At 68.5% G+C, this 57671-nt stretch carries 46 protein-coding genes and 2 pseudogenes (1 of these 48 running past the window's edge); 14 read left to right on the forward strand and 34 right to left on the reverse strand.

The genetic code is table 11. From position 1 onward, the window contains the following. Window positions 1-41 precede the first annotated feature (41 nt). The 5 genes from GBZ48_RS15345 to cutA all read right to left on the reverse strand — a co-directional run bounded on the left by GBZ48_RS15345 (window position 42) and on the right by cutA (window position 8361). Window positions 42-296 carry a hypothetical protein gene (locus GBZ48_RS15345; RefSeq protein WP_246307207.1) on the reverse strand — a complete coding sequence of 85 codons (255 nt, stop codon included), beginning with the start codon at window positions 294-296 and terminating at the stop codon, window positions 42-44. 48 nt (window positions 297-344) lie between these two features. Beyond that, on the reverse strand, window positions 345-5558 hold the full coding sequence (locus GBZ48_RS15350) for an alpha-2-macroglobulin family protein (RefSeq protein ID WP_246307208.1): 5214 nt from the start codon (window positions 5556-5558) through the stop codon (window positions 345-347). 159 nt (window positions 5559-5717) lie between these two features. Then, the gene (locus GBZ48_RS15355; protein WP_174471829.1) at window positions 5718-6623 is read right to left on the reverse strand and encodes a LysR substrate-binding domain-containing protein; all 906 of its coding nucleotides are present in this window, start codon (window positions 6621-6623) and stop codon (window positions 5718-5720) included. After that, entirely contained in the window at window positions 6620-7858 is a 1239-nt protein-coding gene (locus GBZ48_RS15360; protein ID WP_174471830.1) for a molybdopterin molybdotransferase MoeA, read from the reverse strand. The genes GBZ48_RS15355 and GBZ48_RS15360 overlap by 4 nt, the downstream gene beginning before the upstream one ends. 158 nt (window positions 7859-8016) lie before the next feature. Further along, on the reverse strand, window positions 8017-8361 hold the full coding sequence (cutA, locus tag GBZ48_RS15365) for a divalent-cation tolerance protein CutA (RefSeq protein ID WP_174471831.1): 345 nt from the start codon (window positions 8359-8361) through the stop codon (window positions 8017-8019). 130 nt (window positions 8362-8491) lie between these two features. On the opposite strand from cutA, the gene GBZ48_RS15370 reads away from it, so the two are divergent. Continuing rightward, window positions 8492-8809, forward strand: coding sequence for a hypothetical protein (locus tag GBZ48_RS15370; RefSeq protein WP_174471832.1), 318 nt, complete (start codon window positions 8492-8494; stop codon window positions 8807-8809). An 18-nt stretch (window positions 8810-8827) separates the two neighbouring features. On the opposite strand, the gene GBZ48_RS15375 is transcribed toward GBZ48_RS15370, so the two are convergent. Together GBZ48_RS15375 and GBZ48_RS15380 are read right to left on the reverse strand one after the other, a co-directional pair. Beyond that, on the reverse strand, window positions 8828-10039 hold the full coding sequence (locus tag GBZ48_RS15375; protein ID WP_174471833.1) for an ATP-binding response regulator: 1212 nt from the start codon (window positions 10037-10039) through the stop codon (window positions 8828-8830). Window positions 10040-10349: 310 nt separating this feature from the next. Then, window positions 10350-10562 carry a DUF1127 domain-containing protein gene (locus GBZ48_RS15380; RefSeq protein ID WP_174471834.1) on the reverse strand — a complete coding sequence of 71 codons (213 nt, stop codon included), beginning with the start codon at window positions 10560-10562 and terminating at the stop codon, window positions 10350-10352. Window positions 10563-10885: 323 nt separating this feature from the next. Between GBZ48_RS15380 and GBZ48_RS15390 the strand changes: the two are divergent. Continuing rightward, a pseudogene (locus GBZ48_RS15390) lies at window positions 10886-12757 on the forward strand (carboxylesterase family protein). 100 nt (window positions 12758-12857) lie between these two features. Here GBZ48_RS15390 and glpX read toward each other — a convergent pair. The 3 genes from glpX to GBZ48_RS15405 form a co-directional block, all read right to left on the reverse strand. Further along, window positions 12858-13859, reverse strand: a complete 1002-nt coding sequence (gene glpX, locus GBZ48_RS15395) for a class II fructose-bisphosphatase (RefSeq protein ID WP_174471837.1) — start codon at window positions 13857-13859, stop codon at window positions 12858-12860. 80 nt (window positions 13860-13939) lie between these two features. Beyond that, window positions 13940-15244 carry a homoserine dehydrogenase gene (locus GBZ48_RS15400; protein WP_174471838.1) on the reverse strand — a complete coding sequence of 435 codons (1305 nt, stop codon included), beginning with the start codon at window positions 15242-15244 and terminating at the stop codon, window positions 13940-13942. Then, a complete protein-coding gene (locus GBZ48_RS15405; protein WP_109086512.1) occupies window positions 15244-16518 on the reverse strand; it encodes an LL-diaminopimelate aminotransferase in 1275 nt (424 codons plus the stop codon). Before GBZ48_RS15405 ends, GBZ48_RS15400 begins: the two co-directional genes overlap by 1 nt. Before the next feature lie 293 nt (window positions 16519-16811). Here GBZ48_RS15405 and GBZ48_RS15410 point away from each other — a divergent pair, with 293 nt between their 5' ends. The 3 genes from GBZ48_RS15410 (at window position 16812) to GBZ48_RS15420 (ending at window position 19582) form a co-directional block, all read left to right on the forward strand. Beyond that, window positions 16812-18884 (forward strand): methyl-accepting chemotaxis protein, encoded by a 2073-nt coding sequence (locus tag GBZ48_RS15410; RefSeq protein WP_174471839.1) that lies wholly within the window; start codon window positions 16812-16814, stop codon window positions 18882-18884. Window positions 18885-18979: 95 nt separating this feature from the next. Further along, the gene (locus GBZ48_RS15415; RefSeq protein ID WP_174471840.1) at window positions 18980-19276 is read left to right on the forward strand and encodes a hypothetical protein; all 297 of its coding nucleotides are present in this window, start codon (window positions 18980-18982) and stop codon (window positions 19274-19276) included. A 9-nt stretch (window positions 19277-19285) separates the two neighbouring features. Beyond that, complete coding sequence (locus GBZ48_RS15420) at window positions 19286-19582, forward strand: type II toxin-antitoxin system RelE/ParE family toxin (protein WP_174471841.1); 297 nt, start codon at window positions 19286-19288, stop codon at window positions 19580-19582. A gap of 6 nt (window positions 19583-19588) precedes the next feature. Here the strand turns inward: GBZ48_RS15420 and GBZ48_RS15425 are convergent, their stop codons facing one another. Further along, window positions 19589-20674: a response regulator gene (locus GBZ48_RS15425; protein ID WP_246307209.1), complete on the reverse strand. Its 1086-nt coding sequence runs from the start codon at window positions 20672-20674 to the stop codon at window positions 19589-19591. Between the two features lie 148 nt (window positions 20675-20822). Here GBZ48_RS15425 and GBZ48_RS15430 point away from each other — a divergent pair, with 148 nt between their 5' ends. The 3 genes from GBZ48_RS15430 to GBZ48_RS15440 all read left to right on the forward strand — a co-directional run bounded on the left by GBZ48_RS15430 (window position 20823) and on the right by GBZ48_RS15440 (window position 24946). Further along, entirely contained in the window at window positions 20823-21395 is a 573-nt protein-coding gene (locus GBZ48_RS15430) for a peroxidase-related enzyme (RefSeq protein WP_174471842.1), read from the forward strand. An 82-nt stretch (window positions 21396-21477) separates the two neighbouring features. After that, complete coding sequence (gene sppA / locus GBZ48_RS15435; protein WP_174471843.1) at window positions 21478-23229, forward strand: signal peptide peptidase SppA; 1752 nt, start codon at window positions 21478-21480, stop codon at window positions 23227-23229. Window positions 23230-23374: 145 nt separating this feature from the next. After that, window positions 23375-24946, forward strand: coding sequence for an MDR family MFS transporter (locus tag GBZ48_RS15440; RefSeq protein WP_174471844.1), 1572 nt, complete (start codon window positions 23375-23377; stop codon window positions 24944-24946). A gap of 24 nt (window positions 24947-24970) precedes the next feature. Here the strand turns inward: GBZ48_RS15440 and GBZ48_RS15445 are convergent, their stop codons facing one another. The 5 genes from GBZ48_RS15445 to GBZ48_RS15465 all read right to left on the reverse strand — a co-directional run bounded on the left by GBZ48_RS15445 (window position 24971) and on the right by GBZ48_RS15465 (window position 30973). Further along, window positions 24971-26059: an AI-2E family transporter gene (locus GBZ48_RS15445; RefSeq protein ID WP_174471845.1), complete on the reverse strand. Its 1089-nt coding sequence runs from the start codon at window positions 26057-26059 to the stop codon at window positions 24971-24973. Window positions 26060-26297: 238 nt separating this feature from the next. Further along, complete coding sequence (locus tag GBZ48_RS15450; RefSeq protein ID WP_174471846.1) at window positions 26298-27728, reverse strand: sensor histidine kinase; 1431 nt, start codon at window positions 27726-27728, stop codon at window positions 26298-26300. A gap of 147 nt (window positions 27729-27875) precedes the next feature. Beyond that, complete coding sequence (locus GBZ48_RS15455; protein WP_109047384.1) at window positions 27876-28556, reverse strand: winged helix-turn-helix domain-containing protein; 681 nt, start codon at window positions 28554-28556, stop codon at window positions 27876-27878. A 217-nt stretch (window positions 28557-28773) separates the two neighbouring features. Continuing rightward, on the reverse strand, window positions 28774-30378 hold the full coding sequence (locus tag GBZ48_RS15460; protein ID WP_174471847.1) for a DegQ family serine endoprotease: 1605 nt from the start codon (window positions 30376-30378) through the stop codon (window positions 28774-28776). Window positions 30379-30553: 175 nt separating this feature from the next. Beyond that, a complete protein-coding gene (locus GBZ48_RS15465) occupies window positions 30554-30973 on the reverse strand; it encodes a secondary thiamine-phosphate synthase enzyme YjbQ (protein ID WP_174471848.1) in 420 nt (139 codons plus the stop codon). A 138-nt stretch (window positions 30974-31111) separates the two neighbouring features. On the opposite strand from GBZ48_RS15465, the gene GBZ48_RS15470 reads away from it, so the two are divergent. Together GBZ48_RS15470 and GBZ48_RS15475 are read left to right on the forward strand one after the other, a co-directional pair. After that, window positions 31112-31561: an SRPBCC family protein gene (locus GBZ48_RS15470; protein ID WP_174471849.1), complete on the forward strand. Its 450-nt coding sequence runs from the start codon at window positions 31112-31114 to the stop codon at window positions 31559-31561. 114 nt (window positions 31562-31675) lie between these two features. Further along, on the forward strand, window positions 31676-32299 hold the full coding sequence (locus tag GBZ48_RS15475) for a nitrogen fixation protein NifQ (protein ID WP_343049553.1): 624 nt from the start codon (window positions 31676-31678) through the stop codon (window positions 32297-32299). Between the two features lie 6 nt (window positions 32300-32305). On the opposite strand, the gene GBZ48_RS15480 is transcribed toward GBZ48_RS15475, so the two are convergent. From GBZ48_RS15480 to GBZ48_RS15530, 11 genes are all read right to left on the reverse strand, one after another. Next, window positions 32306-32659, reverse strand: a complete 354-nt coding sequence (locus GBZ48_RS15480; RefSeq protein WP_174471851.1) for a cupredoxin domain-containing protein — start codon at window positions 32657-32659, stop codon at window positions 32306-32308. Beyond that, a complete protein-coding gene (locus GBZ48_RS15485) occupies window positions 32656-33066 on the reverse strand; it encodes a response regulator (protein WP_211105764.1) in 411 nt (136 codons plus the stop codon). Before GBZ48_RS15485 ends, GBZ48_RS15480 begins: the two co-directional genes overlap by 4 nt. Window positions 33067-33197: 131 nt before the next feature. Further along, entirely contained in the window at window positions 33198-34574 is a 1377-nt protein-coding gene (locus GBZ48_RS35970) for a response regulator (RefSeq protein WP_209798126.1), read from the reverse strand. Window positions 34575-34796: 222 nt separating this feature from the next. Further along, a complete protein-coding gene (locus GBZ48_RS15495; protein ID WP_174471852.1) occupies window positions 34797-36443 on the reverse strand; it encodes a sensor histidine kinase in 1647 nt (548 codons plus the stop codon). Between the two features lie 399 nt (window positions 36444-36842). Further along, on the reverse strand, window positions 36843-39326 hold the full coding sequence (locus GBZ48_RS36740) for a methyl-accepting chemotaxis protein (RefSeq protein ID WP_174471853.1): 2484 nt from the start codon (window positions 39324-39326) through the stop codon (window positions 36843-36845). A gap of 139 nt (window positions 39327-39465) precedes the next feature. After that, a complete protein-coding gene (locus tag GBZ48_RS15505; RefSeq protein ID WP_174471854.1) occupies window positions 39466-39756 on the reverse strand; it encodes a hypothetical protein in 291 nt (96 codons plus the stop codon). A 54-nt stretch (window positions 39757-39810) separates the two neighbouring features. Next, window positions 39811-41151 (reverse strand): acetyl-CoA carboxylase biotin carboxylase subunit, encoded by a 1341-nt coding sequence (gene accC, locus GBZ48_RS15510; RefSeq protein WP_174471906.1) that lies wholly within the window; start codon window positions 41149-41151, stop codon window positions 39811-39813. Between the two features lie 20 nt (window positions 41152-41171). Further along, window positions 41172-41621, reverse strand: a complete 450-nt coding sequence (gene accB, locus GBZ48_RS15515) for an acetyl-CoA carboxylase biotin carboxyl carrier protein (protein WP_098740163.1) — start codon at window positions 41619-41621, stop codon at window positions 41172-41174. A 22-nt stretch (window positions 41622-41643) separates the two neighbouring features. Then, window positions 41644-42093 (reverse strand): type II 3-dehydroquinate dehydratase, encoded by a 450-nt coding sequence (aroQ, locus tag GBZ48_RS15520; RefSeq protein WP_012973695.1) that lies wholly within the window; start codon window positions 42091-42093, stop codon window positions 41644-41646. Between the two features lie 166 nt (window positions 42094-42259). Continuing rightward, the gene (locus tag GBZ48_RS15525) at window positions 42260-43099 is read right to left on the reverse strand and encodes a substrate-binding periplasmic protein (protein ID WP_343049555.1); all 840 of its coding nucleotides are present in this window, start codon (window positions 43097-43099) and stop codon (window positions 42260-42262) included. 163 nt (window positions 43100-43262) lie between these two features. Beyond that, on the reverse strand, window positions 43263-44735 hold the full coding sequence (locus GBZ48_RS15530; protein ID WP_174471856.1) for a dynamin family protein: 1473 nt from the start codon (window positions 44733-44735) through the stop codon (window positions 43263-43265). Between the two features lie 153 nt (window positions 44736-44888). Here GBZ48_RS15530 and GBZ48_RS15535 point away from each other — a divergent pair, with 153 nt between their 5' ends. Further along, window positions 44889-45626: a hypothetical protein gene (locus tag GBZ48_RS15535; RefSeq protein WP_246307210.1), complete on the forward strand. Its 738-nt coding sequence runs from the start codon at window positions 44889-44891 to the stop codon at window positions 45624-45626. A gap of 542 nt (window positions 45627-46168) precedes the next feature. After that, window positions 46169-46424, forward strand: a pseudogene (locus GBZ48_RS15540) (helix-turn-helix domain-containing protein); the annotation flags it as partial. A 614-nt stretch (window positions 46425-47038) separates the two neighbouring features. Here the strand turns inward: GBZ48_RS15540 and mepK are convergent. After that, window positions 47039-47578, reverse strand: coding sequence for a peptidoglycan L,D-endopeptidase MepK (gene mepK, locus GBZ48_RS15545; protein ID WP_246307211.1), 540 nt, complete (start codon window positions 47576-47578; stop codon window positions 47039-47041). Window positions 47579-48064: 486 nt separating this feature from the next. Here mepK and GBZ48_RS15550 point away from each other — a divergent pair, with 486 nt between their 5' ends. Beyond that, complete coding sequence (locus GBZ48_RS15550; RefSeq protein ID WP_246307212.1) at window positions 48065-49399, forward strand: L,D-transpeptidase family protein; 1335 nt, start codon at window positions 48065-48067, stop codon at window positions 49397-49399. A gap of 35 nt (window positions 49400-49434) precedes the next feature. Here the strand turns inward: GBZ48_RS15550 and GBZ48_RS15555 are convergent, their stop codons facing one another. Then, entirely contained in the window at window positions 49435-49803 is a 369-nt protein-coding gene (locus GBZ48_RS15555) for a DUF2934 domain-containing protein (protein ID WP_109047496.1), read from the reverse strand. Between the two features lie 421 nt (window positions 49804-50224). On the opposite strand from GBZ48_RS15555, the gene GBZ48_RS15560 reads away from it, so the two are divergent. After that, a complete protein-coding gene (locus tag GBZ48_RS15560; RefSeq protein ID WP_246307213.1) occupies window positions 50225-51763 on the forward strand; it encodes a polysaccharide deacetylase family protein in 1539 nt (512 codons plus the stop codon). A 39-nt stretch (window positions 51764-51802) separates the two neighbouring features. Here GBZ48_RS15560 and GBZ48_RS15565 read toward each other — a convergent pair whose 3' ends face one another. The 5 genes from GBZ48_RS15565 to GBZ48_RS15585 form a co-directional block, all read right to left on the reverse strand. Then, complete coding sequence (locus tag GBZ48_RS15565) at window positions 51803-52165, reverse strand: hypothetical protein (RefSeq protein WP_174471860.1); 363 nt, start codon at window positions 52163-52165, stop codon at window positions 51803-51805. Between the two features lie 137 nt (window positions 52166-52302). Further along, entirely contained in the window at window positions 52303-52689 is a 387-nt protein-coding gene (locus tag GBZ48_RS15570; RefSeq protein ID WP_174471861.1) for a hypothetical protein, read from the reverse strand. 575 nt (window positions 52690-53264) lie between these two features. Continuing rightward, window positions 53265-55316 carry an amylo-alpha-1,6-glucosidase gene (locus GBZ48_RS15575; RefSeq protein ID WP_174471862.1) on the reverse strand — a complete coding sequence of 684 codons (2052 nt, stop codon included), beginning with the start codon at window positions 55314-55316 and terminating at the stop codon, window positions 53265-53267. 28 nt (window positions 55317-55344) lie between these two features. Beyond that, the gene (treZ, locus tag GBZ48_RS15580; protein WP_343049556.1) at window positions 55345-57330 is read right to left on the reverse strand and encodes a malto-oligosyltrehalose trehalohydrolase; all 1986 of its coding nucleotides are present in this window, start codon (window positions 57328-57330) and stop codon (window positions 55345-55347) included. A gap of 167 nt (window positions 57331-57497) precedes the next feature. Beyond that, a protein-coding gene (locus GBZ48_RS15585; protein WP_174471863.1) for a DUF6683 family protein crosses the window boundary here: on the reverse strand, window positions 57498-57671 show its end. Its footprint extends 546 nt past the window's final position; 174 of the gene's 720 nt are visible here — the last part of the coding sequence; its start codon lies beyond the right edge, outside the window — the gene reads right to left on this strand; the stop codon is at window positions 57498-57500.

The following is a 57671-nucleotide window of genomic DNA, read 5'->3' on the forward strand; positions in this document are numbered from 1 at the left end:
ATTCGTCGCCCGGTGGGGCGTCCACAGATCTCTCCCCCTCTCTATTCGCCGGCAGCGTCAGATGTGTATAGGGGACAGTCATAGGCCAGCAGCAGCTCGACGAACAGCGGTGAGACATCGTCCACTGTCGCCGGCAGCCGCCACGCGCCGGCCGCGTTGGTGAAGACGCGCAGCGGCTGGCCCTTGCGGTCGGTGACCGTCACCGACAGGTCGGCCAGCCGGTCGAGCGGCGGCGGGAACAGCCGGTCGAGCAACAGCGCCGCCCCCATCAGGACGGCGACGCCGGCCGCCGCCACTCCCGCCCGCCTTACCCAAACGTTACGCACCCAAGCCAGCGCCAATCGTCACTCCGCCGGACGGACGGTGATCCGCCCAGTGGTCTGGCGGGCGAAGAAGCGCGGCTTGTACATGTCCTCCACCGTCGCCCCCGGCAACTCGTAGGTGCCGGGGGTGATGGCGCGGACGATGAAGGCCAGCTTGAAGGTCTGCTGGTCCTCCGTCAGATCCACCGCGGCGACATAGCGGTCATCGCGCGCCTCGGTCGTGCGGGTGTAGCTGAGGTCGCCCAGCCACGCCATCTCCTCCGGCGTGCCGCCGCCCAGCTTGGCGTTCTCGATCTCCCAGCCGGCGGGCAGCGCATGGGTCACCATGCCCTGGTGGAACAGCTTGGTGTTGGCCTCGCCCTCCAGCACGACGACGAACACGTCGTTCTGCTTGATGGTGTCGAGGTTCAGCACCTCGCCCTTGCGGGTGAAGAAGTTGCGCTTGATGCGCAGCCCTTCGCGCGCCGCCGGCTGCGGCGCCACCGGCACGCCGGACAGCGACACCGCCTGCCACACCGCCGCCTTGCCGGAATTGGCGACCGGGATGCCGGCCTTCAGCTGGGCCAGCGTCGGGGTCAGATCGACCCGCGCGCCGTCCTTCTTCGCACCGCCCAGCGTCATCTCCGCCTTGGCCGGCGCGCCGCGCAGCAGCGCGTCGGCGGCCAGCACCGACCACGCCTTTTCCTGCGTGTTGGTGCGGTTGGCGGCGGTGGCCGACGCCGGCAGACGGTCGATCAGCGCCGGGATGCGGGTGCCGGCCATGTTGACCTCGGTCATCAGCGCCACCAGTGCCGCGGAGTCGCGGACGGTGGAGCCGTAATCGACATGCCACTCCTCGCGCGCCAGATGGCCGACCGCGCTGTCGAAGGCGCTGGCCGCCCGCTCCTGGTCGCCCATGCGGGCCAGCGCAGCCCCCAGCTGTCCCTTGGCGAGCGGCGTCGGCAGCTTCTCCAGCGCGGTGTCGTGCAGGTAGCGCGCCGGGCCTGGCAGCGAGACGCCGGCCAGCGCCAGCGTGTGCAGGGCATAGGCGCGCACCGCCAGCTCGTTCGGGTCCGACGCGCTGGCGATGGCGCGCTGGCGCAGCCAGTTCAGGGCATCGGTCAAGGGCTTGTCGGGAACCGCCTCGCCCTTCTGCTTGGCGCGGACGAGGAACTCGGCGGCATAGGCGGTCAGCCAGCCGTCGGCCTCGTCATTCGCCCCCCACAGGCCGAAGGCGCCGTCGAAACGCTGCTTGTCCAGCGTGCGGGAGATCGCCTGCTGGACCCGCGCCTCCAGCCCGTCATCGGGCTTGCGGTCCTTGCCCAGCGCCAGCTCCACGTCGCGCACCACCAGCAGCGGCAGGGCGCGGCTGACAGTCTGTTCCAGGCAGCCGAACGGGTAGCGGTCGAGCGCCCGCAGGATGCCGGCCACGTCGAAGGGCGGCGCCGTGGTGAAGCTGGCCGACCAGCTGGTGGTTCCCGGCAGGTAGGTGGCAAGCTCGGCCCCGTCGAAACGGACGCTCTCGCCGGGCGCGATCTGGCGGGTGACGAACTGGGTCTCCACCGCGCGGGCCGGGCGGACGGTGATGCCGTACTCATGGTTGAGCGCCAGATTCTCCGGCCCCTTCACCGCGACGGCGACATGGCCGATGCCGGCGGCGACGCCCTTCAGCGGCACCACCAGAGTCTTGCGCTCGCCCTTCGCCAGCGGAACCGACAGATTGCCGCCCTCCACCGCCACCGCGTCCTGGGCGGTCACGGCGACCTCGTAGGTGCCGGCCGCCGCCTCGACATTGTGAAGCGACAGGGTGACGCGGCTGTCGTCGCCGGGGGCGAGGAAGCGCGGCAGGATGGCGTCGGCCACCAGCGGATCGCGCACCGTCACCGGACCGGCGGCGGAACCGACGCGACCGCGGCTGTAGGCCACCGCCATCAGCCGAAGCTCGCCGTTGAAGTCCGGCACGTCGAAGCCGATGTGGGCGGTGCCGTCGGCGCCGACCTTCACCGGCCCGTGGAACAGCGAGACCACGGTGAAGGGCACCACCGGCAGCCCGGCGCCGCTGGAATCGCCGCCCTGGCGCATGGCGCCATAGGGGCCGTCGAGCGGGTCGATCAGCCGGCCGTAATCGTCGCGGATGTCCAGCCCCAGCCGGCGCTTGCCGAAATAATGCTTCTCCGGCTGCGGGCTGGCGAAGTCGGTCAGGCGCAGGATGCCCTCGTCCACCGCGGCCAGCGTGACATAGGTGTCCTCGATCTTCCCGCCATCGGCGGCGGCGACCTTCACCCCGACCTCCAGCCGGCTGCGCGGGCGCATCACCTGCGGCGCGTCGAGCGTGACGGTCATCGTCCGCACCGACGGATCGACGCCGACCCAGGCAACGCCCATGGCGCGCACCGGCTGACGCTCGCGCCCCTTGACCGGCGGACGGTAGGCGGTGGCGGTGACATAGGCGCCCGGTCCCCAGGCGGCATCGACCGGGATCTCCACCGTCGCCCCTTCGGCCGGAACCGAAATGGTGCGCACGTCGAAGATGCGGTCGGTCGCCACCGTCACCAGCAGTTCGCCGGCAAAGGGCGGCGCCACGCGGATGCGGGCGGTCTCGCCCGGCTTGTAGGACTGCTTGTCGGTGGAGACCTCCAGCTTGTCCGGGATGTCGGCGGTCTCGTCGCCGCTCGCCCAGCCGGAATAGAAGCGGTAGGAACTGGCCACACCCGCCGCCTTGTCCGTCACCTCCAGCCGGTAGCGGCCGAAGTCGCGCTTGCCGAGCGCCACCAGCGCCGGCTTGTCGGCGGCGACGTCGACGCTGCCCGACGCCAGCGGGATGTCGCGCACCGTGGCGTTGTAGCTGTAGCGGCCGTCGCGGCGGAACCAGACGAAGGACACCCGTTCCTCCACCAGTTCCCACTTGATGCCGGGCTTGGCGACGGCGCTGCCGTCCGGCGCCACGGCGACGAGGTCGAAGGCGGCCTCGCCCCCCTCGCCGACGCGCCCGTCGGAGAAGCGCGGGCGCAGGCCCAGCGCATGGGTCTTCGGCCGCACCGGCACGCTGACCGACTTGTGGACCGGGCGCCCGCCCGGCTCGGACAGGGTGACGCGGATGTCGGCGCGCAGCGGCTTGCTGGTGTCCGGCACCTCCGGCAGGGTCACGGCGACGTGCGACACGCCCTGCTCGTCGGTGGTCGGGAACTCCAGCGGGTCGAGCCGCTCGGTCGGGTTGTCCTGCACGCGGCCGAAGCGATAGTCCTTGAAGGCCGGATAGGGCATCGGGTCGGTCTTCAGCGCCACCTCGGCGGTGCCGTCCAGCCCGGCGGCCGGCGGGCCGTAGAGGAAGCGGCCCTGCGCCGTCACCTCGAAGGGTTGGCCCGGCACCAGGATCGGTGCGCTGGCCGTCACGTCGAGCGCCAGCTTGATCGGCACGAAATCCTCGACCTGGAAGGAGCCGCGGCCGATCGGCTCGCCCTTCGGGTCGCTGTAGACCTGCACCTCCCAGCCGCCGAGCGGCGCGGTGCGGGTCAGGGTCAGCGGCAGGAAGAAGCCGCCGGCCTCCTGGCCCTTCAGGGCGCCGCTGTAATATTCGGTGCCGCTGGGGCGCAGGACCTTCACCGTCAGCGGGAAATTGTCGACCGCCTCGGTCTTGTCGTCGCGCAGCAGGATCGACAGGTTCACCGTCTCGCCCTGGCGGTAGACGCCGCGGTCGGCATAGACGAAGGCGTCCATCGGTCCCGGAGCCGGACGTCCGCCGACCCCGCGGTCGCTGAGGTCGAAGGCGGCGCCGGTCAGATCCTGCATGGCGAAATCGGTGCCGAGATAGGCCATCGCCATCTCGGGCGCGTTGCCGCCGGTCTTCAACAGGCCGGGGGCGAAGCGGGCGCGGCCGAACTCGTCGGTCTTGGTGCGGGCCAGTTCGGTGTTGTTGCGGGCGACCAGCGCCACCTCCACCCCCGGCAGCGGCTTGGCGGTGCCGAAGGAGCGGGCGAAGACGGTCAGCCCGTCGGCGCCGCGGAAGCTGGTCAGGCCGATGTCGGACAGCAGCACCCACTGGGTCGCCAGCGCCTCCCAGCGGTCGGACTCCTCCACGTCATGCGGACGGGCGGTGACGACATAGAGGCCGGCCTTGGGATCGTCGCCGACGGCCTGACGGAACGGGATCGCCGCGGTGGTGTCGCGGTTGCGCTCCCCCTTCACCTCCAGCGAGCCGGACCACACCAGCTCGCCGTTCTCCTGGGCGAGCCGGTCGGCGGAATAGCTGGTCAGTTCGTTGAAGATGTTGCCTTCATACTTGTTGGAGACCAGGGCGCGGTCGGCGATGCGGTAGACCGACACGTCGAGCCGGTCGGTGTTGACGCTGACCACCGGGATGCCGTCGGCGCCCTTGCGCGGCAGGATGTAGGCGGAGCCGCGGAAGGCGGCCATCGACGGCCGGTCGGGCACGCGCACGCGCTGGGTCTCGTCGGCCTTCAGGTTCACGCCGTCCTCGCCGGGCAGACCCTGGCGCAGGGTGACGGTGTAGCCGGAGCCATGGGTGACGCCGCGCAGGCACAGGCTGTTGTCGCGCGTCTCGATGGCGGTCTTGGTCGCCGGCTCCACCCGGACATAGTCGTCGAAGCGCACGCCCTGCTTGCCGCTCAGCCGGTCGCTGAACTGGAAGCAGACGCGCGGGCTGCTGCCCTCGGCATTGACGGTGACGCCGGTCAGCGCCAGCCCGGCCTTGCGGCGGAGTGCTGTGATGCGCTCCTCCAGCTTCGGCGCCTGGGTGTCGAGGGTCGCCGCCTCCATCTTCGGCGCGATCTCCTGGATCGACCTCAGCGCCTTGACCGCCTCGTCCGGCTTGCCGAAGGCCTCGTCCATCAGGGTGGCGATGCGCCAGAGGATGGCGACCCGTTCCTCGTCCTTCGGGTTGAACTGGCCGGCCATCACGGCGCTTTGCAGCGCGCGGTCCCTGTTGGGCGGGGTGGCGGCCTGCCAGGCGGCGCTCAGCTCCAGCCAGACCGAGGGGGAACCACCGCCCTGGGTGATCGTCTTCTCGTAGGCCTGGATGGCGCCGGCGATGTCCTTGCGGTCGCGGGCGGCGCGCGCCTGCTTCAGCAAATCGGCGATCACCTGCGGCTTCGGCTGCGGCGGCGATTTCAGCAGCAGCCCGTTGGCGTAGGCGGAAGCGTCGGAAAGGGCACCGGGCGGCGTATAGTCGGCACGGACCGGGCCGGCCGTCATCGCCATCACCACCAGAACCCAAAGCAGCGTCAACAGCCGTGCCATCATGTCGCCTTACAACCGGAAGCGGGATCGCCCGGTTATAGCGCCGATAACCGGGCCATGGCGATATGGCGAACCGCCGATGTACCGTTCGGCTGTATGGGTACCACCGCGCTTGTCGAGGACGGCGCTTCCACCGGCACTTGTCCGCCCGCCCGTTCCTCAGCTGGAAGCCGGCGCCTGCCCGGCTTCCAGCGCGATGCGCACGAACGCCCGTTCGGCGATGCTGCGGTAGCGGTCGCGGTGCCGCAGCAGATGGAAGGGCCGGGCCGGCAGGTCCAGCCCGTCCAGCGCCACGATCCGCCCCGCCGCCAGATCCTCGGCGACGATCAGGTCGGACAGCACGCTGGCCCCGACGCCGGCCAGCAGGGCCGCCCGGATCACCCCGCCGCCGGGCAGCGTCATCGCCACATCGAGCGCGTCGGGGGCCAGCCCCACCCCGCGCATCGCCGCCTCGAACAGCGCGCGGGTGCCGGAGCCGGGTTCGCGCTGTATCCAGCGTCCGGCCGCCATCTCCTCCCGCCCGACCCGGCCCAGCTTGGCCCAGGGATGGGCGGCGCCGACCACCAGCCGCAGCCGGTCGCCCTCGATGGGTTCGCTGACCAGCGCCGAATCGGTCACGGCGCCCTCGGCGATGCCAAGCTCGGCGCGGCCGTCGCGCACCGCCTCGGCCACCTGTTCGGTGTTGCCGATGGACAGGTCCACGCGGATGCCGGGATAAGCGGCGGCGAAGCGCAGCAGCCGCGGTGCCAGCCAATGGTTGCCGACGGTCTGGCTCGCCGCCAGCCGCAGCGCGCCGCGCGACAGGCCGGACAGCTCGGCCAGCATCGTGCCGGCTTCCTCGACCTTCGCCAGGATGGCGCGGGCCTGGGCGTGCAGCAGATCGCCGGCGGCGGTCAGCTCCACCCGGCGGCCGATGCGGTCGAACAGGCGCAGGCCATGCTCCGCCTCCAGCGCGGCGATGGCGGCGCTGACCGCCGGCTGCGACAGGTGGAGAACCTCCGCGGCGCGGGTGAAGTGCAGCATCTCCGCCACCGTGGCGAAGATGCGCAGCTGCTCCAGCGTCACGCGAACAGGCCGGTGAAGGGCAGGAAATCGACCAGATCGCCGGGCCGCACCGCCGTGGCCTCCGCCGGCATGTCGACCAGCCCGTCGGCCTCGACCATCGAGGTCAGCACGCCGGAACTGTTGCTGGGGAACTTCACCGCCACCGGGCGGCCGTCGGCGCCACGCTCCAGCCGGGCGCGCAGGAACTCGCGGCGGCCGGGCTTCTTGGTGAAGGTGAAGTCGGCGACCACCAGGCTGCGCGGCGTGGCGATGCCGCTGGCCCCGGACAGCCGCAGCACCAGCGGGCGGCCGACCAGCAGGAAGGTAACCATCGCCGACACCGGATTGCCGGGCAGCCCCAGGAAGGGCGTGTCGCCGACCCGGCCGAGCGCCAGCGGCTTGCCTGGCTTGATCGCCAGGGTCCAGAGGTCGATGGAGCCCAGCGCATTGACCGCCGCCTTGACATGGTCCTCCTCGCCGACCGATACGCCGCCGCTGGTGACGATCAGGTCGGCGGTGCCGGCGGCCTCGGCCAGTGCTGTGCGGGTGGCGTCCGGCCGGTCGGGCAGGATACCGAGGTCGCGCACCTCGACCCCCAGCGCGTCCAGCTGCGCGGCCAGCGTATAGCGGTTGGCGTCATAGATGGCGTGGTCGGGCTTGGGCGTCCCCGGCTCGCGCAGTTCGTCGCCGGTGGAGAACAGCACCACGGTCAGCCGCTTGCGCACCGTCAGGGCGGAGCGTCCGACCGCGGCGGCCAGCCCGACCTCCTGCGCGCGCAGGCGCTGGCCGGGTTGCAGCACCACCGCACCGGCGGTCATGTCCTCGCCCGCCAGCCGGATGTTGGAGCCGCGCTTCAGCGAGGCCGGGACCAGCACGGCGTCGCCGTCGGTCCGGCAATCCTCCTGCATCGCCACAGTGTCGACCCCGGCCGGGACCAGCGCGCCGGTGAAAATGCGCACCGCCTGCCCCGCCGCGACCGTACCGCCGAACGTCGATCCGGCCGGAACCCGCCCGACGACGTCCAGCCGCCGGAAGCCCTCCCCTGCCTCGGCGGGAAAGGCCCAGCCATCCATGGCCGAGACGTCGGCCGGCGGCACGTTGACCGGCGCCACCACCTCTTCCGCCAGAACGCGGCCGAGCGCACGGCGCAGCGGCACCTCCTCCGTCCCGGTCACCGCGCCATAGCCCTGCGCGACGCGGGCGACCGCCTCGTCCAGCGACAGGGGAATGGGGCCGTGTGCGGAGCAATCGTCCATGATCTCAATGTCCTTGATAAAAAGGCCGGGATGAAGAGGCCGGGAATGAGGCGGCCGCTCAAGCGACGGCGAGGCCCGCGCCTTTCCTATCGCCAACTGCAACCCGTGCCTTTGATCGGCGTCAAGGCTCTGTTTGGATATTCCTGTATTGCGGCGCCTCAGGCGGTCTCCGCCCGCAGCCAGTCGAGATAGGCCGGGTTGCCGCGCCCGACCGCCAGTTCGACGACGCAGGGCGTGTCATAGCTGTGCAGCTCGCGCACCCGCGCCGTCAGGCGGTCGAACAGCGAGGATCGGGTCTTGGCGATCAGCACCGCCTCGTCGGCCTGCTCCACCGCGCCGTTCCAGCGATAGACGGAGGTCATGCCGTCCAGCACGTTGGCGCAGGCGGCCAGCCGTTCCTCCACCAGGCTGCGGCCGATGCGCAGGGCCTCCTCCTGCGAACCGGCGGTGACGTAGGCGAAGACGAGGCCGTCCCCATCGGGATCGGGGCTGGTTTCCGGCATGGGGAAGGCTCCCTCCTTTTCGATGCACCTGCCTCGCGCTTTCGCGTAGGATGCCCGCACTTTGCCACAGCCCCCGCCGGGGCCGGCGATTTTCCTGTCCGTTCCCGTATCCGCAAGAGCAGCCCGTCCCATGGCAAAGCCCCGCCGTTCCCCGTCCCGCAGCACCCCGTCCGACGTTCAGGGGGCATGGCTGCGCCGCGGTCTGGACCAGCCGGGCGGCAAGCTGCCGCTGTTCGACGAGCGCGGGCAGCGCGTGAAGAAGCCGACGGTGGAAGCCTGCCTGAAGGCGGGATGGGCGGAGCGCTGGTTCGACAATCCGCTGAAGCCGGACTGGCTGGTCTGCCGCCTGACTGAGGCCGGCCGCACCGCGCTGGGCGGGCATGACCACGGCGATGCCGCTCCGGCCGACGGGACGGAGACCGATGTGCGGCAGGGTGCGCTGATTTAAGGGGCTGCCTGAGCGGAGCTACTGCGCGGCTTGCGCGATGCCGTTGGTGCGCGTGATCCGCAGCTGTCGGTCGACCTCGGCCTGGAGCTGGCGCGGGGTCACCGGCTTGTGCAGGATCGCCACGCCATGGGCCGAGGCGTCGGCCAGCGTGTCGGCGCCGGTCTCCCCGGTCAGGATCAGGGCCGGGACCTCGGCGCCGTAGCGTGCGCGCACCCGGCGGATCACCTCGGTTCCGACCCGCCCCTCGCGCAGCCGGTAATCGGCGATGACGATGTCCGGCACCCGTCCCAGCGACTCCAGCCGGTCCATCGCCCGGTCGGCGCTGTCGGCGGCGACGACGCGGAAACCCCATTCGGTCAGCACCGTCTGCAAGCCCAGCAGCACCACCGCGTCGTCATCGACCACCACGGCAAGGCGCGGGCGGTCGATGGAAGGCGGCCGCTCCGGCCCCCCTGCCCGGCCGGCCAGGAAGCGGGCCGGCGCCAGCGGCACCAGGACGCGGAAGGCGGATCCCTGCCCATGCACCGACCGCACCTCGACCGGATGGTCGAGCAGCTGCGACAGCCGCCGCACGATGGCCAGCCCGAGCCCGAGCCCGCGCAGCCGGTCGCGCTCCGGATTGCCGACCTGATGGAATTCTTCGAAGATGCGGTCGAGATGTTCCGGCGGGATGCCGATGCCGGTGTCCTGCACCTCGATGGCCAGCCGGTCGCCGTCCGGCCCGGCATCGATGCGGCAGCGGATGCGGATCGCTCCGGCCTCGGTGTAGCGTAGCGCATTGTCGACCAGATTGCGCAGCAGCTGCATCAGCAGCCCGCGGTCGCTGCGCAGCACCGCCTCGCAGCTTTCCACCCGCCAGACCAGCCCCTTGGCGGTCGCCTGCTCGCCGTAGGCAGCGTCGAGCGCGTCCGTCAGCTCGCCGACGTCGAAGGTGTCGAGAACCGGCGTCACCACCCCCGCCTCCAGCCGCGACACTTCCAGCAACCCGTCCAGCAGGCCCTTCATGGTGTCGAGCCCCTGGTCGAGCCGGGACAGCAGATCGCGGCCGCTGTGGTCGCCGACATGGCGGGCAAGGGCTGCGGACAGGAAGAACAAGGCCTGGAGCGGCTGGCGGAGGTCGTGGCTGGCGGCAGCGAGGAACTTCGACTTGGCGAGATTGGCGCGCTCGGCTTCCTCCCGGGCGGCATCGCGCTCCGCTTCCAGCGACTGAAGGCGATGAATGAGACTCATGCTTCGACCACGGCTCTCAACGGAGGATTGGGGTTCCCGAAGGCGCCCCGTTTCCATTTTCGAACAGAACCGGGGGTAATGTTAAAATGCATTAACCATAATCATGCTGCACCGCGCAACCCTTCCCAGGCATATGCGTCGCATGGGCAGGGTCCATGAAGAAAAGGTTAATGCTGGTTCATATGCGAAAGCCCCGGCATTTTCCGGGGCTTTCCGCATTCGGGACTCGATTGGCCGCCTCGCGCCAAACGCCGTGGGCAAACCTTTCGATATCCGGTCACACCGCAAATCGAAACGGTCGGACGCCGATTCAGCCGTTGCGACGGACCGCCATATGGATTTCGCCGCGGGTCAGTCCGATGTCGGACAGTTCGGCATCGGACATATGGTTCAGCTCACTTTCCGCGCGGTAAAGTTCAATCCGTTCGTTGACCCAATGAGCGACACGCTGGAAGAGGGTGATTTCTTTTGTTCCGGTCGCAAACAATTCACCGGACGAAGACTGCATCGAAGAGTAGGCCATGTTGATCTCCTGCGCTTGGCGCTGATTACATGGTCCTATTTTGCCTTTCGCACCCGCGAAATCAATGGACAACCCTCTGCAGTGTTGCCGCGGCAGACCTGCGCGGATTCGATGGGCTGGAAACGCCTGCCGAGCACACGCTTCACCGCGCCGCGATCGGGCGCCACCCCTGGCGAACCGCGGAACCCTGTCCCCGCAAGCCCCCCGACCGATGGAAGTTTCCCGTATTTGCTAATAGTATGCAGTAATTATTTCTACTTTAGAGGAATAGTCCAATGTCGATCATCCGCAATAAGAAATCTACGAGCGCGTTTTTCGCGGGCATGCTGGCCCTTCCCCTCCTGGCCACATCGGTCGTGGGATCGGCCTGGGCGGCCTCGCCCAAGCCGGCAACGCCGAATCCCCAGCCACCGGCCGCCCCCGCCTGCACGACGTCCGACCCGACGACGGTCTGGACCGACAACACGAAATCGACCGCAGCCCTTTGCGGCAGCCAGGGGACGGGGGGCGTCACCTCCTATCTCGGCATTCCCTATGTGGCGAACCAGCCGGTGCCGCCGAACCGCTGGATGCCCAGCGCGCCGGCAAACTGGCCGCCCGCGCCCGCCATGCAGGCGATGAACATGCAGAATCAATGCATTCAGAAGCTGCCGGCCTGGGACGCCCAGCCGCCGGCGACCGGTGAGGATTGCCTGTATCTGAATGTCTAGGCGCCTACGGCCTCGCTGAACAACCCTGCGGCCAAGCTGCCGGTGATGGTCTTCATCCACGGCGGCGCCTTCGTCCTCGGCTCGGGCGGCTCGCCGGTCTACAACGGGTCGGCGCTGGCGCAGAACGGCGTCATTGTGGTCACGCTGAACTACCGGCTTGGTGCGCTGGGCTTCATGGCGGCGCAGGTGCCGGCGACCGGCAAGAAGGATGCGCCGACCGTCGACATCAACGGCAACTTCGGCCTCGACGACCAGCGCAACGCCCTGCTCTGGGTGCAGTCCAACATCGCCCGCTTCGGCGGCGATCCGACGCAGGTCACGCTGTTCGGGGAGAGCGCCGGCGCGATGTCCACCGGGCTGCATCTCTTCGCCTCTCCCGCCAGCGCTCCGCTGTTCCGGGCAGCGATCATGGAAAGCAACCCCATCGGATCGCTGTATCGCACCCTGGCCGACACCCAGAGCCAGGGCACCAACTTCATCCATTGGCTGTGCACCAAGACGCTCCATCTGCTGAGCTGTCCGGGCAACATGGAATGGTTGCAGAGCCTGTCGGCCGACTCCATCCAGAAGGCGCAGGCCGATTTCCTCAATCTGGGCATCGGCAACGGCGGTGGCCCCGTTCCGGCGGCCGGGGCGCTGGCGGACTCCCTGCCCTGGGCGCCGACCATCGACGGCAAGGACGTCGTCGCCCAGCCGATCGCCGGCTTCGCCACCGGCATGCCGCAGAAGCCCTTCCTGTTCGGCGTCAATGCCGATGAAGGTGCCGTTTTCGCCGCGATGATCGCGGCCGGAATCCCCGGCCCCTATCTTCCGGCGGAGTACAACAAGATCCTGGCCAAGGCGATCCCCGACGCCACCGCGCTGGCGAGCATCGCCGCTTACCGGAACAGTGCCGGCGAGAAGCCCTATGTGGCGCCGGCCGCCAACCCGCCGACCTATTACGGCCTCGACAAGATCACCAACGGAACGGCGCAGACGACCGATCTGCTGATCGACGACTTCGCCTTCCACTGCGCGAATCTGTGGACGGCCGGACAGGCCTACGGCCAGATCGCCAACGCCAAGGGCACCTCGCCGATCTATGGCTACCTGTTCGGCCAGCAGCCGATCTTCGACCTCTACAAGACGGCGTCGGGCCAGCCGGTCGCGGCCTGCGCCCCGAGCAACGGCAATGTCTGCCATGCCAACGAGCTGCCCTATGTGTTCAGCACGCTGGGCATCCTGTTCGCCAACCCGCCCCAGGCGGACGCCGCGCTGGCCGGCACGATGACCTCGACCTGGGCAAGCTTCGCCAAGAACCCGGCAGCCCCGGCCGGACTGACCGCCTATACCCCCACCGGCGTTCTGAACGTCTTCAACAGCCGGACGTCAGCGAAGACGACGCCGGTCTCCGGCATGGATCAGGCCGGCAACTGCTCGGCCCTGTGGAACACGCTGGGCGTCTATCCGGCGGCGGCGCAGACGACCGCCAGCAGCAAGCCGTAACCGTCCTGCTGGAAAACGGCAAAGAGAAGGGCGCGCGGGAGAAGTCCCGCGCGCCCCTGTCCACGGCATCCGGCCCCGAGCGGGATCGGCGGCGACGCCCTTACTTCACGCTGACCTTGCGCGACAGGTTGTGGTGCGCCTCGATGTAGCGGACCGTGCCCGACTTGGAACGCATGATGACCGAGTGGGTATAGGCCCCGCCCGGAACGCGGCGGACACCCTTCAGCATGGCGCCGTCGGTGACGCCGGTGGCGGCGAACATGACGTTGCCGCGCGCCAGCTCGTGCAGGCTGTACTTCTTGTCGAGGTCGGTGACGCCCCACTTGGCGGCGCGGGCCTTCTCGTCGTCGTTCCGGAACAGAAGACGGCCCTGGAACTGACCGCCGATGCAGCGCAGCGCCGCCGCGGCCAGCACGCCTTCCGGCGCACCGCCGGAGCCGACATACATGTCGACGCCGGTGCCGGCCTGGCTGGTGGCGATCACGCCCGACACGTCGCCGTCGTTGATCAGCATGATGCGGGCGCCGGCTTCACGGACACGGGCGATCAGCTCCGCATGGCGCGGACGGTTCAGGATGCAGACCAGCAGCTCCTGCACCTCGGTGCCCTTGGCGGCGGCCAGCGCCTTCAGGTTGTTGGCCGGGGTCTCGTCCAGGTCGACGACATTGTCCGGCAGGCCGGCGCCGACGGCGATCTTGTCCATGTAGACGTCGGGGGCGTTCAGGAAGCCGCCCTCTTCCGCCATGGCGATCACGGCCAGCGAGTTCGGGCCGCCGGTGGCGCAGATGGTGGTGCCTTCCAGCGGGTCGAGCGCGATGTCGACCTTCGGGCCGGAGCCGATGCCGGCACCGACCTTCTCGCCGATGTAGAGCATCGGGGCCTCGTCGCGCTCACCCTCGCCGATCACGACGGTGCCGTCGATGTAGAGCGTGTTGAGCGCCTGGCGCATGGCATCGACGGCGGCCTGGTCGGCCAGCTTCTCGTCGCCGCGGCCCATCAGCAGCGAGGCCGACAGGGCGGCGGCCTCGGTCACGCGGACGGCCTCCAGCGCGAGGTTGCGGTCCATGTGGGACAGGTCGACATGCGTAGACGGCGTAGACATCGTGTGCTCCCCCCGACTCTTCGGTCGTATCAGGCTGTGTATTGGTTATGGTGGGAAACGGTCCCGGTCAGAACTGCCAGTCAGAACTGTTCGATCCGGATCATCCGCGGCGGCTCCAGCACGCTGTCGCTGGCCGCGATGGTCGCAAGCGCGCGCTGCATGGCCGCCTCGTCGGTGTCATGGGTGGTCAGGACCACCGGAACGCCTTCGCCCGGCGAGCGGCCGCGTTGCAGGAACTGCTCCATGGAGACGTTCTGGTCGCGCATCGCCGCTGCGATATCCGCTATCACACCGGGACGGTCCACGACCATCAGGCGGACGTAGTACGACCCGCGGCGCGCTTCCATCGGCGAGGGGGTTGCCGCCCCCAGCCGATCGGCCGGAACGCCGAAGGTGGGCGTAGACCGCCCGCGCGCGATGTCGATCAGGTCGGCGACCACCGCCGACGCGGTCGGGCCGGCACCGGCGCCGCGGCCGACGAACAGCACCCGGTCGGCGAAGTCGGCCTGCGCCACCACGGCGTTGAACACACCGTCCACCGACGCGATGGGGGCGGCCACCGGCACCATGCAGGGATGGACGCGCTGCTCGACGCCGGACTCGGTGCGACGGGCGATGCCCAGCAGCTTGATGCGGAAGCCCAGCTGGTCGGCATAGTCGAAATCGACCGCCGACACCTGCCGGATGCCCTCGATGTAGACCGAGGAGAAATCGACCGGCGTGCCGAAGGCGACCGACGCCAGGATCGCCAGCTTGTGGGCCGCGTCGATGCCGTCGATGTCGAAGCTGGGATCGGCCTCGGCATATCCCAGAGCCTGGGCATCGGCCAGCACATCGGCGAAGTCGCGGCCCGTGGTCCGCATCTCCGTCAGGATGTAGTTGCAGGTGCCGTTCAGGATGCCGTGGATTTCCGACACGGCATTGCCGGCCAGACCCTCGCGCAGCCCCTTGATGATCGGGATGCCGCCGGCCACCGCCGCCTCGAAGGCAACGGTCAGGCCGCGCGATTCGGCCTTTTGGGCGATCTCGGTGCCATGGACGGCCAGCAGCGCCTTGTTGGCGGTGACCACATGCTTGCCGGTCTCCAACGCCGTGGCGACGGTGTCGCGCGCCGGGCCTTCCGACCCGCCGATCAGCTCCACCACCAGATCGGCGCCGGATTGGGCGGCCATCGCGACGGGATCGTCGAACCACTGGACGCGCGACAGATCGACGCCGCGGTCCTTGCCCTTCGAACGGGCGCTGACCGCGACCACCTCGATCCGGCGGCCGCAGCGCTGTTCGATCAGCGAGCCTTGCGTTTCCAGCAGCTTCAGGACGCCGGCACCGACCGTACCAAGGCCGGCGACGGCGATTTTCAGGGGGGCTTGCTGGGCGTTCGGCATCAGGCTTTCGCTTTCTCGGATTCCAGAAGGGCGGCGCGGGCCACCGGGTCCTTGCTCGCCGCAACGCCGCCGGCGTTGGAGCGGAAGAACTCCTTGATGTTGCGGGTCGCCTGGCGGATGCGGTGGACGTTCTCCACCATCGCCAGACGGACATGGCCGTCGCCGTATTCGCCGAAGCCAATGCCGGGCGCCACCGCGACCTCCGCCTGCTGGAGCAGCAGCTTGGAGAATTCCAGCGAGCCCAGATGGGCGAACTGCGGCGGGATCGGTGCCCAGGCGAACATCGACGCCTTCGGGCTGGGGACCTCCCAGCCGGCGGCGGCCAGACCCTCGATCATCACGTCGCGGCGCTGCTTGTACATGTCGCGCACCTGCTGGACGCAGTCCTGCGGACCGTTCAGCGCGGCGGCGGCGGCGACCTGGATCGGCGTGAAGGCACCGTAGTCGAGGTACGACTTGATGCGGGCCAGCGCCGTGATCAGCGTCTTGTTGCCGGTGGCGAAGCCGATGCGCCAGCCGGCCATCGAATAGGTCTTCGACATCGAGGTGAACTCGACGGCGATCTCGCGCGCTTCCGGGATCTCGAGGATCGACGGCGGCGGGTCGTTGTCGAAGAAGATCTCGGCATAGGCCAGATCGGACAGGATGTAGATGCCGTGCTTGCGGCAGAACTCGACGATCGGACGGTAGAAGTCCAGCCCGACCACCTCGGCCGTCGGGTTCGACGGGTAGTTCAGCACCAGCGCCAGCGGCTTCGGCACGCTGTGGCGCACGGCGCGCTCCAGCATGATCATGAAGCTGTCGATGTCGGTCGACGCCCCGTTCTCCATGCCCACCGGCAGGTGGCGCACCGAGGCGCCGGCCAGGATGAAGCCGAAGGGGTGGATCGGGTACGAGGGATTCGGCACCAGGATGATGTCGCCGGGGCTGGTGATCGCCTGGGCGAGGTTCGCCAGACCTTCCTTCGAGCCGATGGTGACGATGCACTCGGTCTCGGGATCGACGTCGACGTTGAAGCGGCGCTTGTAATAGGCGGCATGGGCCTTGCGCAGGCCGGGGATGCCGCGGGAGTTCGAGTAGCGGTGCGTCTTCGGATCGCGCACGGCCTCGACCAGCTTGTCGACGATGTGCTGCGGGGTCGCCTGGTCGGGATTGCCCATGCCGAGGTCGATGATGTCGGCGCCGTTGGCCCTAGCTCGCGCCTTCATCGCGTTCACTTCGGCGAAGACGTAGGGCGGCAGGCGCTTGATGCGATGGAATTCGGTGTTGGACATGGACGCTCCGGAAGACCGCTCCGGTCACGCCACGAACCCAAGAGACCTGCGGACCGGGACCCACGTTCTACCGCCCTGACGCGACGGAAGCGAGGCAAATTTCGCGCCCCCGCCGTCGGATACGGCGCTTTGGCCGCGACGGCCGCATGAGCGCCGGTTGATGGAGTGCCTTAACAATCTCCCTACCAACGTCGTGGTTAAACCTAACTGTGCTTTAACCCATTAGCTTTCATACCTTCGGCTTGGAACTTTCGTCGCCATGCCGCAACGGTCAAGGATGTTGGAGTCGTAAGATGGTTTCGCTTTTGAAGGTCGCGGATCGGCTGCTCGGCGACATGCGCTTCGCGCGCAAGATGGCGCTGGCCCTGTCGGTCCCGATGGCGGGCGTGGTCGTGCTGTCGTCGCTGCTGGTGTGGGAACAGGTCGAAGCGAGCCGCCGGGCGTCCGATCTCGCCTCCGTCACCCGCCTGTCGGTCGGCATGACCAGCCTCGTGCACGAGCTTCAGAAGGAACGCGGTTCCTCCTCCATCTTCCTCGGCGGCAAGCTCGCCGAAGACCGCAAGCGCCTGGAGACGGTGCGGACCGCTGCCGACGCCCGGATGGCCGACCTGAACCGGCAATTCGCCGAGGCCCGGATCGGCGATTCCCAGGTGGCTGCCGCGATTGGCGGCGCCCGCGACGCACTGTCGCAGCTGTCCGGCCTGCGCACCGGCGTCGACGGCATGGCGCAATCCTCGATGGAGGTGGTGGCGAGCTACACCGTCATGATCCGCAGGCTGCTCGACGCCGCCGGGCAGGCCCGGTCCCTGTCCGACGGCAGCGACCAGCTGCGGGCCGCCGACGCCCTGGTCTCCCTGTCGGAGGCGAAGGAACGGCTGGGCCAGCAGCGTGCGGTCGGCGGCGGCGCCTTCCGCAAGGACCGTTTCCCCATCGACGCGCATGAACGCTTCATCGAGCTGTCGGGCGAATACAAGGCGCTGATGGGCGGGCTGAAGAACAAGCTGACGGACGAACAGGCCCGCTATTTCGACCGGACCGTTGCCGGACCGGCCATCGCGGAGGTGGAGCGGATGCGGCGGATCGGCATCGCATCGGCCTATGGAGCCGAGGGCGGGCGGGTCGATGCCGGCAAGTGGTTCGACACCATCACCATCACCATCGACATGCTGCGCAGCGTCGAAACCCGGGTGGCCGACGACCTTATCGGGCTCGCCAGCCGCGACGCGCAGGAGTCGATGACCCGGCTGGTCGGCATGGCGGCCGGTCTGGCGATCCTGCTGATCGCCATGACGCTGATCGCCGTCCTCGTCGCCCGCAACATCACCCGGCCCATCGCCCGCCTGAACGGCGACATGGCGCGGATGGAAGCCGGCGAGCGCGAATTGACCATCCACGGCGCCGAACGCGCCGACGAGCTGGGAGCCATGGCGCGCAGCCTGGACCAGTTCCGTCTCAGCCTCACCGAAGCCGACCGGCTCGCCGCGGAGCAACGGCAACACCAGGAGGACCGGCTGCGCGAGGCCGAGCGGCTGGAGCGGCTGGTCGACGCGTTCGACCGCCACATCGAAGAGGTCGCCGAACAGCTGGCGGGCGCTGCCACCGGCCTGCGCGGCAATGCCCAGCAGATGAGCCACATCGCCTCGGAGACCGAGGTCCATGTCCTCTCCGTCGCCCGCGCGTCGGAAGGGGCATCCGACAATGTCCAGGCCGTCGCCGCCGCGGCGGAGCAGCTGACCGCCTCCATCGCCGAGATCGGACGCCAGATGGCGGGCTCGACCGAGATGGCGGAACGGGCGGTCGGCGACGTCCGGCGCACCGCCGACGTCATCGCCGATCTCAGTGGCGCCGCCCAGCAGGTGGGCGAGATCGTGCGGATGATAACCGACATCGCCAGCCAGACCAACCTTCTCGCCCTCAACGCGACCATCGAGGCCGCCCGCGCGGGCGAGGCCGGCAAGGGCTTCGCGGTGGTGGCGCAGGAGGTGAAGAGCCTCGCCAACCAGACGGCGAAGGCGACCGAAGACATCACCGCCAAGGTGGCCGAAATCCAGGCGGCGACCGGCCACACCGTCAGCGCCATCGACGACATCGGCGGCATCGTCACCCACATCGAGGAAAACATCTCCGCGGTCGCCGCCGCCGTGGAGGAGCAGAACGCCGCCACCGCGGAGATCGGCCGCAACGTCCGGCAGGCCGCCGACGGCACCGACCGGGTGTCGCACAACGCCTCCCTGGTCGGCACCGAGGCCAGCCGGGCCGGCGCCATGGCGAAGGAGGTGCTGTCGATGGCCGACGCGCTGAAGCGGAACGCCGACGGACTGCGGAGCGACGTCGCCGACTTCATCGGGAAAATCCGGGCGGCGTGAGGGAGACGGGGAGCGGCATGGCGGTCACCGCTTTCCACCCGAGGCTGGGGACTGTATCTTGAGAGCGCACCGATTTTCCCCCGGAGGCTCCCGCGATGCCCGCTTCGTCGATTCCGCCGGCACGCCTCTCCAAAGTGACGGCCACAATTCCGGCGGAGGAACTGCCGCGAGCGATCACGGCCGCCCTCCCCATCCGCCCGCCGGCCGGAACCCGCTTCCGGGTGACCATCGAACCGGTCGATGAGAGTGAAGAGGAACGCCGGCAGTCGTTGAAGGACGACGTCGCTGTCGGGCTGGAAAACGCGGATGCAGGACGGACAACGGACGGCGAGATGCTGTTCGAGCGCCTGATCGCCAAATATGCCAAGGCGGGAGAGCCCGGACAGGGTTGACCGGCAGCAATGGCACGGCTGGATTTCACCGCCGCCGCGGAAGCCGATCTTGAGAGCATCGGCGACTACATCGCCCAGGACAATCCACTGGCCGCCGTCCGCATGGTCCTGGATATCCGGGACCATTGCAGGAAGATCGCGTCGATGCCTGCCATCGGCCGAAGCCGTCCCGAGTTGGGCGTCGGCTTGCGCAGCCTGTCCGTTTCACCCTACCTGATCATATACAAAGCCGCGGAAGCGGACCGGGTGATCGTGATCCGCATCGTCCACGGTGCGCGCGACCTGCCGCAGGTGATGAAGGAGTAGCCTCCCTCACCCCACCCCGGTCGCCTTCGCGTATTTCCGCTTCGCCACCTCCAGCGATGCCAGCAGCTGCTGGCCGGTGGCGCCACCGTCGCCGCTGACGCGGCCGGTCATCACCGCCCTGATCGCGTCGACATGGGCCTTGAACAGCAGATGCTCGTTGGCGGTCACTGTGGTCAGGCCGCTACGGGTCGCCTCGTAGAGCGACTTGGCGATGTGGGTGATCAGCGGATAGCCGAAGATGCCGCCCTGCCCGCGCATCTCGTGAGCCGAGCGGTTGACCTGGGCCAGCAGGCCGGCCACCGCATCGGGCTCGCGCGGCAGGCGCTCGACGCGGCGGCCCATCTCCTCCACCTCCGAGCCGATCCAGACGGCATAGTCGCCGGCACGGTTCAGGATTTCCTCCTCCGCAGCGGCCAGCACCTCCGGCGGCAGGGTCGGCACCGGATCGCGCGGGGCGAGGCCGGCCTTGGCGCCCAGCCGGTTGGGCAGGTCGAAATAGATGACGGGGAAGCGGTCGATGCCGCGCGCCTTCGATGCGCTGTGCACCACCAAGATTTCTGACGGCGCGGTCATCCGGCAGTCCATCGCCACCGGCTTGTCGGCGCGGCGGCGGTCGGGGCCGAAATAGCCCTTGGCCAGCACGAAGCGGCGCGGCCGGGCGATGGCGAACAGCAGCCGGCTGGCGATGGTCTGGGCGGAAAAAGGCTTGGCGATGAAGTCGGTGGCGCCGAGATCCCGCGCCTGCTCCACATACTGGCGGTCGGCGGCGCCCGACAGCATCAGGACCGGCAGGAACTTGTCCGGGCTCTTCGGGCTGGAGCGGATCCAGCGCAGCAGCATCAGCCCGTTCACCTCGGGCATCACCAGATCGGACAGGATCAGGTCGACCGGGGCGGTGCCGGGCGGCAGCGCCGCGCGGCGCTCCTCCAGCCAGCGGATGGCGTCGGCGCCGCTCGCCACCCCCTCCACCCGGCCGATGCCGATGGCGCGCAGGGTCGCCGTCAGGACCGTGCGGATGAAGCTGCTGTCCTCCACCACCAGGACCGAGAGAAGATCGAGCTTCGGCTGGGTCATCGCCTGCTGTTTCGCCAACCGGGACATATTCCCGCATTCAGTTTCCACTTCTGGCACAACCGGACCCGATTGGCGAGCGACAAGCGGAACGGAAGACAAACCGCGCGGTGGCGGTTACCCTCCCCCGGCCGAAAAGGCCCAGCAATCAAACAAGAGGAATCGCCCGATGCCGCAACCCGATCACGTCATGGCCCTGCCCCTGCCGGAAAAGCCGGACCTCGACCCCGACATGCAGGCCCTGTTCGACAAGTGCGTGGAAAAGCTGGGCTTCGTGCCGAACGTGCTCCAGGCCTACAGCCTGCGGCCGAGGAAGCTGCGCAACTTCGCCATGCTCTACAACGAGCTGATGCTGGGCGAGAGCGGCCTCAGCAAGCTTGAGCGCGAGATGATCGCGGTGGTCGTCTCTTCCGCCAACCATTGCTATTACTGCCTGGTCGCCCATGGGCAGGCGGTGCGCAAGCTGTCGGGCGATCCGGAACTGGGCGAGATGCTGGTCGCCAATTACCGCGTCGCGCCGCTGGAGCCGCGCCAGCGCGCCATGCTCGACTTCGCCTGGAAGCTGACCAAGGAGCCGATGTCGGTGGGCGAGCCCGACCGCGAGGCGCTGCGCGCCGCCGGATTCAGCGCCGAGGACATCTTCGACATTGCCGACACGGTCGGCTTCTACAACATGTCAAACCGCGTGGCGACCGCGGTGGACATGATCCCGAACCGCGAGTACCACAGCCAGGACCGCTAAGGCCCGGAAAGTCCCGGTCATTCACCGGCATCGCACCCGGCAGCCTTATCGGAAGTCTTCGAGGCCACACAGGGTAGGTATCATGGCGATCGTCCGTTTCTTCGTCCGTCTGTTCGCGCTCATCGGCCTGCTGCTGGTGGTCGGCGCGGTGGCGGTGGTGGTGCTGGCGGTCCGTCATGAACCCACCCTGCCCGCCGCGGTGGTGCTGGAACTCGACCTGACCAAGCCGCTGGCCGAGAGCGACGACGGCAAGTTCGGCAGCCTGTTCGAGCACCAGACCACGCTGCGCGAGGTGCTGGACGCACTCGACGGCGGCCGGCGCGATCCGAAGGTGAAGGGCGTGCTGGCCCGCTTCGGCGACGACAGCATCGGCTTCGCCCAGACCCAGGAGCTGCGGACCGCCATCGAGCGGTTCCGCGCCTCGGGCCGCTTCGCCGTCGCCTTCGCCGAGGAGTATGGCGGGGCCGGGGCCGGCAACCGCTCCTACCTGCTGGCGAGCGCCTTCGACGAGGTCTGGCTGCAACCGCTGGGCACGCTGGGCATCACCGGCCTGTCGGCGGAGCTGCCCTTTGCCCGCGACGCCTTTGACCAGCTGGGCGTGCAGCCGAGCTTCGCCCAGCGCGAGGAATACAAGAGCTTCGCCGAGACCTTCACCAAGTCCGGCATGACCCCGGCCAACCGCGAGATGATGGAGGCGCTGGTCACCGACCTCGGCAACCAGCTGGTCGACGGCATCGCCAAGAGCCGGCGCCTCGCCCCCGCCGCGGTGCGGACCGCCATGGACAAGGCGCCGCTGTTGAGCAAGGAGGCGCTCGACCAGAAATTCGTCGACCGGCTCGGCTATGCCGACGAGGCGCGGGACGAGGCGCTGAAGCGGGCCGGCACCGGGGCGGAGACGCTGGACCCGGCCGATTACCTGTCGGTCGCCGGCAGCCCCAACGGCGAGGGGCCGACCATCGCCCTGATCCATGCCGTCGGCACCATCACCGGCGGCGAGAGCGGCAAGCCGACGGTGGGCGGGATGTCCGCCGGGTCGGAGACCATCGTCAAGGCCATCGAGGAGGCGGCCGACGATCCGGAGGTGCGCGCCATCCTGTTCCGCATCGACAGCGGCGGCGGCGCGGTTTCCGCGTCGGAAGCGATCCGCCGGGCCCTGGTCAAGGCGCGGCAGAGCGGCAAGCCGGTGATCGCCAGCATGGGCGACACCGCCGCGTCGGGCGGCTACTGGATCGCGCTGGCCGCCGACCGCATCGTCGCCTCCCCCGCCACCGTCACCGGTTCCATCGGCGTCGTCGCCGGCAAATTCGCCATCGGCGGCCTGTCAGACAAGCTGGGCATCCATTGGGACCGGGTGCAGGGCGCAAAGAATGCCGGCATGTGGTCGCCGCTGCATCCCTTCGAAGGCGGCGAATCCGAACGGCTGAACGCCATCATCGAGGACACCTACGCCAACTTCCTGCAACGGGTGGCGGAGGCCCGGCGGATGACGCCGGAACAGGCGCGCGGCATCGCCAAGGGCCGTGTCTGGACCGGCGCCCAGGCCCGCGAACTCGGCCTCGTCGACGATCTGGGCGGCCAGGAGCAGGCGCTGACGCTGGCCCGCACCGCCGCCGGCCTCTCCGCCGACGCCCCGGTGAGCCTGGTCCCCTACCCGCCGCCGAAGTCGGTGACCGACCAGATCCTCGATCTGGTGTCCCGCAAGGGCGAGCTGGTCGGCGCGCTGGCCGCCGTGGCGGAACTCCGCCCCCTGCTGGCGCAGCTCCGCCCGCTGCTGGCCGCCACCCAGGGCGACGGCATGCAGGCCCGCATGCCGCCGATGTCGCTGGGGCGGTGAGTCCAAGCATTCAGAAAAATCCCCTCTCCCCCGCTCACGCGCAAACTTCGTTTGCGCTGACGCGACAGGCGGATCGAAGATCCGCCGAAAGCGAAGAGAGGGGGTTCTCACCGTTCGAAGATCTTCACGTCCGAGACGCCTGACCATGACCGAGACCGCCACCCGCGCCGCAGAGTCCGATGCCGTAAAGCTCGATCCGGCCCATCCCGTCTTCACCCACCAGGAAATCCTGCGGGTGTTCAGCGGGGTTGCACTGGCGATGCTGATGGCGGCGATGGACCAGACCATCGTCGCCACCGCGCTGCCGACGATGGCGAGCCAGTTCGGCGGTCTGGAGATGCTGCCCTGGGTGGTCACCGCCTATCTGCTGACCTCCACCACGACGACGCCGATCTACGGCAAGCTGTCGGACCTCTATGGCCGCAAGCGCGTGCTGCAGACGGCGATCCTGCTGTTCCTGGTCGGCTCCGTCCTGTGCGCGGCGGCGCAGAGCATGACCCAGCTGATCCTGTTCCGGGGGTTGCAGGGGTTGGGCGGCGGCGGGCTGATGTCGCTGGCCTTCACCATCATCGGCGATGTCGTCGCCCCACGCGAGCGCGGGCGTTACCAGGGCATGATCGGCGGCGTCTTCGCGCTGGCCAGCGTCGCCGGGCCGCTGCTGGGCGGCATCTTCACCGAGACCATCGGCTGGCACTGGATCTTCCTGATCAACCTGCCGCTCGGCGTCGCCGCACTCGCCATGACCCGCAGCACCCTGTCGCGCCTGCCCGCCGGCCGCGCCAGGCCGCGCATCGATCTGGCCGGGGCGGCGCTGCTGACCGGGGCGGTGACCAGCCTGCTGGTCGTCGCCACCCGCGGCGACGCCATGGGCTGGGGCAGCCCGGCGGCGCTGGCCCTGCTGGTGGCCGGCCTCGTCATGCTGGTGGTCTTCCTCTGGCACGAGCGCCGGATCGAGGAGCCGATCCTGCCGCTGCACCTGTTCCGCCGCCCGGTGGTGGCGGTGGCGACGCCGGTGGTCGCCGTGTCGGCGATGGTGCTGTTCGCCGGCATCGTCTATCTGCCGCTGCACCTCCAACTGGTGCAGGGGGCCAGCGCCACGGTGTCCGGCCTGCTGCTCCTGCCGCTGGTGCTGGGCATGACCGTCGGGTCGGTCGGCGGCGGACGGCTGATCGCTAGGACTGGGCGCTACAAGGCCTTCCCGCTGGCCGGGCTGGCCCTGTCCGGCGTGATGTACGCCCTGCTGGGCAGCCTGCCGGCGCTGGCGGCGGACGGGTTGTGGTCGACGCTGATCTTGGTGCCGCTGGGCATGGGGCTGGGTCTGGTGATGCCGGTGATGACGGTCGCCGTGCAGAATGCGGTGGAGCACCGCGACCTGGGCGCCGCCACCGCCGCGGTCGGCTTCTTCCGCTCGCTCGGCGGGTCGGTCGGCGTCGCGGTGTTCGGCGCCGTCTTCAACGCCGTGGTGTCCGAACGGCTGGAGGGGGCCGGCCTGTCCGGCCGCGCGGTCCTGGAGCATGGCGCCGCCGCCCTCGCCGGCCTGCCCGCCGACGCACACGGCGGGGTGGTGGCGACGCTGGAGCACGGCTTCGCCACCCTGTTCCTGCTGGCCGCGGCGCTGGCGGTCGTCTCCTTCGCCATGACGCTGTTCCTGAAGGAACTGCCGCTGCGCTCCGCCAACCCCGGCCGGACGGAGGCCGCCCCGGCCGCGGAAGGCTGATGGGGCGGGCCGAACGGTCAGCCGTCAGGAATGATCGCTGGGGAAGTGCCTGGGCTGCCCCAGCTTGTCCTCGATGTAGAGCAGGTTGACCAGCACCAGCACGACGACGGCGAGCGGCGTCGCCAGGAACATGCCCATGATGCCGAACAGCACGCCACCGGCGGCAATCGCGCCGATGGTGACCACTGGCGGCAGATCGACCACCCGCTTCTGCAACAGCGGCGTGATCACGTTTCCTTCGATCTGCTGGATGACCAGATAGAGTCCGGCGACCCACAGCGCGTCCTGCGGCGACTGGGCGAAGCCGATCAGCAGGGCCGGCACCGCCGCCAGGAAGGGGCCGACCAGCGGGATGAACTCCATCAGCCCCGCCACGATGCCCAGCGCCAAAGCCGACGGGATCCCGAGCAGCCAAAGCCCGACCGCGATCATCGTGCCGACCGCCGCCATCGCCACCAGCTGCCCGATCAGCCACTTCCACAGGCTGTCGCCGGCGACATCCATCACCTCGCAGGCCCGCTTCTGGCCGCGCGGCGGCACCAGCAGGACGACGCCGCGCTGATAGAGTCCCGGAGACGCCGCCAGATACAGGGCCGCGAACATCACCACCACCGCGTCGCCGACGACATAGACGAGGCCGGAGGCGAAGCTGCTCAGCTGGTTCATCCAGGGCCATTCCTTGCCCTGCTCCATGATGCGGTCGCGCCAGCCGTCGGGCAGCATGCCCATCGCCTTGGTCACCTGCTCCTGCAACTGGCCGAGCTGGGACGCCATCGAGGTGCCCATCAGCCAGCCGCCGCCGCCGACCAGAAGAACCAGCGTCAGCAGCACGATGGCCAGCGACCAACCATGGCCGAGCCCAGTTGCCCGCTGCACATAGCCGGTCAGCCGCTGCAACAGGATGGCGAACAGCACGCCGGTGAAAATCAGCAGCAGCGTGCCGGAGATCCGCCACAGGAAGATGCCGAGCGCCGCCACCCCGGCGACGATCAGCACCTTCCAGGTGAAGACGGCCAGCTCGCCGCGCCCGGCCCGCGCCGGCGGTTCGGTCTGCGCCGCCCCGCCGCCGGGGGGTGTCGCTTGATAGGCGGTGGGCCGGCTGGGTGTCGCCATCTCTTCAAACTCCCGCACTGGCGGCCGCCGGAGGGACAGCCTCGCGGGAAGAACGCGCGGAATCCGCGGACGTTGCGCAATGTCGGCAGGTTAGGCCATCGGCGGTAGTCCGAAGATCGGTATGGAAGCTGCCCCGAACCGCCCCATATCAGCAGTGACGCCAAGGAGTCATTCTCGCTGATGTCACTTTAAGAGCCCGCCTCACGGCGGGCTTTTTTTTGCCCGATACCGGCCTCCCCTACCGGCGTGCCTCCGGCGGGAACAGCAGGCTGACCTTCAGGCCGGGCTCGTTGTCGCTCAGCTCCAGCTTCGCGCCATGCAGCGTCGCCACCGCATCGACGAGGCTCAGCCCCAGCCCGTTGCCGGGCGAGGCGCGGGCGGTGTCCAGCCGGACGAAGCGTTGCAGAACCTTGTCGCGCATGTCCGGCGGAATGCCGGGGCCGCTGTCGGCGACCTCGATGCAGGCGGCGCGGCCGGGGGCCGGACCGTCGAGGACCAGCGTGATATTGCCACCGTCCGGCGTGTATTTGATGGCGTTGTCCAGCAGGTTCGACACCACCTGGGCCAGAAGCTGGCCATTGCCGTGGACGACCGGCTTGCCGCGGATGTCGACGGACAGGCGCTGCCCGCGCTCGTCCGCCACCGGTTCGTAGAGGTCGGCGGCGAGTTCCACCACCTCCGCCAGATCGACCGGCACGAAGTCCTGCCGCTTGGCGCCCGATTCCGCCTCCGCAATCGACAGCAGGGCGGTGAAGGTGGCGAGCAGCCGGTCGGCCTCGACGATGGTGTCCTGCAACACGGAACGATAGACCTCCGGGTCTTCCGTCTCGTGCAGCAATGCCAGTTCGATGCGGGAGCGCAGGCGGGTCAGCGGCGTGCGCAGGTCATGGGCGACGCTGTCGGTCACCTGCTTCATGCCGGTCATCAGCCGTTCGATGCGGTCCAGCATGGCGTTGAGGTTGCCGGCCAGCCGGTCCATCTCGTCGCCGCCGCCGAACCGCGGCACCCGGTCGGTCAGATCGCCGCTCATGATCTGGCGGGTGGTGCGGTTGATCGCCTCGATCCGGCGCATGGCGCCGCGGCTCATCAGCAACCCGCCGCCCAGCCCGAGCAGGGCGGTCGCCCCCAGGATCCAGCCGAGCGAGCGGAACATCCGGGTGCGCAGCTGGTCGATCTCGCTCATGTCGCGGCCGACCAGCAGGCGGAACTGCCCCGGCAGCGTGAAGGTCACCGCCTGGGCGGTGGAGGGCCTGTCGTTCACCCCGCCATAGTCGGCGACCTTGAAATGGGTCCAGCCGCTGGCATTGGGCACCGCCGCCGGCCAGCCCGACAGGTTGCCGGCCAGAATCACCCCCGCCGCCGTGGTCAGCAGATAGATGGAGTTGTTGTTGGCAACCGCGCTGCGCGTCCGCACCACATCGACGAGGCCGGGCAGCCCGTAATTGCGGTAATGGTCCTGCAGGCCGGCGACCTCCAGCGCGATGGTCTCGCCGATCTCCTGCTCCAGGAATCCCGCGGTGGTGCGGTAGACGACGCCCAGAATCAGCCCGACCGACAGGACGAACATCGCCAGATAGAGCAGCGCCAGCCGGAACGCCGTGGTCCGCACCAGCCGCAGCCCGGCGGCGACAAAGCCGTGCAGGCCGGCAGAATGAGCTTCGGTCCTCAACAAGAGCCCTCTCCCCCCCGGGGAGAGGGTTGGGTGAGGGGGATGCATTGCGAGGAGCGTCCGGCAAACGGTTCCCCCTCACCCTGCCCTCTCCCCGGGGGGGAGAGGGGAATCGCCGCCGTCAAAATCAAAGCTCCATAAGGTCTTTTACGCCTCCGCCGCGCGCAGGCTGTAACCGGCGCCGCGCACGGTGTGGATCAGGGGGGTGGGAAAATCCTTGTCGATCTTCTGGCGCAGACGGGCGATGTGCACGTCGATCACGTTGGTCTGCGGATCGAAATGATAGTCCCAGACATTCTCCAGCATCATGGTGCGGGTCACCACGCTGCCGGCATTGCGCATCAGATATTCCAGCAGCGAGAACTCGCGCGGCAGCAGGTCGATGGCCTTGCCGGCGCGCCGGACGCTGCGTGACAGCAGGTCGAGTTCCAGATCGCCGACCGACAGGCGGGTCTGCGGCTGGGCCGCACCCCGTCGGCGCACCAGCACCTCGATCCGCGCCAGCAATTCGGAGAAGGCGAAGGGCTTGGTCAGGTAATCGTCGCCGCCGGCCTTCAGCCCCTTCACCCGGTCGTCGACGCTGCCCAGCGCCGACAGGAACAGCACCGGCGTGTCGTTGCCTGCCGCCCGCAGCACCTGGACCAGCGACAGGCCGTCGCGGCCGGGCAGCATGCGGTCGACGATCATCACGTCGTAATGCTCGGCCCCGGCCAGGAACAGGCCTTCCTTCCCGTCGTTGGCGACGTCCACCACATGGCCGGCCTCCTTCAGCCCCTTGGCAAGGTAGCTGGCGGCCTGGCGATCATCTTCTATGACGAGAATCTTCATGAGCACGAGTGTAGCCTCCCAAAACAGCCCGGCCAAGCACGACCGGACACTCCCTCTCCCGCCCCGGGAGAGGGAAGGGGCCCATGCGGAGCATGGGAAGGGTGAGGGGTAGCTCAAGGAACCATGCGCTTCTGGCCCTTTGGCTCACCCCTCACCCTCCCCACGCCTTCGGCGCGGGTCCCTTCCCTCTCCCGAGATGGGAGAGGGAGAGTTCACCTCACGCCTTCAGCTTCAGCGCGACGAAGGACTCGTTGCCCTGCCGGTTGATCAGCATCAGCAGCGCCTTCTGCCCGTTCTTCTCGGCCTCGGTGACCTGACGGCGGACGTCGGCGGGGCTCTTCACCTCGGTGTCGCCGACCCGCTCGATCACGTCGCCGGGACGGACCGGCACGTCGACGCTGGAGGACAGGCCGGTCACCACCACGCCCTGGACATCCTCGCCGATGCCCAGCCGCTTGCGTGCCGCCCGGTCCAGCGGGGCGAGCTTCAGCCCCTTCACCGGTGCGACCTCCTCATGCTCGGCGGTGCCCTTGCCGGAGTCGGTCTCGGCGGCGGCCATCTGCTGCTGTTCGGACAGACGGTCGATGCGCACCGGAACCGTCTTCTCGCGGCCCTCGCGCAGGATCTTCAGGTCCACCGTGTCGCCGGCCTTGGTGTCCGCGACATGGCGGGTCAGGTCGCGCAGGTTGTTGACCGGCTTGCCGGCGTAGGACAGCACCACGTCGCCCTGATGCAGGCCGGCGCGCTGGGCCGGGCTGTCGGCGGTCACCTCGGCCACCAGGGCGCCCTTGGCGCCGGGCAGTCCGACGCTGTCGGCGATGTCCGGCGTCACCTCCTGGATCTTCACGCCGAGCCAGCCGCGCTCGACCTTGCCGCTGTCCTTCAGCTGGGCCACCACCTCCTTGGCGAGGTTGGACGGGATGGCGAAGCCGATGCCGACCGACCCGCCGTTCGGCGAGTAGATGGCGGTGTTGATGCCGATCACCCGGCCGCTGAGATCGAAGGTCGGGCCGCCCGAGTTGCCGCGGTTGATGGCGGCGTCGAGCTGGAAGTAATCGTCGTAGGGGCCGCTGTGGATGTCGCGGCCGCGGGCCGACACGATGCCCTTGGTGACGGTGCCGCCCAGCCCGAACGGGTTGCCGACCGCCATCACCCAGTCGCCGACGCGGGTCTTGTCGCTGTCCGCCCAATCGACCGACGGCAGCGGCTTGTCCGACTTCACCTTCAGAAGCGCGAGGTCGGTCTTGGCGTCGCGGCCGATCAGCTTGGCCGGCATGGCGGTGCCGTCCTGCAAGGTGACGGTGATTTCGCTGGCGCCGTCGATGACGTGGTTGTTGGTCACGACATAGCCGGCGGGATCGATGATGAAGCCGGAGCCGAGCGCCCCGGTCTTGCCGCGCGGCCCCTGGTCCTGATCCTGGTCGCCGTCCGGACCGCCATTGGGCCCGCCATTCCGGTTCATCTGGTCCTGGAACTGGCGGAAGAACTCCTCGAACGGTGTGCCCGGCGGGAAGCCGGGGACCGCCGGGCCGCGCTGGGTGCGGGCTTCGGCCTTGGCCTCCTGGGTGGCGGCGATGTTGACCACGGCCGGGCTGACCTTGGCGGCGAGGTCGGCGAAGCTGGCCGGCGTGTCCTGCACCATGGCGACGGCCGGCGGGGTGGCATTCTGCTGGGCCTGCGACGCCGCCCATCCGGCCAGCGCCGGAGCCGTCAGCACCGTGGAGCCCAGCAGCAGGGCGGCGACGGTCCGGCGCAGGCGGCCCGCACGCCCGATTTCGCGCTGGGGCTTCGACTGGGAATTGGCGGGAGGAAGGGTGGTCATGACGGCGACACTCCGATCAGGCGATTCCGACTGTGGGGAGGTGGGCGGGCGGTCCGACCGCCGCGGCACCTCACCGCTCTTGTCCCCAACATAGGAACCCGCCCTTCACCGCCGCCTTGCGACCGGATGAAAGAAATTTCAGGCTGGCCGGATCGGCCGGATCGGTCTCGCAGGCCTACTCCCCGATCAGATGCAGCGCGATCTCCCGCCGGTGCGGCCGGGCGCGGTGTTCGAACAGGTAGACGCCCTGCCAGGTGCCCAGCGCCGGTTCCCCCGCCATCACCGGGATCGACAGGCTGACGCCGGTCAGGGCGGAACGGATGTGGGCGGGCATGTCGTCGGGCCCCTCGGTGGTGTGGGCGTAGAGCGACGGGTCCTCCGCGACCAGCCGGCGGAAGAAGCGCAGCAGGTCGGCTTGCACGTCGGGATCGGCATTCTCCTGGATGGTCAGGGAGGCCGAGGTGTGGCGGCAGAACACCGTCAGCAGCCCGGTCTCCATCCCCTGCTCCGCCACCCAGCGCCGGACCTGGGCGGTCACCTCGACCAGCCCGGCGCCGCGGGTGGAAACAGTCAGCGTCGTGACGGCTTGTCGCATGGCGTGCGGTCTCCTTCATGTTTCGCCCGCTTGGTTCCGGGGACAGGCAATACCAGATGTCTCTACCCCAACGGTGTCGCCCGAATAAAATCCATGGGCGCACTGTTTCTGTCGGAAGGCCAAGGAGGAAGACCGCGCATGGACATCACCGGCACCCACAGCGTTCCCGGACCGCGCGACCGCGTGTTCGCGGCACTCTGCGACCCGGCGGTGCTGATGCGCTGCATCCCCGTGCTGGAAGAGATGGAGCGGCTGTCGGCCACCGACTATGCGGCACGGGTCCGCACCACGCTTGGGCCGATGAAGGCGCGCTTTTCCGGCCGGCTGCGGCTGGAGCCGGAGGATGGCCCCCACCGCTACCGGCTGGTCGCCCAGGGCAATGGCGGGCTGGCTGGCGCGGTGAAGGGCGAGGCCTTCGTCGTGCTGGAGGAGGAGGAGGGGCGGACCCGGCTGACCTACAGCCTGTCGGTGGCGCTCGGCGGTGCGGTCGGCCGGCTGGCGGTGAAGCTGGTGCAGGCCAAGACCGACCGCGTGCTCGCCGGCTTCTTCGAGCGCTTCGCGGAGGAGGTCGACGGCCGCCCGGAGTGAAGGCGCGGGAGATGCGGCGCAATGCCGCAGGACCGGAGAGCGCCTTTCGCAGGTGCAGCATCATGGGTCAGGATAACAGGCGTCGCGGGTGCTCTTTGCCGGTGGAGATGCCGAGTGGTCCTGTCCCAGCCCGCTGCCCACAGCCTTGACCAGAATCCCGCTGCCGTCGCCGCCGCGACCGACCGCATGATCTTCGGCCGCATCCTGGCGCTTGCCGCCGCCGATCCGGCGCGGACGATGACAGGATCGCTGGCGCTGACCAAAGCCGATCTGACCGAGCTTGCCGCAAGACACGCGCCCGATTTCGCCGACGCCGTCGCCGCGCTCCCCGGTGGGGGTGAGGCCGGCGGGGACGAACCCGGCGAGGACGCCATCGAAGAGGCCGATCTGCGAGCCTTCCTGGCCGAGCATGGCGCGACGGGGGCCGACGAGGAGCGCTGGCTGGCCGCCATCCTGGCCCGCCGGTCGCTGGAGCCCAACCATCTGTGGCAGGATATGGGGTTCCACGACCGCGGCGAACTCAACACCATGTTCCGGCGGCATTTCCCGGCGCTGGTGGCGCTGAACTCCGGCGACATGAAGTGGAAGAAGTTCTTCTACCGCCAGCTTTGCGAGCGCGAAGGGCTGATGCTGTGCAAGTCCCCCAACTGCGAGGTCTGCGACGACGTCGAGGTCTGCTTCGGCGAAGAGGCCGGGGACCCACTGTCCACCCTCGCCCGCCTGGCGCGCAACGGGTAAGGAGGCTCAGCGCGGCTGGGCACCGAGATCCTCGAAGGCCATGCCCTTGTCGGTGCGGCGGAAGCGGGCTTTGCCGTTGACGGTCAGCGGCGGCTGGCCCGGCTGCGGCACGAAGGTGGCAGCGTAATAGCAGTCATACTGGCCGCTGCCGTCAGGGCTGGCGCCGGTTGGGCCGCCCTTCGGCTTCGCCTCGACGCAGCCCTGCTTGCGGAAATTGTCGAAGGTGCGGAAGGCGGCATTGCCCTGGCGCTCCAGCGTGCGGCGGGTGTGCGCCTCCACCAGCTTGCGCATGTCGCCCTCCGACGGCTCGCCCGAACAGGCGGCGAGCAGCAGCGCGGCGAGCAGAACGAGGCGCCTCACCGCCCGCCCAACAGCCGGTCGACCCGCTCCTTCAGGGCGGCGAAGGAGGGCGGCTTGACCACGAAGCCGTTGACGCCCAGCGCCATCGCCTGCTTCACGATCTCGGATTCGGTGTGGTTGGTCAGGAACACCACCGGGGCGCGGGGGTTGGCGGCTTCGGTGCTGGCGCGCAGGCGGGCCAGGAATTGCAGGCCGGAGACCGGCTTCATGTCGATGTCGCAGACGATCAGGTCGGGATTGACGCGGATGCACTCGTACATCGCCGACTCGCCGTTGTCGGCCTCCGTCACGTCGCGGAAGCCGATCTGGCTCAGGATCTGGACGATGGTGCGGCGGACGAAGGGCTGATCCTCGACGACCAGGATCCGAAACTGGGAATAGTCGATCGCCTGCATATCCACTCCCATGTCTCCAGCCAATACGCCGCATCCCACTGATACCGTCCGAACCGGCGGCGGGCAATCGAAGGTCGGTTACCGGCGGATGCAATATGATTTTGGTTCTGTAAATTTTCCGACAATTTGTAGTGCCGGAGCCGTCATCCGCCGGCCTGGACCCGGCCGGGGAACAGACGCTCCAGAACCGTGCGCAGACGGTCCATGGTCAGCGGCTTGTGCAGGCAATCGTCCATCCCGGCGGCGCGGCATCGCGCGTCGTCCTCGGCATCGGTGCCGGCGGTCAGCGCCACGATGGGCACGCGGCCGGCCTCCCCCGGCAGGGCGCGGATGGCGCGGGCGGCCTCGTGCCCGTCCATCACCGGCATCTGCACGTCCATCACGATCAGGTCGAACCGCCTGTCCGTCGCGGCGGCCAGCCCCTGCGCCCCGTCCTCCGCCGTCGTCACCGTATGGCCCAGCGCCTTGAGAAAGCCGGCGGCCACCAGACGGCCGATGGGGTTGTCCTCCACCAGCAGGACCGACAGGGCGGCGGGACGCAGCACGGCCCGCACCGGGATGCGGACGGTCAGCCACTCCCCCGCCGCGCCATCCGGCCCGCCGGTCGGCAGATCTCCGCCCAGACGCCGCACCAGCGGCTGGACCGCGGCCAGCACCAGGGGGCGCAGCCGGGCCGCCCCCCGGTGCCGCAGCGTCAACTCGGCGGCCTCACCGGCCGACCGCAGCGACAGGGACAGCGACGCTCCCCCCTCCGCGGCCAGCAGCGTCAGCAGCCCGCGCAGCCCGGCGGCATCGCCGGTGAACTCCTCGTCCGCCCCGCTTTCAATCGACATTGCCTTTGCCGTCGCCGCGTCAACATCGGCCGCCAGCGCCGCCAGCGTCAGGCTTTCCTCCGCCTCGGCGCCCGGCCCCATCGGGCGCAAGGCCGCCATTGTGGCCCGCAGGGCGGCGCCCGCCGCCTGGACGGCGAGCAGCCGGTCCTGCTGGCGCGGCAGCAGCGGCGATTCCAGCGCGGCCGACGTCAGCGCCATCATCGGATCGAGCGCCGCCGCAACCGCAGCCCCCGCCGCATCGAGCAGCGATGCAGCCTCGGCCCGGCCCCGCTGCGCCTCGGCCAGCGTCGTCCGCAGGCGGTTCTCCCGCATCTGGCGCCGGCGGGCGGCCGATACCGCGCTGCGCAGGGCATCGCCGTCGTCATTGCCATCGCCGGCCGACCGTGCATCCTGCGCCCCCGCCGCGATGAAGCCCGCACTGTCGTGCCGCTGCCCCTCCGGCAGCAGAACCACCACCGCCGGGGCCGGGTCCAGCCGGGCCAGCGCCTCGACCGCCGTCACCGTGGGGGCGTCGAGCAGCACCACCGTTTCCCCTGCCGCACCGCCGCCGCGCAGCCGGTCCAGGGCGGCGGCCACCGTGTCCACCCGCGCCAGCTCCGGGAAAAGCGGGGCGAGCATCTTTTCGGGCGCCGCCGCCTGCGACACCAGAAGCACCGCCTCATTTGCCGCCGACCTGGGGTGGATCATGGGTTGGGCCTTAAATCCTTCTGCCATTTTTCCTCGAACGAACCGTCAGCCGGCGATGGAGGTGGAAACGGAGGCCGTGGCAAAGGCCGGGCCGGGATAGCCGTCGCCGATCACCACCCGGTTGTGCCCCGCCGCCTTCGCCTCATACAGCGCGCGGTCGGCGCGGCCAAGCGCCCTCGTCCTCGACCAGCAGGATCTCGAAGGGAGTCGCCAGGTCCTGCATCAGGGGAATCCTCGGAAGGAGGGATGGGGCAGATGGATTGAGAAGGTGCTGCCGACGCCGGGGCTGGACAGGACGGTGAGGCGGCCGCCCAGCCGTTCCACCATCTTGCGGGCGATGGCCAACCCCATGCCGGTGCCGGGATGCTCGTCGCGCGGATGCAGGCGCCGGAACACCTCGAAAATCTGGTCGCGATAGCGCGGTTCGATGCCGATGCCGTTGTCGCGCACGTCGATCACATCATAACCGTCGACCCGCCGGTGGGAAATCTGCACCTCGGCCGCGCGGTAGGGATGGCGGTATTCGACGGCATTGGCGATCAGCACGATGAAGATCTCGCGCAGCCGCCGCTCGTCGGCCTGCACCGATGGCAGATCCGCCACGGCCACGGTGGCGCCGGCATCGGCGATGCGCCGCTTCAGCGCCGTCAACGCCGTCTTCAGCGGATCGCCGAGCGGGATGACGCCGCAGCTGAGCGGCACCCGGTCCTCCGCCAGGAAAAGCTGCACATCGCGCAGCAGCATCTTCAGCCGCCCGGCGCCGTCGACGATCTCACGGATGAAGCCCTCGCTCTCCTCGTCCAGCCTGCCCTTCTGCTGGCGCTCCAGCAGTTGGGCGTAGCTGGCGATGGCGCGCAACGGCTCCTGCAGGTCATGGGCCGTGGCATAGGCGAACTGCTCCAGCTCGTTCTTGGCACGGCCAAGCTCGGCGGTGCGCAGATCGACCTGCCGCTCCAGGGTGTAGCGGCGGCCGATCGCCATGAAGGTCACCATTTCGATCAGCAGCGACAGCAGAAAGAAGGCCATCTGGAAGCCGCAGTAGGTCGGGTCGCCGTGGGCAAGCCCCTCCCAGCTGGTGCGCGGGGCCAGCGCCAGATGCCAATATCCGTCGGGCAGGTTGATCCGCTCGACCAGCGGGTCGCCCTTCAGCGCCAGGGCGTCGCCGGCCACCTGCTGACCGCTGTCGGTCACCACGGCGAATCCCAGATACGCGGGCACCCGGTCGAACCGCACCTCGTTCAGGATGGCGCCGACGTCGAACACCAGCCCGACGGCGCCCCAGGGCTTGCCCGGCCCATAGACGATCTGGCGGGCGATCAGCCCCTGCCCGCCCTGCAGGAGGTTGACCGGGCCGTGGACGGTCACGTCGCGGCTGATGATGGCGCGCTGCACCGTATCGGCGAAGCCCGGCCGGGCGTCCCGCAGCAGGTCGTTGCCCAGCACCTTCTCGTTGCCCTCCGTCGGATAGACGATGCGGACGACGAAATCGGGGGCGGCGGAGATGTTGCGCACCCCCACCACCGACCGCCGCAGTCCCTCCGCATAGCGGGGGAACTGGTCGGCGAGGCTTCCGGTGCCGGACGCGACCTCGACGAAGGCGGTCAGGCCACGGACCAGGGAGACGCGCTCGTTCAGCGCGCTCGACAGGGCGCTGGCGAGCGACGAGGCGGTCAACGCTGCAGTTGCACGGTGTTCGGCCACCAGGACGCGAACATAGACGTCGCTCATCCAGACGTAGCCGACCGCCAGGACCAGCGTCACCAGCGCCTGGACGGCGGCGGGCTTCCAGAAGCGCAGTCCGCCCAACAGCAGGCGGCGGAGACTGGCAGGCACCGGACGGCGCGGCGCGGTCAAGGGCTGCGCCGTCATGATCGGATCCGGGCCTCCCCAGTGTGGGCAAACCCCGCCTGCCATGTCCCGCCCCGCTCCGTTCCGCCATCCAGAGCCGGCAGGAGCAGACGGAACAGGCCGCCGCCGGAAAGTGATTGGAAACATCCCGACGAGCAAGGCAAGGTTGTGGTATCGACCATCACTGCGTCCCGGCCTCTTTTCCGCCGAAGGGTTCCGTACAGCCGACGGGATGCTTCAAGCTGCATGCACCGTCGGCAATGAACGCAATCATATCCCTTCACCCAGAAAGGACTCCCCTGTGAAATTGTCACAGGGGATAAGTCCTCAACCTTGATGATGAAGAGGATGCATAACGTTCGGTGCGACGGATCGAGGACGGAGCGGCAGGCTTATCCGCGGGGATTTTCCGGTATGCGGTCAGGCTGCCACGTCGACCGGCGCACGGTCCTTGGTGGCGATTTCCACGGCCCGCGCGAAATCGCCCACCATCTTCTCCGCGTCGAAGGCCAGATGGATTCGGCTGTGCTCCACCGCCTTCACCACCACCGGCACCTCAGCCGCGTAGCGGTCGAGCCGCAGATGACCGATGGCCCCCGCCAGCGAACGGCCGTCGGTCGTCGTCACCGGATCGATCATGGCGCCGCCGATGGACAGGTTGCGCACGGTCACCGCCAGCCGGTCGCCGCCGATCAGCAGGGTTCCCGTCTCGTCCACCTGGAAACGCGGCTTGCGCCGGCGGTCGGCATCGCCGGTGGAGGTGCGGACGATGCGGACCAGCACCTGCCGCAGGCTCTCGATGGAACGGGCGACATCGCCGGACCCGTTTTTGACGTGGGTGGCCTGTTCGCCGGTGCGGTCGGCCTCTTCCGACACCGCGGCGATGCGGTACGACACTTCCTGCGCCGCCGTGGAGGTCTCCACCACGTTGCGGCTGATCTCCTGGGTGGCGGCAGACTGCTGCTCCATCGCCGCAGCGATGGAACCGGCGATGTGGTCGATCTCGGCGATGGTCCGGCCGATTTCCTCGACCGCCTGCACCGCCTCGTCGGTCACCGCCTGGATCGCGGTGATCTGGCGGGTGATCTCCTCGGTCGAGGACGCGGTCTGGTTGGCGAGGTTCTTCACCTCCTGCGCCACCACGGCGAAGCCCTTGCCGGCTTCTCCCGCCCGCGCCGCCTCGATGGTCGCGTTCAGCGCCAGCAGATTGGTCTGGCCGGCGATGGACTGGATCAGGTTGACCACCTCACCCACCTTCGCCACCGTTTCCGACAGCGAGCGGATGGTGGCCTGGGTGTGGTGGCCGCTCTCCACCGCGCGGCGGGTCACCGCACTGGAATGGGCGACCTGCGAGGAGATCTCGCGGATCGAGGCGGCCAGCTCCTCGCTGGCGGCGGCGACGGTCTGGGCGTTCGCCAGCGCCTGCCCGGCCGCGGACGCCACGGTCTGGGCGTTGATGCTGACCCGCTCGGCCGAGCCGGACATGCCTTCGGCATCGTCGGCCATGGCCCCGGTGCGCTGGGCGACCTCCTCCACCGCGCGGCCGGCCTCCCGCTCCACCGTCGACGCCATGTTTTCCAGGGCGCGGCGCCGTTCCTCGTCGGCATGGCGGGCGCGCTCGACGCGCTCCTGCACGGCATAGCACAGGCGCGCCTTCAGGCCGCGCAGCTGGCCGGCGATGAGATGGAATTCGGCCGCGGCCGGCAGGTCGATGATGTGGGTCTGGTCGTTGCGGGCGATGGCGTCGAAATCGACCGAGAAGGCGGCCAGCGGGCGGCGGACGGTGCGCAGCAGCAAGAGCCCGCAGAACACCGCCCCCAGCAGGACGGCCAGCCCGGCCGCCACGGCGAACACCAGATGCCAGCGGAAGTCCTCCAGCGCCCCCTCATACTCGCCCTTGGCGACCGTCAGCTGCAATTGCAGCAGATCCTTGTTGGTCTGGAACGCCGCCTGGAACAGCGGGTCGATGCGGTCGCGGACCAAGACCTCCAGCCGCAGCGAATCGCCCTGGCGCGCCAGTTCCATCGCCGGCTTCAGCCCCTCGTTCAGGAAGGCGGCGCGTTGCTTGGCGAAGCGTTCCGCCAGAATCATCTCCTCCGGCGTCATGAAGGTGGTGACATAGTCCGCCCACAGCCGGTCGATGGTGGCGGCGTTTTTGGCGATGCGGTCCTCGCGCTGCGCCATCGCCTTGGGATCGGTGCCGTCGCGGGTATCGATGATCAGGCGCTGCAACGTCTGCACATTGTCGCGCATATGGTCCAGAATCTCGCCGATCTGGACCGCCGGCACCGTGCGGTGCTCGTACACCATCTTCAGCGACGCGTTGCTGTCGGACATGCCGCGCAGCGTGACGCCGCCGACCGCCAGCATCGACAGGATCATGAAGGCGAAGATCAGGGTCAGACGCCCGGTCACCGTCGCCATCCAGCGGCGGAACCCCGCCCCGGCGCCGCGCCCGACCGCCTGCCCGTCGCGCACCGTCAGATGGCGCGCCCTGCCCTCGCGGATGTCGGCATAGAGCCGCTCCGTCGCCGCCACCTGATCGCGCGACGGCTTGGTGCGGATCGAGATGAAGCCGGTCACCGTCCCGTCCTCGATTACCGGCGTGACGTTGGCGCGGACCCAATAGAAATCGCCGTCCTTGGTCCGGTTCTTCACCAGCCCTTCCCACGGCCGGCCGTCCTTGATGGTCGCCCACAGGTCGGCGAAGGCCTCCTTCGGCATGTGCGGATGCCGGATCAGATTGTGCGGAGCCCCGATCAGCTCGGCTTCGGCATAGCCGCTGATGTCGGCGAATGCCTTGTTGACGAAGGTGATGCGCCCGCCCGTGTCGGTACGCGACACCAGCAGGACACCGTCTTCCATCACGATTTCACGGTCGGTGATCGGTTCGTTGAGACGCATGGGGCGGGGCCTCGTCGGACAATGGGCACGTTCGGGCAGGCAAGCCGGCGCGACGGGTCGCGACCGGTGGACAGAGAGAGGCCAGCGCACCGCCTGGAAAAAGCGATGGTTCGGCACAGCTAACGGAATGGCGTTTCGTCTACTCTGAGTAGCCCACATCCGCACTGACACAGATCAAGTCAGCAAGCGGCGTGCCATGCACTCTGAATTCTTCGCAAACCGCCGCTCCGGTAAAACCCTGATGACCGGGCGCGCGCTTCAAACTGTGATTCGCCGCGTCTGGAGTCGCAATTTGCGAATGAAAACGCGAGTCAGCCGGAAAATTATCAAATTGCAAAAGAACAGATTTCCCGCGGGGAAGGCGAATCTCCACATCAGAGAACATTAATAAAGAAAAACCCCTCTCTCCATCTGGAGAGAGGGGTTTCATAACTGCGACATTCTGCCGCAGTATTTCCGCGTATGTGAAAAATGCCGCGAGCGGTCAGGACTTCGCCATCAGCTGTTCCAGCCAATGGATGTCGTAATTGCCGTCGATGAAGGCCTGCTGTGCGATGATGCGGTCATGCAGCGGCAGCGTGGTCTGGATGCCGCCGATCACATACTCTTCGATGGAGCGGCGCAGGCGCATCAGGCACTCGTTCCGGGTGGTGCCGTGGACGACCAGCTTGGCGATCAGGCTGTCGTAATGCGACGGCACGCGGTAGCCGTCATACAGTGCCGAATCGACGCGAACGCCCAGTCCGCCCGGCGCGTGATAGCCGTCGATCTTGCCTGGCGACGGGATGAAGGTCTCCGGGTTCTCGGCGTTCACCCGGCATTCGATGGCATGGCCTTCGAAGCGGATGTCCGACTGGCCATAGCCCAGAGGCGCACCGGCGGCGACGCGGATCTGCTCGCGAACCAGATCGATGCCGGTGATCATCTCGGTGATGGTGTGCTCGACCTGAAGGCGGGTGTTCATTTCGATGAAATAGAACTGCCCGTCCTCGTAGAGGAACTCCATCGTGCCGACGCCGCGGTAGCCGATGGCCGCCGCCGTCTTGGCCGCCAGCTCGCCGATGAAGGCGCGCTGCTCGGCGTTCAGCGCCGGGCTCGGCGCCTCCTCGATGACCTTCTGGTGCCGGCGCTGGACCGAGCAGTCGCGCTCGCCGAAATGCACGCAGGTGCCGTGGGTGTCGCCCAGGAGCTGGATCTCGATGTGCCGCGGATGGCCGAGATACTTCTCCAGATAGACCTCATCGTTGCCGAAGGCGGCGCGCGCCTCGCCACGGGCCAGCTGATAGGCTTCCTTCAGCTGGTCGGGGTTGCGGGCGACCTTCATGCCCTTGCCGCCGCCGCCCGCCGCCGCCTTGATCAGCACCGGATAGCCGGTCTCGTGGGCGACCTTCTCCGCATCCTCCAGCGACGTCACCGGACCGTCGGAGCCGGGCACCACCGGCAGACCCTGCTCCATCACCGTCTTCTTGGCGGTGACCTTGTCGCCCATGACCCGGATATGCTCCGGCGTCGGGCCGATGAAGGTGAAGCCGTGCTCCTCCACCATCTCCGCGAACTGGGCGTTTTCCGACAGGAAGCCGATGCCGGGATGGATGGCGTCGACATTGGTGATCGACGCCGCCGACAGGATGGCCGGAATGTTGAGGTAGCTGTCGCGCGCGGACGCCGGACCGATGCACACGCTTTCGTCGGCGAGGCGGACGTGCATGGCGTCGGCGTCGGCGGTGGAATGCACCGCCACGGTCTGGATCCCCATTTCGCGGCAGGCGCGGTGGATGCGGAGCGCAATCTCACCACGGTTCGCGATCAGGATCTTTTCGAACATCGCCAAGGGAATGCCCCGCTTTACTCGATGATGAGGAGAACTTCGCCGAATTCGACCGGCTGGGCGTCGGACACCAGCACTTCGGCGACGGTGCCGCCGCGCGGGGCCTTGATCGGGTTCATGACCTTCATCGCCTCGATGATCATGATGGTCTGGCCGGCCTTGACCACGTCGCCCGGACGGACGAAGGGCGTACCGCCCGGCTCCGCCGCCAGATAGGCGGTGCCGACCATCGGCGAGGTCACGGCACCCGGATGGCTTGCCGGCTTTGCAGCGGCCGGCGCCGCCACGGCGACCGGAGCGGCCGCCAGGACCGGGGCTGCCTGGACGGCGACCGTCTGGGCGGCGGTCGGGCGGGTGACGCGGATGCGCTTTTCGCCCTCGGCGAACTCGATCTCGCTCAAGCCCGTCTCACGCAGGAGGTCCGCCAGCTTGCGGACCAGATCGCCGTCGATGTCGAAGCTCGCCATGATGTCAGTCGTTCCCGTTTCCTTAATCGCGGTCGATGATGTTCGCGATGGCGTCCAGCGCCAGAAGATACCCGTGCGGCCCGAACCCGCAGATCATCCCCCTCGCCACCGGCGAGATGTAGGAGTGATGGCGGACCGGCTCGCGCTTGAAGATGTTCGACAGATGGACCTCGATCACCGGCAGCTCCGACAGAATCAGGCTGTCCATGATCGCGACCGAGGTGTGGGTGTAGGCGCCGGCGTTGATGACGATGCCGTCATTTTCCGTGCGGGCCTGCTGAATCCACGAAACCAGTTCGCCTTCGTGATTCGACTGCCGGAAATCCACGGTCAGACCCAGCGTGTCGGCACGCTCGTGGCAGGCGGCCTCCAGGTCGTCCAGGGTCATCGACCCGTAGATTTGCGGCTCCCGCACGCCCAGCATGTTGAGGTTCGGTCCGTTGAGGACCAGAATCGACGCGTCGATGGCCACAGCCCGCGCCCCTTTTCCATGATCGAAACCGCGCGTTTATAGCACGAAGCACCGTCCTGTCCATGGCGACGGGGGCCTTCCGCGCGGAAAAGCGCGCCAAAATCCGGAAAATCGCCACGGCAGGGCCGGAAGACCGCGCGAACCCTCAGGGAAAACCCCAGCGATATCAGGGAGCAGGCTGAAGCGTGTGCCTGGCGAGCAGCTGGTGATAAACGCCCTGCTGCTTCAGGGCCTTCAGGCCGTCGTTAAAGGCGGCGACCGTCGCGTCGGCCCCCGGGGTGCCGCGTCCGACCACCAGATGCAGCGTCACCACGGCGAAGGGCCGGTCCGCCACCCGGATGTCGTCGGCCAGACCGGAGCGCTGAATCGCCGCGGCGCCGCTGAACTCGTCGATCACCAGAACATCGGCCCGCCCGGTCGCCACCATGCGCACGCAGGCTCCCAGGTCGGACGGGGTCTGCCGGGTCAGGCGGCCCTGTTCGACCATCGCCTCCAGCCCGGCCGGCAGGGCATAGCCCACCGGCTGGCAGATCGTCCGCCCCTGGAAATCCTCCAGACCGCCGGAGTCGCCGCCTCCGGCCCGGCCGTGAAACTCCATCCCGGACCGGTTCGACAGATAGACGAACTGCCGCACTTCCATCACCGGGTCGGAGAACAGCACCTCCCGCTCGCGCTCCGGCGTGCGGATATAGGGAAAGGTGGCGAGGAAACGGCCGGCCACCACCCCGTCATAGCCGCGCTTCCACGGCATGAAGCGCACGTCGTACCGACGCCCGCCGACCGCGAAGGACCGGCGGACCAGATCGGTCACCAGCCCGCCACCCGGCAGGTCGTCGCCGGTGTAGGGGGCATAGTCGCCGCCGGTCACCAGATCCAGGCCTGTGTAGGGGGCCTGAGCGGGATCCGTGCCACCGGGTTCCGAGCCGGGGACCTGAGCCTGCGGCTGAGCCGGGGTCAGGCACAGCAGCAGCCCGGCCAGGACAATGCCCGCGGCCGAGGATCTCACCGTGCCAATCGCTCCGTTTGCCGAATCCCGCAAGTCCGTTGGCCGCCCGCTGGTGGGTCCGGCGCCGCGGTCGCACGGCGCCGGCCAAGAATCTAACAGCTGAGATCTAACGGCCTGCACGCCGCACTGTAAAGAGCCGCCGACACTTGCCGCCGGCTTGCGGTCACTCAGCCGCGGCGGCCGGGCCGGCGGCGGCTTCCCGCGCACGGCGGCCGGCCGGATCGGTGTAGAGGTCGTTGATGCGCTGGACATGCACCGCCGTCGCCTCGCGGATGGCGAAGATCGCCTTGCGGGCCCGCCCGCCCCAGCCGGCGGGCTGCTTGGCGAAGATCGAGCGGAAGAAGCGGGTGTTCCGCAGGAAGGCCTGCCGCAGGTTCAGGTCGACGTCGCCGAACCGGTCGCTCAGGGTGACGGCGATGCGGCGGGCGAAGAACTGGCGCAGCTTGAAATGCCCGGCCAGGAACAGCCCGCCCAGCACCAGCGCGGTGCCGATCAGGTGCAGCGGAAGCCCGCTGTCGCCGGACTCGGACAGCCAGCCGAGGAAGGCGCCGAATCCGCCGCCCAGCGTCTGCACGGCGCTGCCCAGCAGCGCCAGCAGCAACACGCCCCACACCGCGTCGCCGATCAGCACGCGGCGGCGCCACGCCGCCATCGCCTCGCGCAGCTTGGGCAGCACCTCCCCCTCCACTTCCTTGGTCAGGCTGTCGATGGAGCCGATGATGCGATAGGCGCGGGCGACCTCGACCTCGTTGATGCGGGTCTGGAGTTCGGCCAGATCATGGTCGCGGCGCGCCTGGTAGCGGGCGCGGCGGCCGTCATCCTCGATGTCCACGGCGGAGCGCTGATCGTAGATGGCATAGAAGCGGCCCGACACCAGCCCGGCCTGGGCGATGGCGCGCTGCCAGGCGCCGAACACCGCTTCGAGATTGTCCTCCTTGGCGGTGGTGTCGACCTGATTGAGGATGTAGCAGACCTTGCGGGCGTCGGCGCGGTTGACCGTCTTGGCGACCAGATGGCGCAGCGTGTCCTGCATGGCGCCCGGCTCCGGATGGCGGGCGTCGAAGAAGACGAGCACGAGGTCCGATAGCTCGACGATATGGTCGACCAGCCTCAGGACCGAACGGCGCTGGTCGTCGGCGTCGAAGCCCGGCGAGTCGATGAAGATCTTGCCCTTGGTCCGCGTCCCGGCCAGCGTCTTCAGTTGCAGGTAATTGTCGATCCGCTTGCCCTCGCCGGCGGCGACCTTCTCGATCTCGTCGGCGATGCGATAGAAGGGGAAACGCGGGTCGGCGTTCAGCGCGGTGCCGGGCAACGCCTCCTTGCGGGTTTCCGGACCGTGGCAGATGACGGTGAACTTGTCGTCCACCGCCTGATTGCCGGTGTTCTGCAACACCTCGCCCAGATAGCCGTTGAGGAAGGTCGACTTGCCGGCGGAGAAGGTGCCGAGCACCGCGACCATCGGCCACCAGGGGATGCGGGTGGTCAGCGATTCATGGCGGTCGATCAGCCCGAGCCCGGCCAGGATGCGGTCGAAGGCGCGGAAGGTCGGGAGGACCGGCAGCAGGTTGGGGTTTTCCGCCCGCAGATGGGCATCCAAAGCCGCGAGGCGCTGCTGAAGGGCTTGCCGGGGGGTCATGGCGGGCGAATTCCACTGTTGCACGGGCCGAAAAGAACGGCCCCTCTCTAGCACGGGCGGGACCGGCACCGGATATGAAATCTCCCTCATCTTCCGTCCCGGGATTTTCCGGGCTGGGGGTTGAGACAGGGACTCCAGGCGGTGTCGGGCGAAATGTCGCGGGAACAGGACCGGGCGGACACGCGTTTCCCGGCGATGGACGACAGCGACCATCAGGACGGCGGCAAGGGTGGCGGGCGCGGGGAGATCCGCGACGGCGGAGCCCTGCCGGCGGACGCCGATCAGGCGCATCGGCTGACCGCGGACGAGCTGGCCTTCCTGCTGCGCGACCCGATGCTGCGGGCGCGGGAGGCGGAGCGTGCCGCGAAGTCCAACCGCAGCCGCACCGAACGGCGGGCGGCGGACCCGGCCTATGCCGAGCAGCTGCGGGCTGGCGACCGCGAGCGCCAGCGCCGGCGGCGCCTGCGCGATTCCATCGGCCGGCCCGAACCGCCGGAACCGGCGGCCGTCGACCTGCCGGACCTGACCGTGGCCCAGGCGGAGGCGCGGCTCATCGACCATCTGGACGGCAGCCCGTCCGCCCAGGCGGCACAACTGCGCGGTCGGCCCGACCGCATCCGGCTCTATGCCGAGGCCTTCGTCGCCTACCGCATTTTGTCGGCCGGCGGGGTCCGGCCGACCCGCGGGACGCTGGCCGCCCTGCTGAAATCCCGCTTCGGCCGCACCGTCACGCCGTCCCAGGTCCAGAAGCTGCGCGACCATGTCGAAGGTTTCGCCATGGCCGGCGGTCCCTGGGCGACGGAGTCCCCCCACCCGTCCGGCACTGCCCGAACGAGGAGCACCCGCAAGGCCGATACGGATAGTCACGCACCACGGCCCCCGCGACCCTGAATCGCCGGCTCCGGACACCGGTTAACGGCGGCTTAATAAGGTTAATTATGTATTAACGCTTGTCTGGCCAACCATGCGGCCCGAACGGCCCGGCTCCGATGCAGCGTGACGGACTGTATCGGCCTTGAGAGAGGAAAGTTTCTCTCTGCTCTCCGGTTTATTTATTACAACCAGAAGGTTCTTCACCACCATTTGTGGCGGTGCAAATCCCATCCGTTTCCGATCACGGAATTTCTATAAACGAAAAGCTAACGCCCGAACGAATGGATGAGCCGAAAGACTCGGTGATTTCCGCAAAGGTATGAATGCAGGGATCCGGCAGAGCCTTGGCGCAATTGAGTCTCAGCATCGGCGAAATAATACAAAGCTGTAATATGACAACCCCTGCGAATGCTGCACCACCACCAATGCCTATCGGAATATGGCAAACACACACCAATATTCAGAAGTTTTCTCTTGAATCGCTTCAACGAATGTGTGAACAATCTTTTCATTATCGCAAAGACAAGCCGCGGAAGACTGGGCAGCGGAGACCAATGGACATGAGTGAACCGACGGCGCGCAAAAGAGGACGACGCGGATCGCCGGAGTCCTGGTCTGTGGATGCCCATGTCGGGCAACGGGTGCGGATGCGCCGGACCCTGCTGGGGATGAGCCAGGAAAAACTGGGTGAAGCGATCGGTCTGACCTTTCAGCAGGTCCAGAAATACGAACGCGGCTCCAATCGTATTTCGGCCGGTACCCTGTATCGGCTGAGCCAGGTTCTGGACGTTCCCGTAAGCTTCTTTTTCGATACCTACAATGACGCCGACAGCCCACGCCGCCCCCGCGGCGGTTTCGAGGAGTCGGACGACAGCAGCAGCCAGATCAGCCGGCGCGAGGCACGGTTGCTGCGCCTGTGGCGCGCCGCTCCCTCCCATGTGTCGGACGAGATGCTGTCATTGCTCTCCGCCCTCTCCCCCGAAATCAAGGAGCCGCCGGAAGGCCCCGGCGAGGATGAGGACGGCGAGCCGGATGCATCCCCTCAACCGGGCAGCTCACAGTCGTCGGTCAATGGGGGAAACCGCCTGGCCGGCACCGAGATCGTCGCCGCCGGACCGGATGGGGAAAGCATCCGCAAGGCCGGTCGTCCGGTGCGCAGCGATGCACAGAGGGTCAAGCCGGTGAAGTCAGCCGATGCCGCCAGCCAGAGCAAGTCGCGCCGGCGCCATGGCGCGGTGTGGGACCCGACCGACATCCTGCGTGCGTCCAAACCGTCGCCAAGAAGCTGATCCAGGCCCGAAATCAAGCCCGGCATTCGAAAGCCGCGCTTCACCGCCAGCACATCGAAAGCACCGGCACAGGAAAAAGGCTCCGCATCGGCCGATGCGGAGCCTTACCTCATAACAGGACGCGTACGGTTGCCCGCGGCTTTACCAGCTGCGGACGGGACCGACGTCGAGATGGACGAAACCGCTGCGCGGGTAGAAGCCGACACCGCCGGACTGCATCCCCTTCGCCGTCTCGGAAATGGCGCGCAGCTGGGTGTCGGGAAGGCGGATGTCGATGGCCATGCCGCGGGTGTGATAGCTTTCCTTCGCGACGCCACGCGACCGGCGCCGAGCCATCGCATTGGTGCGGCGGGAGCGGTAGCCGCAGATCACCTCGAACGGATCGTCGGAGCCGACGCTCTGGTGAACGCGGGCGAGCAGGTCGAACAGGCGCGGGTCGTAGTGGCAGACCTGCTTGGCGCGGTGGTCGCGCAGAAGCACGTCCAACTTGCGCAGCGCATCCGGCTTGTAATTGCCGTCGGCCCAATAGACGCCGTCGAACCGTTCCTGCGTGTTGATGTTGTGCAGGCTGAGGCGCCGGACACTGCCGGCCAGGGGAGCGGCTTCCGCAGAGCCCGATCCGAGAAGGACCGGTGCCGTCGCCACACCCGTCACCACGCTGGTGGCGACTCCCGTCATCATCCCCGATGCGGCCGGAAGAGCCGCAGATACCGCCGCCGCGGCAAAACCAAGGAACCCGCGCCGCCCGATTGCCGGTGCGGCACGCTCATCATCCCCCAAATGCATCCCCGAACCTCGTCGTCTTACGTTTTTGCCGTTCTACGCTGTGGCCGTTCGGCGTTTGGCGGGTCGCGCGGCGCCCGCGGTGATAGTATCAGCCTTATGACCAACGCTGATCCGAAGCGTCCCGTCTGGTGTGAATCGTCTCCGGACGGATATTCGTATAGGGAAGGTCATCGGCTGAGGCAATTAAAAAATTTCGCAGTGTGACCTTCTTGCATAGGCAGGTCATAGGACGGCGGCAGGAAGATCACACCGGAAGAATGATCGACCGGATTTCTCGCCGCGCGCCTCGCCTTCCATTATTGCGTTGCATAAATTGATCGGGAGGGCAGCGGTGCATCCATTCCGATGCTTCGCTGGACCACAGTGACAGAAGGTGCCGCCATGATCGCTTCCGCCGACCTCCGCATGTCCCGCAAGCTGGCCCTGCTGGCGCTGACCGCCGCATCGGCGATGGCGCTGCTCGGGGCCGGGCCGGCCGACGCTCTGCCCTACCGCGACACCTTGACCCAGTGGGCCGACCGGCTGGACGCCGCCGCGGTGGAACTGGACAGCGCGCCCGTGCAGGCCTCCACCCGGATCGGGGAAGGCGGGCTGATGAAGCTGGGCAGCAGCGGCGAGCGTGTCGGCCGGCTGGCTCAGCGCCTGGCCGAACTCGGCCTGCTGCCGGCCGACAAGGTGTCGGAGGTGTTCACCGTCGACATCGACCGCGCGGTGAAGGCCTTCCAGCTTGCCCAGCGGATGAAACCCGACGGGCTGATCGGCGCCGGCACAAGGGCGGCGCTCGACCGCACGCCGGCCGAGGCCGCGGCCCTGATGCGGCAGAGCGCCGTCGCGATGCGCAGCTTCCGCGACACCGCACCGGACAATATCCTGGTGGTGAACCTGACCAACCAGACCACCACCCTGGTCCGCGGCGGGGAGGAGGAGCTGACGATGCGCGCCATCGTCGGCCGGCCGTCGCGCGAGACGCCCCTGCTGACCGACCGCATCACCCACGTCATCGTCAACCCGACCTGGACGGTGCCGCCCACCGTTCTGAAGGAAGACAAGCTGCCGAACCTGCGCGCCAAGGGCACGCCCGGCATCCAGAACGCCATCGTCTATCTCGACGGGCAGGAGGTGGCGCCGGAAACGGTCGACTGGCACGACGTCACGCCGGGCCGTGTCCGCATCGTCCAGCAGCCGGGCGACCACAATGCCCTCGGCCGGTTCCGCTTCAACCTGACCAACCCCTACGACATCTATCTGCACGGCACCAACGAGCCGCGGCTGTTCGCCCGCGAACTGCGCTCGATCAGTTCCGGTTGCGTCCGTCTGGAGGACCCGCGCAAGCTGGCCGAGTTGCTGCTGCAAGGCACCAGCGTGACGCCGGAGCGGATCGACCGCCTGCTCAGCAAGCAGCAGCCGCAATGGGTCAAGCTGGCGGCGCCGATGCCGGTGCAATTCGTCTATTGGATCGCGACGGTGGAGGCCGATGGGGCGGTCCGCCTGCATCCGGACATCTATGACCGTCTGGACGACGCACCGGCTGCCATGTCCGTTCCGGCGCCGCAGCCCGGCCTGCTTCCAGGCACCACGCCCGCCGCGGCTCCCGCGTTGTCCCCGGCTCCGGCTGCCATGCCGCCTGCCGGCCGGCAGCCCGACGCGGGCCGCGCCGCCATGCCGCTGGACAAGAGCGGCACGGCGGAAAAGTCGGCCGACAAGTCCAGCGTCTGAAGACGGCGCGGACCGCGCGGCGCCTGGCTATATGTTTAAGCCCGGCGCCGCGTCTTCTTGCTGCGGTTGGGCGGCACGGCGGTCGATGCCGCCTCTTCCGGCGTCGGCCAGACGTCGCGGTCGCCGCGCATCGGGATGCCCATCTCTTCGCCCTGGTCGGCAAGGCCGGGCTGTTCGCCCTGGTTGGCGATGCTCAGCACCGGCTCGACCGGCTCGGTGCGCATCGCCGTCGCTTCCGGACCGCCGGCAGGGTTGGGCTTCAGCGTGTCACGATAATTGTCCTGGATGGCGATCTCTTCGCTGGCCAGCTCCCAATGGGCTTCGGAACGCCCCTCCGGCCGGCCTTCATTTTCCCAGATCTCGTGCGCGCGCCGACGGATGCGGCTTTCCAAATCCTCGGCCATACGGGTCGTCTCCTTTGGGGTTGGGCTTTGCGGAGGGGCGGGAACGGCGCACGGCAGCGGTCGCCGCCCGGTCACCGCCCCGCCAGTCCTGTAATGAACCCCGCGGCTCCCCCGCCGGTTCCGGCGCGCTTCCGCTCTATGCTTTCGTACTGCCCGCACCCGTCACCGTTTCCGAACGGCAACGCCCCTGTGAAAAGCGGCGAAGCCGCCACAATTCCGCCGCTTGTCGTTTGAATTAACCCTATCGTGATGATATTGCACCGCCATCAACCGGCGGTCCGCAGTAGTGGCTGGGCCAAGCGACGGGACCGATATGTTGCGCATTTTCTGGCCGAATCCCGCCTCAACCAGCACCCGACCCCGGGCGGCCGATGCCGTCCGAAGCCATGGCGGCGCCCTGGCCCCGCTGGGCCGCGCCGGCATGCTCAAGGTCGCTTTGCTGGCCTGCGTGCTCGGCCTGCCTGCCCTGCCCTCCGTCGCTGCCGACCCCGCCGCAAAGCGCGCTTCCGCCATAAAGGTGGAGGCGAAGCCTGCCGTTCCGGTGCAGGCCGCCACGCCCGCGGCCGCCCCGGCGCCCGATGGCCCGGTTCTGCAGCTGGGCATCTATTCCCGCGACGGCGATGCGTGGGTTAGCTGGAAAAATTTGCAGCAGCGCGAGCGGGACCTGACGGCGGGCCTGACGGCTTCGGTCATGCAGCTGGACGGGAAGAGCGGTGCCGGCGTGGCGCTCTACGCCCAGGTCGGCAAGGGCACGGACGCGCGGGCGCTGTGCCGGCGGATCGTCGGTGCCGGCTTCGGCTGCCTCGTCGTGGACCGGCCGGCCGTGACGGAAAAGCCGGGCGAAAAGCCGGCGGAGAAGGCGGCAACCGCCAGTGCCACTGTCACCGCTCCGTCCGCGCCGGCAACGGGCGGCGCCTCCGCAATCCCGGCCTTGACCCCTGTTATCCCCGCCGCATCGGCAAAGCCGCCGGCCGTGACCATGGCGGTCGCCCCGGCGCCGACGCCCATGCCGGCACCAATACCGGCCCCCATACCGGCCGAGGCCAAGCCGCCGCAGCCGGCCGGCAACCGCGAGACGGTGACGACGACCACCTCTTCCGTCCTGGCACCGATCGGTTCGGCTGTCGCCGCTCCGCTGGCGCCCCCGCCGCCGTCGGTGGCCAACGCGACGCCGCCGGCCGATGGGCTGATCATCTACAACGAGGAAGACGCCCGCACCATGGCGGACATCGAGCAGCACAGCCGCCGCAAGGGCCGGCTGCGCTCGGTGATGCCGGATTCGCGCTATGACGTGATGCCGGCGACGCTGAAGCGGGAGAACTGGAACCTCTGCGCCCTGACCTTCGACGACGGGCCGCACCGCACGGTCACCCGCCAGATCCTGGACATCCTGAACCAGGAAGGCGTGCGCGCCACCTATTTCCCGGTGGGCCGCATCGCCGAGCGGCAGGGCGACCTGATCCATGACTTCGTCGCCAGCGGGCACGAGATCGGCAACCACAGCCTGACCCATTCCGACCTGCGCAAGATGGACGCCACCGGCGCCCGCTACGAGATTGCGGAGACCAACCGCATCCTGCGCAGCTTCGGCGCCAACCCGGTCCTGTTCCGCCCGCCCTATGGCCGCTATTCGGACGAGCTGCTGGCCATCGCGCGGGACGAGCATATGGGCTCCGTCCTGTGGTCGGTGGACACACGCGACTGGCAGGTGCGCAACGCCGACAAGATCGTCAGCCAGATCAAGCTGGGCGGACTGCCGGGCAACGTCTTCCTGATGCACTCCACCTATCCCAGCACGGCGCAGGCCCTGCCCCGCGTCATCGCCGAACTGAAAGCCAAGGGCTGCGAGTTCGTCACCCTGTCTGAATGGCTGGAACGGGCGCGCGTCCTGGCGCTGCCGAAGATCGTCAATGCCGGCATGCCATCACCGGGCGGGGACGAGGCGAACGGCCGCCAGTAAGGCACCGCCCGCCACACGACCGCCACCATACGATGGGACTTAGCGGGCGCCCTTGCCGTCCTGCTTCTTGCGGTTCTGGGCGTATTGGCGGATCACCGCATCGACTTCCGTCGGCAGGATGCTCCAGGTCGCGCCGACGCTGTCGCCCTTGATCTCCACCACCGAAACGGTCGCGTTGAAGGTGAATTTGCCGGCGGCATCGTCGACGCGCACCGACACCTTGGCGTTCTGCCCGACCACCAGCGACCCGTCGAAACCGCGGGCGACGAAGCCCTTGGGCGTCAGCGACACGATGGGATAGCTTTTTCCGTCGCACTGGATGACGCTGACCGGCATGCGGGCTGCCGGCTTGGCCGCCTTCTTGTCGGCCACCGAGACCTTCAGAAAATCGAAAAGCCCCATACCGTGCCCCCGGAAAGCCGCCCCGCTTGCGACGGACGGAAGGGCGAGTGCCGCCCCCGCCCGCGATTAAACGCGGGCACGCTTCGCGTAGCAACGAAATCCTGTCGGGTTGCCGTCAGGGAAGAACCTGAGATGCCTCAGGGACGGCCGGTGCCCTGCCCGGTCTCCCGCCCGAAGCCCTGAATTGCCGCCCATGCCCGCTGCGCCCGCCTGAAGGACAGCAAGGCGAATGGCAGCAGGGTGACGAGGACCACCGCCATGCCGACCATCACCGACAAGGCCCCCAGGGCATCGGCGGCCGGAAGCTGCGCAACCAGGCTGGCCATGAGGTGCAGGATCAGCGCCCCCAGCACCGACGCGCCCAGCAGCGGACCGACCACGGCGGGCAGCCCGCCCAGGAGTCCCCGTGCCGGCGCTTCGGTCGGCTTGGCGACGGCATCGCCGTCCGCCCATCCGGACTGGACAAGCCCTGACTGGACTGCCGGGTATGGCAAGCCGGCGACGCCCCGCACAACGCTCCGCATTGGCACCTCCGCTCTGGCTGTTCTCCCGCACCCCGTACGGTCTGATTCACTTGGCCCAGTCGGGTTACCGAAGGAACCGATGCCGGAACTATAGGATGCTTTCTCCGGTCTGGCTAAAATCCAATACGGTTACCCCCTTGCGCTGAGCCCCATCCCCAGCCCTGCCCAAAGTAAAGGCATCTTATGGACAGGTTCATTGGATAGGCACGACGAAGGGCTTGGCCGCCGGCCTCGCCCGCGGTCTCCACAGAGGCTGTGGATAACTGTGTGGGCAAGACGTGGGCAGTCCCGATTCGCACAAGGCGATTCAAGGGGCCCACTGTGTTTGCCCAAAAATCAGGCAATCTGCGTAACCACCTGATTTATAAGAATAATCACGTTTTTCCGGCTGTCGGCGCCTCAGCGGCGTGTCAACTGAAATCTGTCACATTTCGCTGGACCCTGCGATTTCACACCCTGTTGTGCCCTGTTGACAACTGCTCCCAAGGGCATTGCACCATCGTTGCGGGTAAGGCGGCCCCCATCGGCCGCCCTATGACCTTCGGGTGGGTAACGTCCGCAACCCCCGGCGCCGCCTAGCTTTCCGTCTTCACCCAGCAGCGCAGCACCTCCGCCACGCTCCAGGCCTGCGAGATGCAGCCGCGCGGGGTGAAGGGCGCCTCGGCATCGAAGATTTCGCTGATGGTGCCGATGCCCGCCTCGTCCAGATGCGGCAGGAAACCCTCCAGCAACTGGCGCCCGCCCGCCTTGTCTTCCGGATGCAGCTTCAGCCAGGCATCGACATAGGGGCCGATCAGCCAGCCCCAGACAGTGCCCTGGTGGTAGGCCGCGTCGCGCGCCCGCAGGTCGCCGAAATACTTGGCCTTGTAATCGCGGCAGCCCGGCGCCAGCGACCGCAGCCCCAACGGGGTCAGCAGCCGGCTGCGGACCGTCTCTACTACCGGCTCCCAGCGCTCGCGCTCCAGAACCGGATGGTCGAGCGAGACGGCGAAGATCTGGTTGGGCCGGCAGGCGATGTCGTCGCCATGCTCGCCATCCACCACATCGAACAGATGCCCGGCGGACGGGCACCAGAAACGCGCGTTGAACGAGGCGCGCGCCTGATCGGCCAGCTCCTCCAGCGGGCGGGCAGCGGCCTCGCCGTCCTCCTCGCGCAGCCAGCCGGCCATCAGCCGCAGGGCGTTGTGCCACAGCGCGTTGATCTCCACCGCCTTGCCCCGGCGCGGCGTGACCACCCAGTCATCGACCTTGGCGTCCATCCAGGTCAGCTGGTAGCCCTCCTGCCCCTGCCGCAGCAGCCCGTCCCGGGGGTCGACGCCGATGCCGAAGCGGGTGCCGCGACGGTGGAAGTCGATCACCTCGCGCAGCTTGGGCAGCAGCAGGCGCAGCGTGTCGCGGTCGCCGGTGACGCCGAGATAGCGGTGCAGCGCATGGAAGAACCACAGCGTGGCGTCGGCGGTGTGGTACAGCCCGCGGTCCTTGCCGTCGGGGAACATGTTGGGGATCAGGCCGTCGCGGATGTAATGGCCGAAGGTGTGAAGGATCCACCCAGCCTCCAGATGGCGTCCGGTGGCGAGCGTCAGCCCCTCCAGCGCGATCATGGTGTCGCGGCCCCAGTCGGTGAACCAATGGTAGCCGGCGATCACCGTCCGCACCTCGTCGCCCTCCGCCCGCGCCCGCATCTGGTCGGCGACACGGCCGGCCGGCACGAAGAGGAAGCTGTCGGCCGACAGCACCAGTTCCGCCATCGCACCATCGCGCAAGCTGGGATGGGCGGTCTGGATGATGCGGCGGCGGCGTTCGGCCTCGAACCCCAGCACATCGGCCGGCGGCAGGGCCTCCAGCCGCCACCAGTCCTCGGTCGCGGCGGCGAAGGTGATGCTCTGGCCCGCCCCGACCTCGCCGCTGAAATAGCCCGGTGTCCACAGCGACCCGCGCGACTGGTAGCCGCGTTCGTCCTCCACCCGGTAATAGACGTCGCGGCGGATGCCGCCGTCGAGCGTCATCGGGAAATCGCCGCCTTCGATCGCCATGCGCAGCACCGGCAGGTCGGGGCCGGCCGAGACCTCATATTGCTGCCCCGACGCGGTGATGCGATAGGCGCCGGCCAGCGGGCGGTCCACCGCCGATTCCAGCGTGCGGAAGGCCAGAACCGGCCGCAGCCGCAACTGTACCGGCGCTTTCGCCTCCATCACCCGGTAGGTGACATGGACGATGTTCTGGCCGTGCGGCAGGACGACCTGCTTCTCGATCACCGCCCCGCCGGCACGGAAGCGCCAGACCGGCAGCCCGGCCTCCATGCGGAATTCCTGCAGGGCGGCGGTCTGCCCCTCCTCGCCGGTTTCGCCGCCGCCCGGATCGCCACCGGTATCGCGGCAGCTCAGCCGGTAATGGCGGCCGTCGGCGTCGATGGCAACGTCGCTCAGCTGGCTCAGCATCAGCACGCGGCCGAGCGGGGCCGGCAATGCGGCGATCAGCAGCCCGTGGTAGCGCCGCGTCACCGCCCCCGACACCGATCCCGAGGCATAGCCGCCAAGTCCGTTGGCGACCAGCCATTCACGGGTTTCGGCGCCGTTCGGACCGGTGTTCAGGACCTCGCGCGACAGGGTGCGGACGAAATCAGCCATGGTGGACCTATGCTCAGCTATCGGTTTCCTACCCTTGGGAAACCACGATGACCGGGGTTGTGTTGCCTCCCTCGTCGTCGCTTTCCGTAGAAAAGCCATGTGCCGGCCCCAGAACCAGTGCCGCATGGCCGGGAAGCCGCCACGCTCCGTCCGGCTGTTCGACCGCCGCCGTGCCGCAGCCGCCATAGACGGGCTCCTCGCTGGACCACAGTTCCGTCCAGGCCCCATCGAGCGGCGGTGCCAGCAGCGGCTCGGCCAGCGCACGCAAAGTCAGGTCGCGGCCGAGATTGACCAGCACCAGCCGGTCGTCGCCCTCCTCCTCTCCGAAGATGCGCAGGACGAAGGCCTCCTCCCCCAGCACGGCGCCATCCAGCCCGCCGATGCGCTGGGCGGCGAAGACCGGATCTTCGCGGCGCAGGCGCAGCAGGTCACGGTGCAGCGCCCAGACCGCGGCGTTGCTCTCCCGCTCGCGCTGGTCGAGCTTGCAGCGGGTGAAGCTGTCCTCGGCATGCGGCTTCGGCAGGGTTGCCTGCATCGCCGGCGCCGCGATGCTGGGGAACTGGGCCAGGAACTCCGCCCTGCCCTTTTCCACCAGCTCGGCCAGTTCCGGCTTGTGGTCGGCGAAATAGAGGAAGGGCGTGCTGGCGGCGAACTCCTGGCCCTGGAACAGCATCGGCGTGCCGGGTCCCAGCAGGATCAGCGCCGTCATCGCCCGCAGCCGGCCCGGCGTGGTCAGCGCATGCAGCCGCAGGCCGCGGGCGGAGTTGGCGATCTGGTCGTGGTTCTGCAGGAAGCTGACGAAGGCCGGGCGCGGCACGGTGAAGGCCGGCATGCCGCGCCGCTTGCCCTGCCAGCGGTACCACTGCCCCTGATAGAGGAAGCCGTGCTTCATCGCCGACACGAATTCCTGCGGCGTGCCGCGATAGTCGGTGTAGTAGGCCTCCATCCGGCCGGTCAGCGCCACCATCGCCGAATGGTGCAGGTCGTCGTTCCAGATGGCGCACAGCCCGCAGCCACCCTCCGCGGCCGGCTTCACCATGCTGGCATGCTGCGGCTCGTTCTCCCCCACCAGGATGGTGGCGCGCCCGCCGCCGGCCTTGCGCACGGCGTGGGAAATCTCGGTCAGGATGTGCGGTTTGCCCTGGGCCTCGCTGCCGTCATGGATCGACTGGGTGGCGTCCAGCCGCAGCCCGTCCAGATGATACTCCTCGATCCAGAAGGAGGCGTTGGTCAGGAAGAACTCCCGCACCGGCTCCGAATTGGGACCGTCGAAGTTGATCGCCTCGCCCCAATCGTTCTTGTAGCGGTCGGTAAAGTAGTCGTCGGCGAAGCATTTCAGATAGTTGCCGTCCGGCCCGAAATGGTTGTAGACGACGTCGAGAATGACGGCGAGCCCAAGCCGATGAGCCTCGTTGACGAAGCGCCGCATGGCGTCGGCATCGCCATAGAGGCGCGTCGGCGCGAACAGGTTCACCCCGTCATAGCCCCAGCCGAAGCGGCCGGGAAACTCCGACACCGGCATCACCTCCAGCACCGTCACCCCCAGATCGGCCAGCGCCGGCAGTTCCGCCAGCGCGGCGTCCCAGGTCCCTTCTGCCGTGAAGGTGCCGATGTGCATCTCGTAGATCACCTGCCCCCGGATGGCGCGGCCCTGCCAGTCCCCGTCGCTCCAGGCGAAGCGGTGCGGGTCGACTAGTTGCGAAGGCCCGTGCGGCCCCTCCGGCTGGAAGCGCGACATCGGATCGGGAAAGAGCATCTCCTTGCCGTCCAGCCGGAAGCGGTAAAGCCCCCCGGCCTCCAGCCCCGGCACCGCGGCGGAGAAATAGCCGTTCCCCTCGCCCGTCAGCTCCGTCACCTGTCCGTCCGGCTCGGAGACCAGTTCCACCCGCCCGGCCTTCGGCGCCCAGACCCGCGCATGGGCGCCGCCGGGAAGCAGTTCCACCCCGATGGGCCAGCGGCGCTTGACTGTGGCCTGCGCCTGTTCGACAGGCGGAAGTGCGGCGGAGATGATCACGGCAAATGCCCCCGGTGAGTGATGCGGACGTCCCCTGTGGGTATGGTCAACAGGGGCGGGGGAGCGTGGTCACGCAGGACCGGAAAATTGTTTCGAAACCTATGGATTCAGCGGCGGGGCCGGCAACAGGTTGGAACAGCCATGGGAAACCGGGAGATGCAGTCCCATCACCGTTTGCCGTTGGGAACGAAGCCGCCGCCGGTGATCTCCATCGCGGCCATGTCGAGCCCCATACCCTGCGCGCTTTTGGCGACGGCGGCGCGGACCTGCCGCATCCGTGCGGGATTGCCCTTGGCCTGCTCCACCGCGGCGTCGATCAGCGTGGTCTGGACCAGCAGGGC

Source organism: Azospirillum melinis (assembly GCF_013340935.1).
Lineage (GTDB): Bacteria > Pseudomonadota > Alphaproteobacteria > Azospirillales > Azospirillaceae > Azospirillum > Azospirillum melinis.

Excerpts from the sequence above, each read along its gene's own strand:
- GBZ48_RS15350 (WP_246307208.1), bottom strand. The coding sequence starts at position 5,558 with ATGGCACGGCTGTTGACGCTGCTTTGGGTTCTGGTGGTGATGGCGATG.
- GBZ48_RS15360 (WP_174471830.1), bottom strand. The coding sequence starts at position 7,858 with ATGGACGATTGCTCCGCACACGGCCCCATTCCCCTGTCGCTGGACGAG.
- cutA (WP_174471831.1), bottom strand. The coding sequence starts at position 8,361 with ATGCCGGAAACCAGCCCCGATCCCGATGGGGACGGCCTCGTCTTCGCC.
- GBZ48_RS15370 (WP_174471832.1), top strand. The coding sequence starts at position 8,492 with ATGGCAAAGCCCCGCCGTTCCCCGTCCCGCAGCACCCCGTCCGACGTT.
- GBZ48_RS15375 (WP_174471833.1), bottom strand. The coding sequence starts at position 10,039 with ATGAGTCTCATTCATCGCCTTCAGTCGCTGGAAGCGGAGCGCGATGCC.
- GBZ48_RS15380 (WP_174471834.1), bottom strand. The coding sequence starts at position 10,562 with ATGGCCTACTCTTCGATGCAGTCTTCGTCCGGTGAATTGTTTGCGACC.
- glpX (WP_174471837.1), bottom strand. The coding sequence starts at position 13,859 with ATGTCTACGCCGTCTACGCATGTCGACCTGTCCCACATGGACCGCAAC.
- GBZ48_RS15400 (WP_174471838.1), bottom strand. The coding sequence starts at position 15,244 with ATGCCGAACGCCCAGCAAGCCCCCCTGAAAATCGCCGTCGCCGGCCTT.
- GBZ48_RS15405 (WP_109086512.1), bottom strand. The coding sequence starts at position 16,518 with ATGTCCAACACCGAATTCCATCGCATCAAGCGCCTGCCGCCCTACGTC.
- GBZ48_RS15410 (WP_174471839.1), top strand. The coding sequence starts at position 16,812 with ATGGTTTCGCTTTTGAAGGTCGCGGATCGGCTGCTCGGCGACATGCGC.
- GBZ48_RS15415 (WP_174471840.1), top strand. The coding sequence starts at position 18,980 with ATGCCCGCTTCGTCGATTCCGCCGGCACGCCTCTCCAAAGTGACGGCC.
- GBZ48_RS15420 (WP_174471841.1), top strand. The coding sequence starts at position 19,286 with ATGGCACGGCTGGATTTCACCGCCGCCGCGGAAGCCGATCTTGAGAGC.
- GBZ48_RS15430 (WP_174471842.1), top strand. The coding sequence starts at position 20,823 with ATGCCGCAACCCGATCACGTCATGGCCCTGCCCCTGCCGGAAAAGCCG.
- sppA (WP_174471843.1), top strand. The coding sequence starts at position 21,478 with ATGGCGATCGTCCGTTTCTTCGTCCGTCTGTTCGCGCTCATCGGCCTG.
- GBZ48_RS15440 (WP_174471844.1), top strand. The coding sequence starts at position 23,375 with ATGACCGAGACCGCCACCCGCGCCGCAGAGTCCGATGCCGTAAAGCTC.
- GBZ48_RS15445 (WP_174471845.1), bottom strand. The coding sequence starts at position 26,059 with ATGGCGACACCCAGCCGGCCCACCGCCTATCAAGCGACACCCCCCGGC.
- GBZ48_RS15455 (WP_109047384.1), bottom strand. The coding sequence starts at position 28,556 with ATGAAGATTCTCGTCATAGAAGATGATCGCCAGGCCGCCAGCTACCTT.
- GBZ48_RS15460 (WP_174471847.1), bottom strand. The coding sequence starts at position 30,378 with ATGACCACCCTTCCTCCCGCCAATTCCCAGTCGAAGCCCCAGCGCGAA.
- GBZ48_RS15465 (WP_174471848.1), bottom strand. The coding sequence starts at position 30,973 with ATGCGACAAGCCGTCACGACGCTGACTGTTTCCACCCGCGGCGCCGGG.
- GBZ48_RS15470 (WP_174471849.1), top strand. The coding sequence starts at position 31,112 with ATGGACATCACCGGCACCCACAGCGTTCCCGGACCGCGCGACCGCGTG.
- GBZ48_RS15485 (WP_211105764.1), bottom strand. The coding sequence starts at position 33,066 with ATGGGAGTGGATATGCAGGCGATCGACTATTCCCAGTTTCGGATCCTG.
- GBZ48_RS35970 (WP_209798126.1), bottom strand. The coding sequence starts at position 34,574 with ATGATCCACCCCAGGTCGGCGGCAAATGAGGCGGTGCTTCTGGTGTCG.
- GBZ48_RS15495 (WP_174471852.1), bottom strand. The coding sequence starts at position 36,443 with ATGACGGCGCAGCCCTTGACCGCGCCGCGCCGTCCGGTGCCTGCCAGT.
- GBZ48_RS36740 (WP_174471853.1), bottom strand. The coding sequence starts at position 39,326 with ATGCGTCTCAACGAACCGATCACCGACCGTGAAATCGTGATGGAAGAC.
- GBZ48_RS15505 (WP_174471854.1), bottom strand. The coding sequence starts at position 39,756 with ATGAAACCCCTCTCTCCAGATGGAGAGAGGGGTTTTTCTTTATTAATG.
- accC (WP_174471906.1), bottom strand. The coding sequence starts at position 41,151 with ATGTTCGAAAAGATCCTGATCGCGAACCGTGGTGAGATTGCGCTCCGC.
- accB (WP_098740163.1), bottom strand. The coding sequence starts at position 41,621 with ATGGCGAGCTTCGACATCGACGGCGATCTGGTCCGCAAGCTGGCGGAC.
- GBZ48_RS15530 (WP_174471856.1), bottom strand. The coding sequence starts at position 44,735 with ATGACCCCCCGGCAAGCCCTTCAGCAGCGCCTCGCGGCTTTGGATGCC.
- GBZ48_RS15535 (WP_246307210.1), top strand. The coding sequence starts at position 44,889 with ATGTCGCGGGAACAGGACCGGGCGGACACGCGTTTCCCGGCGATGGAC.
- mepK (WP_246307211.1), bottom strand. The coding sequence starts at position 47,578 with ATGATGACGGGAGTCGCCACCAGCGTGGTGACGGGTGTGGCGACGGCA.
- GBZ48_RS15550 (WP_246307212.1), top strand. The coding sequence starts at position 48,065 with ATGATCGCTTCCGCCGACCTCCGCATGTCCCGCAAGCTGGCCCTGCTG.
- GBZ48_RS15555 (WP_109047496.1), bottom strand. The coding sequence starts at position 49,803 with ATGGCCGAGGATTTGGAAAGCCGCATCCGTCGGCGCGCGCACGAGATC.
- GBZ48_RS15560 (WP_246307213.1), top strand. The coding sequence starts at position 50,225 with ATGCTCAAGGTCGCTTTGCTGGCCTGCGTGCTCGGCCTGCCTGCCCTG.
- GBZ48_RS15565 (WP_174471860.1), bottom strand. The coding sequence starts at position 52,165 with ATGGGGCTTTTCGATTTTCTGAAGGTCTCGGTGGCCGACAAGAAGGCG.
- GBZ48_RS15570 (WP_174471861.1), bottom strand. The coding sequence starts at position 52,689 with ATGCGGAGCGTTGTGCGGGGCGTCGCCGGCTTGCCATACCCGGCAGTC.
- GBZ48_RS15575 (WP_174471862.1), bottom strand. The coding sequence starts at position 55,316 with ATGGCTGATTTCGTCCGCACCCTGTCGCGCGAGGTCCTGAACACCGGT.